Origin of the sequence: Bartonella sp. AU15XJBT, from assembly GCF_028618615.1 — a bacterium.
Lineage (GTDB): Bacteria > Pseudomonadota > Alphaproteobacteria > Rhizobiales > Rhizobiaceae > Bartonella.
Genome location: NZ_JAQITG010000004.1, coordinates 57,672 through 115,342, shown reverse-complemented (window position 1 = coordinate 115,342; position 57,671 = coordinate 57,672). Strand labels below are relative to the sequence as shown.

General features: G+C 37.7%; 42 protein-coding genes and 3 tRNA genes (1 of these 45 only partly in view). 21 read left to right on the top strand and 24 right to left on the bottom strand.

Going from position 1 to position 57,671, the window contains the following annotated elements; translation table 11 throughout:
• Positions 1 to 1,076 carry the 3' portion of a homoserine dehydrogenase gene (locus tag PVV57_RS03425; protein ID WP_273717968.1) on the top strand. Its footprint begins 241 nt before the window's first position, so 1,076 of the gene's 1,317 nt are visible here — the last part of the coding sequence; its start codon lies beyond the left edge, outside the window; the stop codon is at positions 1,074 to 1,076.
• 134 nt (positions 1,077 to 1,210) lie between these two features.
• Complete coding sequence (gene glpX, locus PVV57_RS03420; protein WP_273718104.1) at positions 1,211 to 2,197, top strand: class II fructose-bisphosphatase; 987 nt, start codon at positions 1,211 to 1,213, stop codon at positions 2,195 to 2,197.
• A gap of 113 nt (positions 2,198 to 2,310) precedes the next feature.
• Here glpX and PVV57_RS03415 read toward each other — a convergent pair whose 3' ends face one another.
• Complete coding sequence (locus tag PVV57_RS03415) at positions 2,311 to 3,417, bottom strand: branched-chain amino acid aminotransferase (protein WP_273783473.1); 1,107 nt, start codon at positions 3,415 to 3,417, stop codon at positions 2,311 to 2,313.
• A 308-nt stretch (positions 3,418 to 3,725) separates the two neighbouring features.
• Here PVV57_RS03415 and PVV57_RS03410 point away from each other — a divergent pair, with 308 nt between their 5' ends.
• Entirely contained in the window at positions 3,726 to 4,001 is a 276-nt protein-coding gene (locus PVV57_RS03410) for a hypothetical protein (protein ID WP_273717972.1), read from the top strand.
• A gap of 193 nt (positions 4,002 to 4,194) precedes the next feature.
• Here the strand turns inward: PVV57_RS03410 and PVV57_RS03405 are convergent, their stop codons facing one another.
• The 3 genes from PVV57_RS03405 to PVV57_RS03395 form a co-directional block, all read right to left on the bottom strand.
• Complete coding sequence (locus tag PVV57_RS03405; protein ID WP_273717973.1) at positions 4,195 to 6,705, bottom strand: SPOR domain-containing protein; 2,511 nt, start codon at positions 6,703 to 6,705, stop codon at positions 4,195 to 4,197.
• Between the two features lie 158 nt (positions 6,706 to 6,863).
• Positions 6,864 to 8,621, bottom strand: a complete 1,758-nt coding sequence (gene argS / locus PVV57_RS03400) for an arginine--tRNA ligase (RefSeq protein WP_273717974.1) — start codon at positions 8,619 to 8,621, stop codon at positions 6,864 to 6,866.
• 30 nt (positions 8,622 to 8,651) lie between these two features.
• A complete protein-coding gene (locus tag PVV57_RS03395; protein WP_273717976.1) occupies positions 8,652 to 9,854 on the bottom strand; it encodes a deoxyguanosinetriphosphate triphosphohydrolase in 1,203 nt (400 codons plus the stop codon).
• A gap of 110 nt (positions 9,855 to 9,964) precedes the next feature.
• Here PVV57_RS03395 and PVV57_RS03390 point away from each other — a divergent pair, with 110 nt between their 5' ends.
• The 5 genes from PVV57_RS03390 to glmS all read left to right on the top strand — a co-directional run bounded on the left by PVV57_RS03390 (position 9,965) and on the right by glmS (position 15,518).
• Entirely contained in the window at positions 9,965 to 10,288 is a 324-nt protein-coding gene (locus tag PVV57_RS03390) for an iron-sulfur cluster assembly accessory protein (RefSeq protein ID WP_273717977.1), read from the top strand.
• 40 nt (positions 10,289 to 10,328) lie between these two features.
• On the top strand, positions 10,329 to 11,312 hold the full coding sequence (locus tag PVV57_RS03385) for a carboxypeptidase regulatory-like domain-containing protein (RefSeq protein ID WP_273718105.1): 984 nt from the start codon (positions 10,329 to 10,331) through the stop codon (positions 11,310 to 11,312).
• 25 nt (positions 11,313 to 11,337) lie between these two features.
• Positions 11,338 to 12,144: a cytochrome c biogenesis CcdA family protein gene (locus PVV57_RS03380; RefSeq protein ID WP_273718107.1), complete on the top strand. Its 807-nt coding sequence runs from the start codon at positions 11,338 to 11,340 to the stop codon at positions 12,142 to 12,144.
• A 14-nt stretch (positions 12,145 to 12,158) separates the two neighbouring features.
• Positions 12,159 to 13,523, top strand: coding sequence for a bifunctional UDP-N-acetylglucosamine diphosphorylase/glucosamine-1-phosphate N-acetyltransferase GlmU (glmU, locus tag PVV57_RS03375; RefSeq protein ID WP_273717978.1), 1,365 nt, complete (start codon positions 12,159 to 12,161; stop codon positions 13,521 to 13,523).
• Positions 13,524 to 13,694: 171 nt separating this feature from the next.
• Positions 13,695 to 15,518, top strand: a complete 1,824-nt coding sequence (gene glmS / locus PVV57_RS03370) for a glutamine--fructose-6-phosphate transaminase (isomerizing) (RefSeq protein ID WP_273717979.1) — start codon at positions 13,695 to 13,697, stop codon at positions 15,516 to 15,518.
• Positions 15,519 to 15,922: 404 nt separating this feature from the next.
• Here glmS and recG read toward each other — a convergent pair whose 3' ends face one another.
• The gene (gene recG / locus PVV57_RS03365; protein ID WP_273783472.1) at positions 15,923 to 18,031 is read right to left on the bottom strand and encodes an ATP-dependent DNA helicase RecG; all 2,109 of its coding nucleotides are present in this window, start codon (positions 18,029 to 18,031) and stop codon (positions 15,923 to 15,925) included.
• A gap of 382 nt (positions 18,032 to 18,413) precedes the next feature.
• Between recG and dnaE the strand changes: the two genes are divergently transcribed.
• Positions 18,414 to 21,902 (top strand): DNA polymerase III subunit alpha, encoded by a 3,489-nt coding sequence (gene dnaE / locus PVV57_RS03360; protein WP_273717982.1) that lies wholly within the window; start codon positions 18,414 to 18,416, stop codon positions 21,900 to 21,902.
• Between the two features lie 188 nt (positions 21,903 to 22,090).
• On the opposite strand, the gene PVV57_RS03355 is transcribed toward dnaE, so the two are convergent.
• A complete protein-coding gene (locus tag PVV57_RS03355; RefSeq protein WP_273717985.1) occupies positions 22,091 to 23,338 on the bottom strand; it encodes an FAD-binding protein in 1,248 nt (415 codons plus the stop codon).
• Between the two features lie 46 nt (positions 23,339 to 23,384).
• Positions 23,385 to 23,633 carry a zinc-finger domain-containing protein gene (locus tag PVV57_RS03350; RefSeq protein WP_273717986.1) on the bottom strand — a complete coding sequence of 83 codons (249 nt, stop codon included), beginning with the start codon at positions 23,631 to 23,633 and terminating at the stop codon, positions 23,385 to 23,387.
• A gap of 326 nt (positions 23,634 to 23,959) precedes the next feature.
• Between PVV57_RS03350 and PVV57_RS03345 the strand changes: the two genes are divergently transcribed.
• Positions 23,960 to 26,140: an RNA degradosome polyphosphate kinase gene (locus PVV57_RS03345; protein WP_273717989.1), complete on the top strand. Its 2,181-nt coding sequence runs from the start codon at positions 23,960 to 23,962 to the stop codon at positions 26,138 to 26,140.
• 6 nt (positions 26,141 to 26,146) lie between these two features.
• Positions 26,147 to 27,664 carry an exopolyphosphatase gene (gene ppx / locus PVV57_RS03340; RefSeq protein ID WP_273783470.1) on the top strand — a complete coding sequence of 506 codons (1,518 nt, stop codon included), beginning with the start codon at positions 26,147 to 26,149 and terminating at the stop codon, positions 27,662 to 27,664.
• 596 nt (positions 27,665 to 28,260) lie between these two features.
• On the opposite strand, the gene rnd is transcribed toward ppx, so the two are convergent.
• Positions 28,261 to 29,415 (bottom strand): ribonuclease D, encoded by a 1,155-nt coding sequence (rnd, locus tag PVV57_RS03335; protein ID WP_273717993.1) that lies wholly within the window; start codon positions 29,413 to 29,415, stop codon positions 28,261 to 28,263.
• A gap of 132 nt (positions 29,416 to 29,547) precedes the next feature.
• Between rnd and aspS the strand changes: the two genes are divergently transcribed.
• Positions 29,548 to 31,341, top strand: coding sequence for an aspartate--tRNA ligase (gene aspS / locus PVV57_RS03330; protein ID WP_273783468.1), 1,794 nt, complete (start codon positions 29,548 to 29,550; stop codon positions 31,339 to 31,341).
• 1,060 nt (positions 31,342 to 32,401) lie between these two features.
• Positions 32,402 to 34,651, top strand: coding sequence for a DNA topoisomerase IV subunit A (gene parC / locus PVV57_RS03325; protein WP_273717997.1), 2,250 nt, complete (start codon positions 32,402 to 32,404; stop codon positions 34,649 to 34,651).
• Positions 34,652 to 35,193: 542 nt separating this feature from the next.
• Here the strand turns inward: parC and PVV57_RS03320 are convergent.
• From PVV57_RS03320 to rpe, 10 genes are all read right to left on the bottom strand, one after another.
• The gene (locus PVV57_RS03320) at positions 35,194 to 36,453 is read right to left on the bottom strand and encodes a multidrug effflux MFS transporter (RefSeq protein ID WP_273718000.1); all 1,260 of its coding nucleotides are present in this window, start codon (positions 36,451 to 36,453) and stop codon (positions 35,194 to 35,196) included.
• Positions 36,454 to 36,523: 70 nt separating this feature from the next.
• The gene (gene grxD, locus PVV57_RS03315) at positions 36,524 to 36,856 is read right to left on the bottom strand and encodes a Grx4 family monothiol glutaredoxin (protein ID WP_273718002.1); all 333 of its coding nucleotides are present in this window, start codon (positions 36,854 to 36,856) and stop codon (positions 36,524 to 36,526) included.
• Between the two features lie 98 nt (positions 36,857 to 36,954).
• Positions 36,955 to 37,188, bottom strand: coding sequence for a BolA family transcriptional regulator (locus PVV57_RS03310; RefSeq protein WP_273718004.1), 234 nt, complete (start codon positions 37,186 to 37,188; stop codon positions 36,955 to 36,957).
• Between the two features lie 60 nt (positions 37,189 to 37,248).
• Positions 37,249 to 39,459 (bottom strand): phosphoribosylformylglycinamidine synthase subunit PurL, encoded by a 2,211-nt coding sequence (gene purL / locus PVV57_RS03305; RefSeq protein ID WP_273718006.1) that lies wholly within the window; start codon positions 39,457 to 39,459, stop codon positions 37,249 to 37,251.
• Positions 39,460 to 39,753: 294 nt separating this feature from the next.
• The gene (purQ, locus tag PVV57_RS03300; RefSeq protein ID WP_273718009.1) at positions 39,754 to 40,425 is read right to left on the bottom strand and encodes a phosphoribosylformylglycinamidine synthase subunit PurQ; all 672 of its coding nucleotides are present in this window, start codon (positions 40,423 to 40,425) and stop codon (positions 39,754 to 39,756) included.
• Between the two features lie 11 nt (positions 40,426 to 40,436).
• Complete coding sequence (gene purS / locus PVV57_RS03295; protein ID WP_012231894.1) at positions 40,437 to 40,676, bottom strand: phosphoribosylformylglycinamidine synthase subunit PurS; 240 nt, start codon at positions 40,674 to 40,676, stop codon at positions 40,437 to 40,439.
• Positions 40,677 to 40,772: 96 nt separating this feature from the next.
• Positions 40,773 to 41,537, bottom strand: coding sequence for a phosphoribosylaminoimidazolesuccinocarboxamide synthase (gene purC, locus PVV57_RS03290; RefSeq protein ID WP_273783466.1), 765 nt, complete (start codon positions 41,535 to 41,537; stop codon positions 40,773 to 40,775).
• Positions 41,538 to 41,710: 173 nt separating this feature from the next.
• Positions 41,711 to 42,259, bottom strand: coding sequence for an alpha/beta hydrolase (locus PVV57_RS03285; protein WP_273718015.1), 549 nt, complete (start codon positions 42,257 to 42,259; stop codon positions 41,711 to 41,713).
• A 58-nt stretch (positions 42,260 to 42,317) separates the two neighbouring features.
• Positions 42,318 to 43,631 carry an adenylosuccinate lyase gene (gene purB / locus PVV57_RS03280; RefSeq protein WP_273718109.1) on the bottom strand — a complete coding sequence of 438 codons (1,314 nt, stop codon included), beginning with the start codon at positions 43,629 to 43,631 and terminating at the stop codon, positions 42,318 to 42,320.
• Complete coding sequence (rpe, locus tag PVV57_RS03275) at positions 43,631 to 44,317, bottom strand: ribulose-phosphate 3-epimerase (RefSeq protein ID WP_273783464.1); 687 nt, start codon at positions 44,315 to 44,317, stop codon at positions 43,631 to 43,633. Before rpe ends, purB begins: the two co-directional genes overlap by 1 nt.
• A gap of 144 nt (positions 44,318 to 44,461) precedes the next feature.
• On the opposite strand from rpe, the gene PVV57_RS03270 reads away from it, so the two are divergent.
• Positions 44,462 to 44,995, top strand: coding sequence for a flavin reductase (locus PVV57_RS03270; RefSeq protein WP_273783462.1), 534 nt, complete (start codon positions 44,462 to 44,464; stop codon positions 44,993 to 44,995).
• Positions 44,996 to 45,308: 313 nt separating this feature from the next.
• Complete coding sequence (dksA, locus tag PVV57_RS03265) at positions 45,309 to 45,725, top strand: RNA polymerase-binding protein DksA (RefSeq protein ID WP_273783460.1); 417 nt, start codon at positions 45,309 to 45,311, stop codon at positions 45,723 to 45,725.
• Between the two features lie 51 nt (positions 45,726 to 45,776).
• On the opposite strand, the gene PVV57_RS03260 is transcribed toward dksA, so the two are convergent.
• Positions 45,777 to 46,253, bottom strand: a complete 477-nt coding sequence (locus tag PVV57_RS03260) for a flagellar biosynthetic protein FliO (RefSeq protein WP_273783458.1) — start codon at positions 46,251 to 46,253, stop codon at positions 45,777 to 45,779.
• Between the two features lie 214 nt (positions 46,254 to 46,467).
• Here PVV57_RS03260 and PVV57_RS03255 point away from each other — a divergent pair, with 214 nt between their 5' ends.
• Positions 46,468 to 49,011, top strand: coding sequence for a response regulator (locus PVV57_RS03255; RefSeq protein ID WP_273783456.1), 2,544 nt, complete (start codon positions 46,468 to 46,470; stop codon positions 49,009 to 49,011).
• Positions 49,012 to 49,287: 276 nt separating this feature from the next.
• Here the strand turns inward: PVV57_RS03255 and purN are convergent, their stop codons facing one another.
• Both purN and purM read right to left on the bottom strand, forming a co-directional pair.
• The gene (gene purN / locus PVV57_RS03250; RefSeq protein ID WP_273783453.1) at positions 49,288 to 49,899 is read right to left on the bottom strand and encodes a phosphoribosylglycinamide formyltransferase; all 612 of its coding nucleotides are present in this window, start codon (positions 49,897 to 49,899) and stop codon (positions 49,288 to 49,290) included.
• On the bottom strand, positions 49,896 to 50,987 hold the full coding sequence (gene purM, locus PVV57_RS03245) for a phosphoribosylformylglycinamidine cyclo-ligase (protein ID WP_273783451.1): 1,092 nt from the start codon (positions 50,985 to 50,987) through the stop codon (positions 49,896 to 49,898). The genes purN and purM overlap by 4 nt, the downstream gene beginning before the upstream one ends.
• Positions 50,988 to 51,146: 159 nt before the next feature.
• On the opposite strand from purM, the gene PVV57_RS03240 reads away from it, so the two are divergent.
• The 5 genes from PVV57_RS03240 (at position 51,147) to PVV57_RS03220 (ending at position 54,367) form a co-directional block, all read left to right on the top strand.
• Complete coding sequence (locus tag PVV57_RS03240) at positions 51,147 to 52,358, top strand: AI-2E family transporter (RefSeq protein WP_273783449.1); 1,212 nt, start codon at positions 51,147 to 51,149, stop codon at positions 52,356 to 52,358.
• Entirely contained in the window at positions 52,355 to 53,044 is a 690-nt protein-coding gene (hdaA, locus tag PVV57_RS03235; RefSeq protein WP_273783448.1) for a DnaA regulatory inactivator HdaA, read from the top strand. Before PVV57_RS03240 ends, hdaA begins: the two co-directional genes overlap by 4 nt.
• Positions 53,045 to 53,772: 728 nt before the next feature.
• A tRNA-Pro gene (locus PVV57_RS03230) sits at positions 53,773 to 53,849 on the top strand.
• Between the two features lie 89 nt (positions 53,850 to 53,938).
• Positions 53,939 to 54,244 (top strand): ETC complex I subunit, encoded by a 306-nt coding sequence (locus PVV57_RS03225; RefSeq protein WP_273783447.1) that lies wholly within the window; start codon positions 53,939 to 53,941, stop codon positions 54,242 to 54,244.
• A 46-nt stretch (positions 54,245 to 54,290) separates the two neighbouring features.
• A tRNA-Arg gene (locus tag PVV57_RS03220) sits at positions 54,291 to 54,367 on the top strand.
• Between the two features lie 104 nt (positions 54,368 to 54,471).
• Here the strand turns inward: PVV57_RS03220 and PVV57_RS03215 are convergent.
• The 3 genes from PVV57_RS03215 to cpdR all read right to left on the bottom strand — a co-directional run bounded on the left by PVV57_RS03215 (position 54,472) and on the right by cpdR (position 57,179).
• Positions 54,472 to 54,609, bottom strand: coding sequence for a hypothetical protein (locus PVV57_RS03215; RefSeq protein WP_273718034.1), 138 nt, complete (start codon positions 54,607 to 54,609; stop codon positions 54,472 to 54,474).
• A 2,034-nt stretch (positions 54,610 to 56,643) separates the two neighbouring features.
• Positions 56,644 to 56,718, bottom strand: a tRNA-Val gene (locus tag PVV57_RS03210).
• A 98-nt stretch (positions 56,719 to 56,816) separates the two neighbouring features.
• On the bottom strand, positions 56,817 to 57,179 hold the full coding sequence (gene cpdR, locus PVV57_RS03205; protein WP_005773448.1) for a cell cycle two-component system response regulator CpdR: 363 nt from the start codon (positions 57,177 to 57,179) through the stop codon (positions 56,817 to 56,819).
• Positions 57,180 to 57,671 lie beyond the last annotated feature (492 nt).

Below are 57,671 nucleotides of genomic sequence, written 5' to 3'. Positions count from 1 at the left end.
TTGGTGGTGAATTGGATATTGTGTATACCGCGGTTAAAAGGGCGCTTGAGGCAGGACATCATGTTGTAACAGCCAATAAAGCTCTTCTTGCTCGACATGGAGTAGAGCTGGCTATAATTGCAGAGCAAAAGGGTGTTTTTCTTCATTTTGAAGCAGCTGTCGCAGGGGGAGTGCCTGTTATTAAAGCGATGAGAGAATCACTTGTTAGTAATCACATATCGCGGATTTATGGTATTCTCAATGGAACCTGTAACTATATATTAACACGCATGTTTACGGAAGGTCTTTCATTTAAAGATTGTTTAGCAGATGCACAGAGACTTGGTTATGCTGAAGCAGATCCAACTTTTGATATTGAGGGAAATGATACGGCTCATAAATTAGCTTTGTTGACAAGTTTGGCTTTTGGAACAGCTGTTTCATTAGATGATGTTTATGTTGAAGGAATTCATAATATTTCGCAAATTGATATCCGAGCGGCTGATGAATTGGGGTATCGAATTAAGCTTTTAGGGGTTGCATTAAAAACGGATTCTGGAATAGAGCAACGCGTTCATCCAACAATGGTCCCAACATCCTCAATGATTGCACAGATCAATGGTGTAACCAATGCTCTTTCTATTCAAAGTGATTTATTAGGTGAATTACTGTTTTCTGGCCCTGGCGCCGGAGGAATGGCAACAGCATCAGCCGTTATTGGTGATTTGGCTGATATAGCAAAAGCACGTTCTGGTTTTCATTATGCTCCTGTTTTAAGACGTCCAGCATTAGAACTTGCTCCTCATAAAAAAGCACGCATTTCACATCATGCAGGTGGTTATTTTATTCGTTTAAATGTTCATGATCGTGCTGGTGTTTTTGCCGCGGTTGCAAGGCACATGGCTGATAATCACATTTCATTAGAGTCGATTGTTCAAAGACCTTTTGTAGAAAATCAGATTGAAAAAACGATTATTTTAATCACGCATGAAACAACAGAAGTGAATGTACGGCAGGCACTTGCAGAAATTGAAAAAGATGGACATCTTGTTGCAAAATCTCAATTCATTCGTATTGAACGTATGGCAGGGAATTGATAACTTATCTTGATAAGACAAGCTTGAATACTTTTATCTCTTGTGGAAAGTTTTCATCTTTGCCAAAAGCTTATTCTTAGAGCTTAATAAGGACTCATATTTTGTCTGGTATTCATTCGGTAGGATTTTTTCATATGCCCACAACTCAGAAGATTTTAAATGGACTTGATCGTATTTTGACACTTGAATTGGTACGTGTCACTGAACGTGCTGCTGTTGCTGCTGCACGCTGGCGCGGACGTGGCGATGAAAAGGCTGCGGATCAAGCTGCTGTGGATGCAATGCGACGGGAACTTAATCGATTGCCGATTGAGGGTACTGTGGTGATTGGTGAAGGTGAGCGGGATGAAGCGCCTATGCTCTATATTGGAGAAAAAGTAGGCTTTCAAAATGGACTGGCGATCGATATTGCGCTTGATCCATTGGAAGGAACAACACTTTGTGCTAAAAATCTTGCTAATTCTTTGGCGGTGGTTGCAATTGCTGAAAAGGGTAACCTCCTTTATGCTCCTGATGTTTATATGAACAAAATTGCTATTGGCCCTGGTTATCCAAAGGGAGTGGTGGATATAGATGCTTGCCCTACCGATAATATTCATGCTCTTGCAAAGGCTAAAGGAGTGGCTGTTAATCAGATTACTGTTTGTATTATGGATAGACCTCGTCATGAAAAATTGATTGATCAAGTGCGAGCGACAGGGGCAGCAATTCGCTTGATTGGTGATGGAGATGTTGCTGCTGTTATTGATACAACTGATCCAGAAGAAACAGGTATTGATCTCTATATGGGGATTGGTGGAGCCCCAGAGGGCGTTTTAGCGTCTGCTGCTTTGCGCTGCATTGGAGGACAGATGCAAGGTCGTTTGTTGCTTGATGCAGAAGAGAAAATTGCTCGTGCAGCCAAAATGGGGATTAGTGATCCCAATAAGGTTTATACAATGGAAGAAATGGCAAAGGGTGATGTTTTGTTCTCAGCAACAGGGGTGACAGATGGTAATATGCTTTCTGGTGTTAAATTCACGTCTCGCTACATTCAAACGGAAACTCTTGTAATGCGTTCCCATACGGGTACAGTTCGTAATATTAAAGCACATCATAGAGATCATTCAAAATTTGATTAATGTTTTCTTTTTTGTCATCCCTAAAAAATAGAGAAATTACTGTAGTACGTGCGCTTCCATGAAGTTCTATATATATTCATGGAAGCGTTTATAGATATGAGAATATCGTCTTATTATGAGAGCTGGACAGAATGAACCCAGCCATTTTTATCTTCTATATTCCCTTTTTGAAGACCAACTAATTCTGTCCGAAGTTGCTTTGTGACTTCTCCAACTGTTTCATTTCCGATAATAAATTCTCCCCCTTTATATCTAAAACGGCCGATTGATGTGACAACGGCAGCTGTACCACAAGCAAAGACTTCTTTAAGATGTCCACTCTTTGCATCTTCTTGAAGCGTTGCAAAAGAATAAGGACGCTCTTCTATCGTTAACCCCATTTGTTTTGCCAACTGTAAAATTGAATGACGTGTTATTCCTGGAAGGATCGTTCCATTAAGGGGAGGGGTTAGGAGTGTATTATTGTCCATAATAAAGCAGACATTCATACCGCCAAGTTCTTCAATCCATTTACGTTCAACCATATCAAGGAAGAGTACTTGGCTACAATTGTTTTCAGTTGCACTTTTTTGTGCAAGTAAGCTTGCTGCATAGTTGCCACCACATTTGGCTGCACCTGTCCCTCCTGGACCAGCACGACTATACTCTGTTTCAATCCATACGCTGACAGATTTTTCTTCTCCTTTGAAATAGGATTCAACTGGAGAGGCTATGATACAAAAAAGATATTCTTGAGAGGGGCGAACACCCAAAAAGTTTTCATTGCCGAACATAAATGGACGAATATAGAGGCTAGCGTTGGGAAGATCAGAAACCCATTTCTGATCAATTTTTACTAATTGATGAACGGCATCCAGAAAAATATCTTTTGGTAATTCTGGCATGGCTAACCGTTTTGCTGACTCTATAAACCGTTGTGCATTGGCATCAGGACGGAAGAGCAATATGCGTCCATCTTTTGCACGATACGCTTTTAAGCCTTCAAAAATTTCCTGCCCATAATGCAAAACGGTACTTGCAGGGTTAATTTCTAAAGCTTTGTATTGAGAAATAACGGCGTTATGCCATCCTTTGTCTTCAGTCCATTGAATAGTACACATATGGTCTGTAAAAAATTGACCAAAACCGGGACTTTTTAGAATTTCTTCACGTTTTTCTTCTGATAGGGGTGATGGGTGTTTTTCTATTTTAAAGGAAAGTGACGATATGGGAGATTTCATAAGAAAAACCTTTTGAGAATGTTTTATTTTTTATTAATAAAAATAATGAGATATTTTAATCGCAACTCTATTATTAGCAAATCCTTTGTGTCAATGTTTTATTGCAGAACTCGAAGGATTTTATTATAGTATTCAAAGGATATGGTAGATATTTTAATTCTATTCTCGGCTCTTTTTCCCAACTTTATGAAGCTATTTGGAACCTTTATCTTTCTTTATCGTTTTCTCAAAATAAGTATCTGAATAATTTCATATATGCATATTTTCTAGAAATTTAAAGGTAAGGGAATTGAGAAAAGGAATCCACTATGATTGATAAAAATTATCACACATATGAAGAACGTATGGCTACAGAAAGAAAAGATCGTGAACAGCGTGTTTCAATCGCTAAGGGTATTTTTGCTATTCTTCTTGGGCTGTTTATTATCTGGTTTATTTTTGGTTTTTTAGGATCTTTTTTTGCAAAGTCTCCTGAACATAGTGCACGTTATAATATTCCAGAAACAAGTCAGACGATAACAACGCCACAAAAAGATTTAAATTCATCCCCTCCTGTACCTTATACCTATAAGAGTACGCAGTGATTTTTTCGTAAACATAAGCTTTTAAATAAGGCGAAAGACGCAGATTAAAGAATAAAGTCAGCGTCAATACATAAGCGAAAAAGATTGAGACGATTTTAATTTCTGAAGTTTTCGATAAATCATTAAATGCTCTTGGAATAAATGGTCTTGAAATAAAACATGCAACGGTTTTAACAACCGTTGCATGATTGGTTTAGCGTGTGATGAAGCAACTTCCACCAGAACTTTTAATGGTTTCACAAAGGACTATGGCTTCATTACGGTCCTGCGTTTGAATACGAACACGGTAATAGGTTCCTTTTCCTGGTATAAAAGCCGGTTGAATATTTAAAGGTCGGGTGCCGATAAGGAATCCAAATTTGGATTTCATCTTTTTCAAAGAATCTCTTGCTAACTCATGCGTTGGTTGAGAGGCAAGTTGCACGTAATAACCCTCTGAGTTTTGGGGTGCAACTCTGTTTGGTGATGTGGGACGAGACGCGGCGTGCGTTTCGATTTCTGCATTTCTCTCTGCATGAGAAGGAATTGGAATAAATTTCTCTTCAATACTCGCGTTAGCAGTATTTTCAGCGATTATTTTATCAATATTATTTTTGAGATCATGATCACTTTCTTGGTCGTTTCTCTCGGAATCATGCGAAGAAACAACGGATGCTCCTTGAAACTCGTCAGGAATTTGATCAATGGTTTCTGCAGATTGAGCAGCAGGTTTGCTCTCTGTTTGATGCGCGGGAGCGAGTGTCACTGTACCATCTTGATTGACAATAACGGTTTGTACTTCTCGCGTTGGAATAGTATGATTGATGGCTTGTGTGACGGCATCTTCAACATCAGATTCAGTTGAAGAAGATGATGAAAAGTTTGGAGATTCTTCTGAGTTTAATTCCTCTAAATTTTCAGGTTGTTCAGAGTTATCAATAAGAAATTGTTGTGTATTTTCTTGTTTCTCATTTTGTCCAGTTGTTTGTTTATAGACATCTAAATTATGAGCAACATCGTTTTTTGTTTCAGTTGTTTCTGGTTTGAATTTAAAAGGTGTATTATCAGCGTGGATAATGACCGCTTCTTTATCTTTCTGTGATGGCATAAAAAAATGAGAATAACCAGCAAACCCCACGGCTATTAAAATAAGAAGAAAAATACCTTTGATGAAAATTTTACCCAAAATAGGACTTTTTAAGGGAGGAGGCGCTGAGGGATGCGCGAGGATTTCATCTGAGCTTGTGTAGGGTGAATTCTCACTAAAAGAGGGAGAATTATATTCCATATTGGCAGCAGAAAAATAGTCAGCATTTTGTTCTTTAGAGTTTATATACCCCCCTTCTTTTGAACTTTGCATAGTTTGATGAAAAATTTCATTGAAAGATTCATTTTTCGGCTGTTTTTGAGAAAAATCATCTTTTGGAACATTGCCTACATTGAGTACATCCGCAAATTCTTCTTCCAGGACACCTGTTGGTACATCGTATTCTGGGGCTTCATATGGGACTTCTGGAACCATAATAGGACCAGTTTTTTCTACGATTTCTTCGGAAAACTTATAAGTATCAACATTAGGAGGGGGAGTATCTCTGTGTGTATAGTTATGGGCAAAAAAGCTCTCTGTTTGTTTTGTATTAAGAGGTTCTGATGAGGAAAGAAACGCATCTAAATTATTTTGGTTATATGAAATTTCTCTGTTTGGGTTAGAGAGATTTTCAGCCTTATTGATGTATGGGGGGTGAGCTTCATTATATGTTGGAACTTTTTCGCTATACGTTTCTTGTTGTGAGGGATTTTCTTCAAAAAAATAGGGATAATTGGTTGTATGATGTTCTTGTAAAGATTCCTTTAAATAAGATTGTCTGTCAACGTGTGGAGAATCCAAAGGAGAAGAGAAATCACTCGTTGTTTGATTTCTTGTCGTGTTTTGTCTTTCTGACACAAGGTTAGAAGATGAGAAAAACTCATTTTCTTCCAGAGAAGATGAGATATCCGTATGATCTTTTGGGATCCAATTTTCTTGATCCGCTGAAATTTTATAGGGATGGTTTATGGAAGTATCATAGAAATTTTGATTGTCATCATAAGTTTTTTGTATATTCGCAGTCTTAGGCTGTGGTGAGATTGTTTGTGAAAAATGATTAGTTCGTTCAACAGTTTCTGTTTCGTCTCTCTTATTCTCGCGTCTTTCAGATTCATCAAAAAAGAAATTCTCTGATTCTGATTGTGAGGTAAAATTACTTTTTTCAAAAAAAGGATTAGCATTGGTTGCTGTCTTTTTCTGTTGAGGTAATTGATTCTTTTGGATTGGTAATGGAGAAAGCGCGTCTAAAATTTGTTCTTCATCATGACTGGTTGGTGAAGAATATCTCTCTTCATATAAATTATTTTGTTTTGAATGGTTGAAAGAATCAGTTTGCGCAATATCTGAGGCTGTTGCGTTGCTGGTTGCATGCAAGTTCCATTGATTTTTTTGATCATCAAACGGTAAGTCGTGTGTTAAATTATTTTCAAGTTGTTCTTCTAGAAAAGACAAATCAAAACCCTCATCATGGGATGATGTTTTGGAATGAGATGTTGAACGATCTGTCTCTAAAGAGTGCTCATTTTGGTTTCCGCTTTGTTTGGTCGGATTAAAAATGCGCGTAAGTCTTTCTAAAGGATCATGGTGTTCATGATCTTGTCTTGTTTCGTGCGGATTTTTGCGATCATTATCGCTCATAGCTTTTCTCACATAATGATTTGCACTTGCGTGCAATCAATGGTTGATTTTGATTTGTTATATTAAAATTATAAATTTTCCCCCTCTCATGCAAGGATACATGAAAAAGTTTACCAATAAAGTACCTATTACCTATTGTATGTATTTATAGAACTTTTTCAACGCATTTCTATTGGGGCTTCGACTCCTATGATACTAAGTCCTGATGATAAAATATTGATAACGGCTTGTATCAATCCCAATCTTGCAAAGGATAACTCTTTATCATTAGGCTGAATAAAGCGTAAATTGAGATTTTCACTTCCTTTATTCCAATGGGTATGAAAGCAGGAGGCAAGGTCATAAAGATAAAACGCTAATCGATGGGGTTCTTTATGAAAGACGGCTTGTTCAATGATACGCGGATACTCAGAAAGTTTGCGTATTAATAATATTTCATTGTCATCTATTAGTCGATGAAGATGGCTGATCAATATGTCATTTGAAAAACTTTCAATATGAAGCACTTCTTGTGCTTGACGAAAGACTGAGTGACAACGTGCATTTGCATATTGTACGTAAAAGATGGGGTTATCTTTTGATTGTTCTGTTACTCTTGCAAAATCAAAATCAAGAGGCGCTTCACATTTGCGGTATAGCATCATAAAACGCACTGGATCACGACCAACTTCCTCGACAACATCTCTTAGAGTGACAAATGACCCTGCTCTTTTTGACATGCGTACAGGTTGACCATTGCGAAAGAGTTTTACCAATTGACATAAGAAAACACTTAATTTGGCTTTATCCCCAGAAATTGCTTTTGCCATGGCTTCTAGCCGCTTTACATATCCTGCATGGTCTGCTCCTAGAATATAAATCATCTCATCAAACTGACGATTAAATTTATCCCGAAAATAAGCAACATCAGCAGCAAAATAAGTGTAAGAACCATCAGATTTGATCAAAACACGGTCTTGGTCATCACCAACATTTGTTGAACGAAACAAAGTTTGCTCGCTTGGTTCCCAATCTTCTATATTTTGTCCTTTGGGAGGGGGGAGTTTTCCTTTGTAGATATAACCATTTAAAGTGAGGTCGTTAATGGTGTTACGAATAGCGCGTGCATTATCCGCATAAAGCATTCGCTCAGAGAAAAAGATATCATGATAAATATTAAGAGCCGCCAAATCCTCGCGAATCATGGACATCATTGCATGAATTGCGCGCTCTTTCACGATAGATAAGGCTTCATCTTTATCCATGTTGAGGAGTTGGTCACCAAACTCTTGAGTCAGCGATTGACCCAATGGTATCAAGTATTCTCCAGGATAGAGTCCCTCTGGAATTTCATTAATTTTTTGTCCAAGCGCTTCACGATAGCGCAACAATACGGAGTGAGCGAGGACTTCGATTTGTTGACCAGCATCATTGATGTAATATTCTTTCGTAATGTTATAGCCCGTAAATTGCAGTAAATTGGAAAGAACATCTCCAACAACGGCTCCGCGACAGTGTCCTACATGCATGGGGCCTGTCGGATTTGCTGAGACATATTCAACATTGACGCGTTTTCCTTGTCCCATTGGGATACGACCATAAGAAAGGCCTAATTCAAGCATGGATTTTATAGCATCTTGCCAAAATAATTTTGTAAGCTGGATGTTAATAAAACCGGGACCGGCAACATCAATATTTTCAATGGAGGAATCATTTGTAAGCAGTTCTATGATTTTATCGGCAAGTGCACGGGGGCTGAGCCCAATCGATTTTGCAAGCACCATAGCTGCATTGGTTGATAAATGACCATGAGAGGAATCACGTGGGGGATCAACGGTGATTTTTGATAAATCTAGATCTTCTCCATTTTTTCCTTTTATATCAGATAATTCAATTGATCTTTTAATTTTTTTTTCGAAGTTTTTAAAGATATTCATATTGAGCTTCCATGATGATTCCAAAAGCCATTAAACGAAATGATCTGTATGGTCAAATAAACGGTGATATTCACGTAGAGCATAGTGATCAGTCATGCCTGAAAGAAAGTCAGCAATCAGACGTGCTAACTCTTGATTTTTTAAGTGCACTGCTTTTTTGCACCAACTTTCAGGCATTGTATCTGGATTTTCATAATAACAATTGAATAATTTTTGTACAATGCATTTTGCTGCATTGCGACGACTAAGAACTTGTTCATGGTAATAAAGATTTTTAAATAAAAAGTTTTTTAGTTCTTTTTCGTAAACGGTCATTGACGGTGAAAAGGTAACAATGGTTTGTTTTGCTTGGTGAATATCGTTTATGCTGGTTGGTTTGATATGTGCTAAGTTTTCTTGTGATTGTTTGATAACATCTTCAACCATGGTTGTTATTTGTCTTCGTACAAGTGTGTAACCGCATCGTGCTTGGTCGAGGTGGGGATGCTCATCTGTTATATCTTTTAATATTGCTGCTGTTAGTGAAACGTTTTCAAATTGATCAAGTGTTAAAAATTGTGACCGTAAACCATCATCAATATCATGGGCATTGTATGCGATATCATCTGCAATTGCGGCACATTGCGCTTCTAGTCCTGCAAAACAATCGAGTGCAAGATCATGCTTTGCATTGTATTGTAAAATATCGCTAGGAACCTCTTTATTTTTAGCATAAGAACCTAAAAGGGGACCATTATGCTTGACAAGTCCTTCGAGAGTTTCCCATGTAAGGTTCAGTCCATCAAAATTTGCATAGCGCTGTTCTAGTTTTGTAACAATGCGCAAGGCTTGTGCATTATGGTCGAAGCCACCATAATGAGCCATGGCTTCATTGAGAGCCTCTTCTCCTGCATGACCAAAAGGCGTGTGTCCAAAGTCGTGAACAAGGGCAATGGCTTCGGCAAGATCTTCATCAACACATAGGGCACGGGCTAATGTTCGTGCAATTTGAGAAACCTCTATGGAATGGGTGAGGCGGGTACGATAATGGTCGCTTTCATCAGCAATAAACACTTGCGTTTTATGTTTAAGACGTCGAAATGCATTAGAGTGGATAATACGATCTCTATCTCGTTGAAAGGGTGAGCGTGTAGAGCCCATCGTTTCATGGAATAATCGACCACGGCTTGTTTGCGGATGAGCACTGTAGACGGCTCGAGATTGGTAATTGAAGTTGATCGTGCCTATATCCATTGCAAGCTGTCCATTATCATCTTAAAATTGAGGGTGGTTTATGATGAATAAACTTCTCTTTATAATAATGGGATACTCTTTCTTGATGGCTTAATGCAAGGATATATAAAATGAAAGTGAAAATTTCAGATGCTGCTGCTAAGCAAATTGTACAGATACTTTTGTGTGAACCCGATAAAATCGCATTACGTATTTCTGTCGAAGGCGGTGGATGTTCTGGTTTTTCTTATAAATATGATTTGGTTTCTGAAATGTGTAAAGATGACCTCGTTCTCAAAAAAGATGGGGCAACTGTACTTATTGATTCACTCTCACTTCCTTTCATGGAAGGAGCTGAGATTGATTTTGTTGATGATCTTATGGAGCAGTCTTTTCAAATCCATAATCCCAATGCTGTTTCATCGTGTGGTTGTGGTGTAAGTTTTTCAATTTGAGAGTGGGGGCATTGTGATATTGTTTCTTGAAAAAAATATCATGTTGGTCAACAATGTAAAAATGGATAGTCTTATAAAAATAATGCGTCGATGTGTGCGGTTATGCGTGGTGCTCACTTTATTGATCTGGAGCCACTGTGCTTTTTGTGAAGAAGGAGTAGATCAGCAGCAAGGACAATCACGGAGTTTTATTATAAAGTCAAAAGAGCAGGAAAAAGAGAACTTAGCATCTCAGGCACAACTTATTTTGAATGCTCGATTAACAAATAGCCGTCAAGATATTGATAAGGGGCTTGTCTGGCGGGTTTATGCCCCTATTTTAGGGATTGATAATAAATTACCATTAGTGGCAACCTATAAGGGGGGAAGTGCACATTTTGATTTAGAGCCAGGAAGTTATCTTGTTCATGTCTCATTTGGTCATATGAGTGTTGTGCGTCATATTCGTCTGGAAAATGGGCAAAGTCTTGTGAAAAACTTTTACCTTGAGGCTGGTGGTCTTATTTTAAATGCGACGCTGCTCAATGGTATCATCAATGAAAAGGAACTCCGTTTCACGATCTATGAGGATGAAAAAGAAAATGATGATACGGGGGTGATTTTATCAAATGTTAAACCTCAATCAGTTGTGCGTTTAAAGGCGGGCCGCTACCATGTTGCTTCCCATTATGGTTCCATTAATGCGACGGCACGTTCGGATATTCAAGTGGAGGCTGGTAAAATAACGGAAGTTACCCTTGAACATCAGGCAGCTCAGATTGTTTTAAAGCTGGTACGACAAGAAGGAGGGGAAGCGCTTGCAGATACAAGTTGGTCTCTTGCCAATGATTCTGGTGATATCGTTTATGAAACTGTTGGTGCTTATGTTTCACTCGTGTTAGCAGAGGGAGAGTATATTGCAATTGCTAAAAATAAAGATAGAATTTATCAAAAGGTTTTTTCTGTCGTTTCTGGTCATGATGAAGATATAAGTGTGGTGGCGAATGAACAAAATCTGCAACGAATTGATGAAGATATGGATTGATCGTTGTTCGTGGATCTAAACCATGATGAGAGACGGGGTGTGCGTTTTGATTGAAATTTCAACAGTTGGTGTGTTTTTTGCTGGGGCGCTCTCTTTTTTGTCGCCATGTGTTTTGCCATTAGTTCCCCCTTATTTATGCTATATGGCAGGGATTGGTATTGATGACTTTCGTTCAGAAAAACGTGATGAGAAAGTCTTTATACGGTGGGCTTTATTGTCTTCTGTTATTGCTTTTGTTCTAGGGTTTACCACTGTTTTTGTTGCTTTAGGTGCGAGTGCAAGTACAATTGGTAAGTTCATCGGTTATTATCGTGATTGGTTTGCACTTGCTGCTGGAATTATCATTATTATTTTTGGTTTAAATTTTTTAGGTTTTTTCAAGCTCTCTTTTTTATTTCGTGAGGCGCGTTTTCAGACGGATAAAACACCTGCTGGTCCTTTAGGGGCCTATGTTATTGGTTTAGCTTTTGCCTTTGGTTGGACACCATGTATTGGTCCCATTTTAGGGCCTATTATAACGCTTGCTGGAACAAAGGAAACTGTGGGCGAGGGGGCTATTCTATTAGCAGTTTATGCGTTAGGTCTTGCTATTCCTTTTGTGTTGGCAGCTTTATTTTCCAGTTGTTTTATGCGGTTTTTAGCAGCTTTTCGTATTCATTTAGGAAAAGTTGAAAAAATTATTGGTGTTTTTCTTATTCTTACAGGGATTTTATTTTTAACAGGCTCTATGCAGGATCTTTCATTTTGGCTTTTAGAACATTATCCTTCATTGAGTTATGTTGAAGATATTCGTTGGCACAATATTATGAACTTTTTTGGATTTTCTCGTTAGTCTTGTGTGTTTTTATGGTTAGAAGTTGTCTTTCTATTATTCTTGCTGCAGGTGAGGGGACGCGTATGAAATCGTCTCTGCCTAAGGTGCTTCATAAAATTGCTGGATTGCCTCTTATATGCCACGTTCTAAAACAAATAGAATTGGCAGGCTCTTCACAATTAGCCGTCGTCGTGGGATTTGGTGCTCAAGAGGTTGCGCATGTTGTTCAGTCATTTGTCAAAGATGTGATGATTTTTGAACAAAAAGAGCGTTTAGGAACGGCACACGCTGTTTTATCTGCTCGTTTAGCTTTGCAAAAGGGAGAGGATGATGTTCTCATTGTTTTTGGGGATACGCCTCTCATTCAGCAGGATTCACTGCACCAAATGCGTGCACAGCTTGCTGATGGGGCTGATGTTGTTTTTGCAGGCTTTCATACCCAAGATCCAACAGGTTATGGGCGCCTTCTTGAGAAAAATAGTCAATTGATTGCAATTGTAGAAGAAAAAGACGCGAGCAAGGAAGAAAAAAAGATTTCCTTTTGTAATGGGGGAATACTCGCTATGCGTGGAAAACATGCACTTTCTCTTTTAGAGAAGGTTGATAATAACAATATAAAAAAAGAATATTACTTAACAGATATTGCTTCTCTTGCTTCGCGTGAAGGATTAGATGTGCGTGTTGTTGAAATCCCTTTTGAAAATATTGTAGGAATTAATAACTGTTTTGAGCTATCGAGGGCTGATTCTTTGTGGCAAAAGCGTAAAGCGCGCGATTTAATGTTATCGGGTGTTACACTCTTAAAACCAGAAACAGTCTATTTTTCTTATGACACAGAAATTGAACCAGGTGTGGTGATAGAACCAAATGTTTATTTTGGATTAGGTGTGAAAGTACAATCTGGTGCTGTTATTCGTGCTTTTAGTTATCTCGAAGGTGCTGTGGTGGGTCAAGATGCACAGATTGGTCCCTATGCACGTTTGCGTCCTGGAACAGAGTTGGCTAAATCCGTAAAGGTTGGAAATTTTTGTGAAGTCAAACAAGCTAAGGTAGGAGAATCTTCTAAAATCAATCATTTAAGTTATATTGGTGATGCCGAAATTGGTGCTCATACCAATATTGGAGCCGGTACAATTACGTGCAATTATGATGGATTTAACAAATATAAAACCATGATTGGTGATCATGCTTTTGTTGGGTCTAATACGGCACTTGTTTCCCCATTGGTGATAGGGGATGGCTCTTATGTTGCTTCAGGAAGTGTTATTACTGAAAATATTCCTATGAACAGTATGGCTTTTGGGCGTGCACGACAGGTTATAAAAGAGGGCTATGCAACAAAATTTCGGGCGCGCTTGTTAGAGAATAACTCGACAGAAAATAAACAAAAAAAATGATCATTTTCAGTCTATTCATTTGTTTTGTGTCGATTTAACGATGGATAGGAGGTTTATTCTTAAAGATTGCCATATTCCATGTTTGAATTATTTATTATTTATCGTTTTAAATAAAAGCTGTTGGATTGTTTTATAAGATTTAAATCTTAAGATGTGGGTTGGAGCTTTTTAATGTGTGGAATTATTGGAATTCTTGGAAAGAGGTGTGTTACGTCTTCTTTGGTTGAGGGGTTAAAACGTCTTGAATATAGAGGGTATGATTCATCTGGGGTGGCAACAGTCTATAATGGACATCTTTATCGTGTACGTGCTGAGGGGAAGCTTGTTCATTTAGAAGAAAAATTAAAAAAAACACCTCTAGAGGGAAGTTTAGGGATTGGTCATACCCGTTGGGCGACGCATGGCGTTGCAGTTGAACGCAATGCACATCCCCATGTGACTGAAAAGCTTGCGGTTGTTCATAATGGTATTATTGAAAATTTTGTAGAATTGCAAAAGGAACTCATCGAGGATGGTTATATCTTTGAAACAGAGACAGATACGGAAGTTATTGCGCATTTAATAACGCGTGCATTAAAAAGTGGTCTTTCTCCGCAAGAAGCCATGCGGACCAGCTGGAAAAGGTTACAGGGGGCTTTTGCACTTGCTCTTATTTTCGAAGGTGAAGATAATCTTATGATTGCGGCGCGTTCTGGTCCACCGTTGGCAATTGGTTATGGAAAAGATGAATTTTTTGTGGGATCAGATGCTATTGCTTTGGCACCATTCGTTGATCATATTAGCTATTTGGAAGATGGGGATTGGGCTGTTCTTACACGGGAAGGCGTCACAATTTACGATGGAAACAATCAACCGGTAAAACGTTCTGTGACAACATTACTTGAAGAAGCATTGTTGATTTCTAAGGGGAATCATCGTCATTTTATGCACAAGGAAATGTTTGAACAACCTGAAGTGATTTCTCATAATTTGGCGCATTATCTTGATCTTGGAAATTATACCGTTCGCGCTTTTGAGAATTTGATTGATTGGAAAAATATTCATCGTCTCCTTTTTGCGAGTTGTGGAACGGCTTATTATTCAACCTTAGTTGCGCGCTATTGGTTTGAGAAATTTGCCGCTTTAAGTGTTGATAATGATGTTGCTTCGGAATTTCGTTATCGTGAACCTCCTATAACATCTGATGTGTTATCGCTGTTTGTTTCTCAATCTGGTGAAACAGCTGATACATTGGCTTCTTTGCGTTATTGTCGTGAGCGGGGTGTAAAAACAGCAACAATTGTGAATGTTGAGCAATCAACAATGGCAAGGGAGGCTGATTTTATTCTTCCAACACTTGCCGGACCGGAAATTGGTGTTGCTTCAACAAAAGCTTTTACCTGTCAATTGGCAACGCTTGCTTCACTTGCCCTTAGTGCTGCGAAACAACGTGACTACCTCTCAGTTCAAATGGAACAGCAATTGGTTCAACAGTTGGCAGAAGTTCCCCGTATTTTAAATGAGGTTTTAAAATTAGAAGGTAAAATTGAATCTATTTGTCGTGATTTGGTGAATGCAAAAAGTGTTCTTTATCTGGGACGTGGAACTTCTTATCCGATTGCTTTGGAGGGAGCCCTTAAACTGAAAGAGCTTTCTTATATTCATGCTGAAGGTTATGCAGCGGGGGAGTTGAAGCATGGACCAATTGCGCTGGTCGATGAGACAATCCCCGTTATTGTTGTGGCTCCTTATGATCGGTGGTTTGAAAAAACTTTTTCTAATATGCAAGAAGTGGTAGCGCGCAATGGTCGTATTATTTTGATAACCGATAAAAAAGGAGAAGAAGTAGCTTCTCTTAAGACTTTATCAACGATTACTTTGCCCGTTGTTCCAGAATTTATTGCTCCTATTATTTATGCTCTCCCCATTCAGTTAATTGCTTATCATACGGCTGTTTTATTAGGAACAGATGTTGATCAACCGCGTAATTTAGCAAAATCAGTCACAGTTGAATAAAAATAGATTGTGTAATTCTGAATTTGTCGAAAATAATCAAATGTAACAAATTGATTTATAGTGATGGTTTAGTTTTCTATTTTTCTCAGTTGCATGAGAATATCGAAGACAGGACTTTTCGTTTCAAATTCTTGATGACAGAATAAAAAATGTTTCCTTAGCGATCAAAAAATGGATCAGATGTATGAATATAAAAGTAAAAAGACGCAATAATATGCTTCTCCTCCTTTAATGTAAGCGTAATCCAGATTGGGAGAGAAGATGGGGCTGTTGGTTTGCTATTCTTTCATGAAGCATAATGGTGTAGGGATTATGTTAGATCATTTATGAGTGATATCAAGAAAGAAGAGCCTATTTGCATAGGGGGAGTATTTTTATTTTTTATCAGAGGTTCTTTTCTATTATTATCCTGCTCGTAAGAGGCGTGCGGCGTCATCGTGTCCGAAAAGATAAAGAAGCAACCGTAAGGCTTGTCCTTGTTCAGAGGAAAGATGAGGATCGCGTTGTAAAAATAGGCGTGCATCTTTTCTTGCTATGGATAAAAGATCACTGTGAACAGCAAGGTTTGCTATATGAAATTCAGGAACTCCAGATTGTTTTGTGCCTAAAAGTTCTCCTTCACCTCGCAAGCGCCAATCTTCTTCAGCAATTTCAAAACCGTCTTCTGTATGACGGATAATATTCAGACGTGTTGCTGCTGTTTTGGTTAGTGGCTCTTTATAGAGCAAAATGCAGGAAGATTTTTTATCGCCTCGTCCTACACGTCCACGCAATTGGTGCAATTGTGAAAGACCAAAATGTTCTGCGTGTTCGATGATAATAATCGAAGCGTCTGGAATATCCACGCCTACTTCAATGACGGTGGTTGCAACTAAAATACGTGTATTTCCGCATTTAAAAGATGCCATAGCGGCTTCTTTTTCTGCTGTAGACATTTTGCCATGGATCATTCCAACGTGAGCTCCAAAGCGCTCATAGAGAAACGCAAAGCGGTTTTCAATTGAAGTGAGATCAAGAGCTTTTGATTCCTCTACTAAAGGACAAATCCAATAGAGTTTTTCTCCTTTTTCTAATGCAATGGCGATTCGTTCTATAAGCTCATGCATACGTTTCAAAGAAAGCGTTGCTGTTGTAATGGGGTGTCGTCCCATTGGTTTTTCTGTAATTTTAGAGACATCCATATCCCCAAAAGCTGTTAAAACAAGAGTGCGAGGAATGGGTGTGGCGGTCATGACTAGCATATCAGGCTTATTGCCTTTTTCTGTAAGAGCGATACGTTGGTGCACACCAAAACGGTGTTGTTCATCGATAATGGTTAAGGCAAGATTGTTATAAGTAACGCTGTCTTGTATAAGAGCATGGGTCCCGATGACAATAGAAACTTGACCTGATAAAATATCATTCAAGATATTTGTCCGCAACTTGCCTTTTTCTCGTCCTGTTAAAAGCGTTGTTTTTAAGCCTATCTTTTCGGCAAGAGGGGTAATAGTGGCAAAATGTTGACGAGCAAGTACTTCTGTGGGGGCCATTAAAGCTGATTGACCTGAATTTTCAGCAATTTGTGCCATTGCCATCAGTGCAACGACGGTTTTTCCTGCGCCTACATCACCTTGGAGCAGTCTTAGCATCGGTTCTGGTGAAGCAAGATCATTGGCGATATCTTCTACCGCTTTTATTTGTCCCGTTGTGAGTTGAAAGGGGAGAACATTGAGCAGTTTTTTCATATAAATTCCTGTTGATGGTCGAGAAGTCCCAACAAGAGATTTGGTTTTCAAACGCACAAGGCCTAACGCTAATTGACAAGCGAGCAGTTCATCATAGGCAAGACGTTTGCGTGCTGTACTTTCTAAGGATAGATCATCAGGATTAATGGGAGCATGGATACGGCGTAAAGCAACAGAAAAAGAAGAAAAATTTTGCTGCTTTTTAACATTTTCATCTATCCATTCTGGGAGGAGAGGAATAAAATCAAGAGCGTTTTGTATGGCGCGTCTTAATGTCTTTGCTGCTAGTCCGGCAGTAGAGGGATAAACAGGTTCGATGAGAGGAATCTGATTTGATTGTTCGCTTGAGGCAATATGGTCGGGATGCGCCATTGAAAGTTGCCCATTAAACCATTCAACTTTTCCTGATACAATGACCTTTTTTCCTTCAGGGAGTTGTTTTTTGAGCCAAAGAGGTTGAGCATGAAAAAAAACTAAATGTATTTTTCCTGTTTGATCATGGGCGATAACACGATAGGGGATTTTGTTATGACCACGGGGTGGGGGGTGATGTTGATCGATGATAATTTCGAGCGTAACCGTCTCTCCTTCTTTTGCATAAGCAATGCTGGGACGCATTCTGCGGTCTATAACAGAATGGGGCATTAATTGAAGAAGATCAATAAGGGTTGCTTCATGTTGTGCAGGATTAACATTTAAAAGTTTTGTCAGTAAGCCATAGACTTTAGGGGTAATACCAGAAAGGGTTCGAATAGAATTAAAAAGAGGGGTAAGTAGACTTGGAGGCATGAGGAAATTTAACCTGCTCTTTTTGTTTTTTCTAGACCTTTAGAAGAGCTTTTTGGGGATAAAGCCATAAAGGGGGAATTGTTTTATTAACACATTGCGTTTTAGGAAGACAAATGAATACTTAAAGAGAAATACAATCTAGAGAATGCTAAAATTAAAGTGCTCATATGAAGTATATTTTTCTTCTTTTTATTTTAGGCGTTTATTTGCTGTGAATAGAAGCATTTTCTTGATAGAACTCTCTTATAAAGATCAATAAAATTGAGATATTTTTCTCATGTGGGATATGACAAATTTATAGCTTTAAAGTTATGCTAGCGTAGAATTTTTTTTCTTTAAGGGGTGCTGTTTGGCATCTAGTTTTTAATAGGAAATTGTGAGAGTGGCCAAAGATAAAAATAAACTGCAAGAGTATAAAAATTCTCTTCCTCGCTTTATTCATTTGAGAGTGCATTCAGCTTATTCTTTGCTCGAAGGGGCTTTAAAAATTCCTCAAATTATTCAACAGGCGATTGCAGATCAGGCACCCGCGGTTGCTATTACCGATACCAATAATTTATTTGGGGCTTTGGAATTTTCGCAGTATTGTCTTTCTCATGGGGTTCAACCTATTATTGGTTGTCAGCTTGCTGTTGATTTTTGTGTTGAAAATGATCATTCACGTTTGGTTAAAGGACGTCATGCTTCTGATTTCTGCTCTTTCGTTCTGTTCGCTGCTAGCGAAACCGGTTATGCTCATTTAGTTCGTCTTGTGAGCCGTGCTTATCTTGATAAATGTGATACTGATCCTCCTCATATTAAAGCTGATTGGTTATCAGAACACAGTGAAGGCATAATCGCTTTGACAGGCGGCAAGGAAGGACCTATTAATCTTGCTTTGGCAGAAGAAAAAAAAGAACGCGCCGTTGAGCGCCTAATTTATTTGAAAAAAACTTTTGCTGATCGTCTTTATGTGGAATTACAACGGCATGGCTCTTATGATCGAAGAGTAGAAGCAGATCTTATTGAATTGGCTTATGCACATGAAATTCCTCTTGTTGCAACGAATGAAGCCTTTTTTCTGAAGAGAGAAGGGTATGAAGCGCACGATGCGTTAATGGCTGTTTCAGAAGGACAAATCGTCTCTAATCCAGATCGAAAAAGGGTGACGCCAGATCATTACTTGAAGTCACAAGATGAAATGGTTGCACTGTTTTCTGATCTTCCAGAAGCTTTAGAAAATAGTGTTGAAATTGCATTGCGTTGTCATATTGCCACACCTCTTCGAAAACCGATATTGCCTCGTTTTATAGAACAATCTGCTCATTCAGAAAATACTTTAGAAGCAGAAGATAGTGAGTTGTTAAATCAAGCTAAAGCTGGTTTAAAGATGCGGATTGAAACAATTGGATTGGCTGAAGGGTATACGATTGCAGATTATGAGCAGCGGCTTGATTATGAGGTTTCAGTTATTACGCGTATGCAATTTTCTGGATATTTTCTTATCGTTTCAGATTTCATAAAATGGGCAAAGGTTCATGATATCCCTGTTGGTCCAGGGAGGGGTTCTGGTGCTGGTTCACTTGTTGCTTATGCATTGACGATCACCGATGTTGATCCATTGCGTTTTTCTCTTCTCTTTGAACGTTTTCTCAATCCAGATCGTGTTTCGATGCCAGATTTTGATATCGATTTTTGTCAAGAGCGGCGTGAAGAAGTTATTCAATATGTTCAAAAAAAATATGGACGTGATCAAGTTGCTCAAATTATTACCTTTGGTAAGTTACAGGCACGTGCAGTTTTGCGTGATGTGGGGCGTGTTTTAGAAGTTCCTTATCGACAGGTGGATTATCTTACGAAATTAGTTCCTGCTACACCAGGAAGTCAGGTGGAATTAGCGGATGCTATTAAGGATGAACCTAAATTTGAAGAGGAAAAGCAAAAAGATCCCGTCGTTGGACGCGCATTAGATATAGCACTTCAGTTGGAGGGACTTTATCGTCACGCTTCGACTCATGCCGCTGGGATTGTTATCGGAGATCGTCCGCTTTGGGAGCTTGTCCCGATGTATCGTGATCCTCGTTCTGATATGCCTGTTACACAATTTAACATGAAATATGTTGAACAGGCAGGATTGGTAAAATTTGATTTTCTTGGATTAAAAACGCTTACTGTTTTGAAAATGGCCGTTGATTTTGTTGCTAGACAAGGGGACAAAATAGATTTGTCAAATATTCCTCTGAATGATGAAGCAACCTACGCTATGATGGCACGTGGTGAAACGGTTGGCGTGTTTCAGGTGGAAAGTTCTGGTATGCGCAAGGCGCTGATTGGAATGAAGCCAGACCGTATTGAAGATATTATTGCGCTGGTTGCGCTTTACCGTCCTGGTCCAATGGAGAATATTCCAACCTATAATGCACGCAAACACGGGGAAGAGGAAATAGCTTCTATTCATCCTAAAATAGATCATCTGATTAAAGAAACACAAGGTGTTATCGTCTATCAAGAACAGGTGATGCAGATTGCTCAGGTGTTGGCTGGTTATTCACTTGGGGAAGCTGATTTATTACGTCGTGCTATGGGGAAAAAAATTCATGCAGAAATGCAAAAACAGCGCACGCGTTTTGTCGATGGAGCCGTTGCTGGTGGTGTTGATAAAGAGCAAGCTGATATTATCTTCGATCTTTTAGCAAAATTTGCCGATTACGGATTTAATAAATCACACGCTGCTGCTTATGCAATTGTTTCTTATCAAACCGCTTATATGAAGGCTAATTATCCCGTTGAGTTTTTAGCTGCTTCAATGACGTATGATATGACGAATACGGATAAACTCAATGATTTTCGGCGTGAGGCATTAAGGCTGGGTATTGAAGTTATTGCACCTTCTATACAAACATCTCATCGCGTTTTTGAGGTTGGTGATAACTGTATTTATTATTCCCTTTCTGCCATTAAAGGGGTGGGAGAAACGGTTGTCGATCATATTGTTGCTTGTCGTGGGAATAAGATTTTTAAGGATCTGGAAGATTTTTGTGCGCGTGTTGATCCTCGTATTGTCAATAAGCGTGCGATGGAAAGTTTAGTTTGTGCTGGCGCTTTTGATTGTTTTAATATTGCACGTGAAGTTTTATTAGCCAATCTTGGAACGCTTCATGCACGGGCGCTTCGTATTCTCGATGACAATTCTAGTGGGCAGGTTGATATCTTTGGAATGGCAGGCGGATTAAAAGAGCCATTGATTTTATCCCAAACGACTCCTTGGTTGTTGGCTGAAAAACTTTATCGAGAATTTCAAGCAATAGGCTTTTACTTTTCTGCTCATCCATTGGATGAGTATCAAGCTATTCTTGCTAAAAAACGTGTTCAGACTTGGAGTAATTTTGCCAATGCTGTTAAAGGGGGAGCAACGGCTGCGCGGCTTGCTGGAACCGTTGTGGCAAAAAATGTGCGCAAAACAAAATCTGGTAAAAAAATGGGAATTATTCATTTTTCTGATACAAGTGGACAGTATGAGGCTATCCTCTTTTCTGAAGCACTTTCGGATTATGAGGAGATGCTAGAACCTGGAAAATCTTTTATTATTACGGTGAGCGCAGAAAATCGCTCTGAAGGGGTTAGTTTGCGAATTGAGACAATTCAGTCTTTGGAAAAGGAAGCATTACAGCAGCATAAAATGATGCGTCTTTTTATCAAAACAGTTGATATGCTTCCACAAATTGAACAAAATTTAAATCTGGGGGGACATGGAGAGGTTGGGCTTATTTTAATTCAAGAAGATGGATTGCGAGAAGTCGAAATTGCACTTCCAAAGCGATATAAGGTCAATTCACATGTCGCAAATGCTATGAAATTAATTCAGGGTGTTGTTGATGTAGAATTGAGTTAAAACAAGATTAAAAATAGGGGCTATTTGGGGAGATTTTTACTTTGGGAAAAGTTAAAAGTTGAGCTTTGAAAACCAGATAGGTGATTTCGAAAGATCTGGCTTTTATTTGAGTAAATTATAATGGACTTTTAGTGTCATAAAGTCAAAAAATCTCTTTCCTTGGTAATATTCAAAGTATTGGAAGAGTTTTATAAGTTTTTATCACAATTTTTTATGGAACTTATCGCATCATACATATAAAGCCAATGGAGGCTTGACATAATGCTCTCTGGTGTACGAATTTTCATCATGAGATTACGGGCTATTGCTATAGGCCCGGTTGCATGATAAGCTAATCTGTTGAAACTCCCACGTTTTTTTACGGCTGCAATACGGGGAATGCGTGTTTTTTCGTAAAGCGAAAGTGCTTTCGTTAATGAAAGATCTTTCAATGAAAGTGCTTCCGCTAATGTGGCAGCGTCTTCGATTGCCATAGCGGCACCTTGTGCTGCAAAAGGTAAAGCTGCATGTGCACAATCGCCAACAAACACTTGTCTCTCTAGGCCTAAAAAACGATCTTGTTTCATGTGAAAGAGTGGCCAATATCGCCATTCATCAATATGGTCAAAGATTTGTAAAATTTTTGAATTCCACCCCTTAAAAAGAGATTTGAGTTTTTCTTTATCTCCTTTATGGGCCCATCCTTCTTTCGAACTTTCCCCATTTGTGATGGCAACAAAATTAAAATTTTTTTCTGACGATTGAATGGGATAGACAACAAGATGATTGTTGGGGCCCATCCAAGCTGTGATTGTCTTCATATTGTGCAACGAAGAACGAAAGTTTTGAGGAAGATTATCCAATGCTGTTGTTGCACGCCAAGCAATAAAGCCACTAAAATTTGCTTTTTCATGAAAAGGAGCTTGTTGTCGTAATGTTGACCAAACGCCATCACATCCGATCAGGAGGGGCGTTGAATAAAGCTGTTCTGTTGTTGCATCTGTTTTTATTGTTGTTATTTTAATGTTGGTTGCAGAGTGGGTAGAAGATACAATTGTTTCGCCTGCTTTGTATTGAATCAGAGGATTTTCGATCACTGCATTATATAAAATTTTTTGTAAAGCCGCACGATGAATTGTCATATAAGGGGCTTTCCAATATTTTTCTGTTAGATTGATAAGATGAGCACGTAGACGTGTTTTTAAAGATATTCCATCTTTTAACTCAAGAAAATGTGGGATTGTTGCAACTTCAGTGAGTTTGTTAAGAAGATCAAAGCGAGCAAGAATAGATGTTGCATTTGGAGTCAATTGAATACCCGCGCCTATCGTTTCAAGTTGCTTACACTTTTCGATAACGGTGCTTGCAATTCCTTTATGAGCGAGTGCTAAAGCGGTACTTAAACCAGCAATTCCTCCTCCAACGATGATGGGCGATTGTTCCACAAATGATTTCATATTAAATAAGCAGAACTAAAAGAGTGGTAGAGGGTCCCAGAACGCATTATAGTGGCTCATCTGGATGATATAAACAGCCTGTTGGATTTGTTTGATCGCACAATAGTGAGGGAACATAACGATAAAGGGTTGAGCAATAAGGGCAGATTTTCTCATCGGCTGCTCCCATGTCTATAAAGATATGAGGATGATCAAATGGTTGCGTAGCGCCTACGCACATAAATTCTTTCACACCAATTTCGATTGTTTTATATCCAAGATCATTTTGAAAATGGGGAATATTATGATCAGCCATGGTGTAAAAACTCCAGAATAAATTATCATCATCAGCTGTGATGAGGCTCTTCTATTTTATAAGCGTGAGTTTGTAACAATGCTTATCATAATGCAAGATGCTTTTTAAGACAAAGTGCTCTTCTTTTATGCTATATGGAATAATCGTCATGTTTTTAGTACTTTGCAGATGGAACTTGTTTCTAAGTATTTTTAAATATTCAATGGAAACATGATAATAAAAATTAGACATTGATGTATTATAAGTATGATAACATATTATAGAATATTATGTGAGGTGTTTCTTCAAGGATTTTAGAAAGTATAAAAGAATATTAATGAGAATATATGGAACAGAGGGTGGCAGATAAAATTTCTATATCGGATATAACGATGGAAAATCCGGCACGGTTTATTAATCGAGAGTTTTCATGGCTACAATTTAATAATCGTGTTTTGATGGAAGCGGCTAATTCGAAACATCCTTTATTAGAGCGGCTACAATTTCTTTCGATTTCAGCAACAAATCTTGATGAGTTTTTTATGGTTCGTGTTGCTGGTCTTGCAGCTCAAATTCGTGTTCATGTTACAACGTGCAGTGCAGATGGGTATACCCCACAGGAACAACTTGATATTGTGCTCGCTGAGATTTCCAAATTGCAGGCTCATCAACTCCAGGAATTGAATGTTTTACGTGATGAATTAAAAAAGAATGATATTGAAATTATTTGTTCTGATGATCTTTCAGAAGCCGAAAAATCATGGCTTGAAAAATATTTTCTTGATAAAATTTTTCCTGTTCTAAAACCTTTGCCGGTTGATTCTACGCATCCCTTTCCCTTTATCCCTAATTTAGGGCTTTCTTTAGCACTTCAATTGTCTGAAGGAACAGACCAACATGCACGTACAGTGTTGTTGTCCATTTCAATGCTTCTGAGGCGTTTTATTCTTCTTCCTCAAGAGGGTAATCATTTTCGTTTTATTGCATCTGAAGATGTTATTTATCTTTTTATCAAATATCTATTTCCTCACGATGAGGTTAATGGAATGGGTACATTTAGAGTGATTCGGGATAGCGATATTGAAGTAGAAGAAGAAGCTGAGGATCTTGTTCATTTTTTTGAAAAGGCTCTTAAAAGGCGGCGGCGTGGGCAGGTTATTCGCGTTGAATTTGATGCAAAAATGCCAGAGAATTTGCGCCAATTTATAGTGAATTGTCTTGCTGTTCCTGATAACTGTATTAATGTTCTTGATGGATTTTTGGCACTTAATATGGTCTCAGAGATTGTTTCTATTCCCCGTGATGATCTCAAATTTATTCCTTATATTCCTCGTGTTCCAGAATCTATTCGTAAACATAATGGGGATTGTTTTACAGCTATTCGTGAAAATGATCTCGTGATTCATCACCCCTATGAGACATTTGATGTTGTTGTCCAATTTTTACGTCAAGCTGCTGGCGATCCTGATGTTGTGAAAATCAAACAAACACTTTATCGTACATCAAATGATAGCCCAATTGTTAGCGCTTTGATTGAAGCCGCTAAAGGGGGAAAGTCTGTGACTGCTTTGGTAGAACTTAAAGCACGTTTTGATGAGGAAGCAAATATTCGTTGGGCAAAGGATCTTGAATGTGCTGGAGTTCAAGTTATCTTTGGTTTTATTACCTTAAAAACACATGCCAAGATGTCTCTGGTTGTGAGACGTGAAGGAAAACGTCTTTGTTCTTATGTTCATCTTGGAACAGGAAATTATCACCCCGTGAACGCTAAAACTTATACGGATCTTTCTTTTTTTTCCACGGATGATGATATCGCTCATGATGTTGCGTTATTGTTCAATTATATTGCGCAATATGAGCGTCCACGTGAAACAATGAAGATCGCTTTTTCGCCTTTGACATTGCGTGGTCGTATTTTAGAGCATATTGAAGGAGAAATTGCTCATGCACAACGAGGAAAGTTTGCTGCTATTTGGATAAAAGTGAATGCATTGGTTGATCCTGAAATTATTGATGCTTTATATCGTGCTAGTCAAGCAGGGGTACAGATTGATCTGGTTGTGCGAGGGATATGTTGTTTACGTCCTTGTATTCCAGGAATTTCGGATAATATTCGTGTAAAATCAATTGTCGGGCGTTTTCTTGAACATAGCCGTATTTTTTGTTTTGGGAATGGGCAAGATTTGCCTAACGAAAATGCACTTGTTTACTTAGGCTCTGCTGATATGATGCCTCGTAATCTAGACTACCGTATTGAAATATTGGTTCCAATTTTTAATAAAATGGTGCGGCGGCAGATTCTTTTACAAATTATGCTAGCTAATCTCATTGATAATCAACAAAGCTTTGATATACTTAAAGACGGAACATCAAGACGTATCACACCGCAGAAAGGTGAAAGTCCGTTTAATGCGCAGGAGTATTTTATGGCCAATACAGGTTTTGCGGGGAAAAATGAGTCTTTTGAATCTTCCATTTCACGCTTGGTTGCGTTGCATCGGCAACAAGCTGAAATGCATAAAGACTGAAATCCAATGACGTATAGAGATGCTCAAGGTAGGCTAAAAGGACGTAAGCCTGTTGCTGTTATTGACATTGGATCAAATTCTGTTCGGTTGGTGATTTATGAAGGGCTTGTTCGCTCACCAACGGTTTTGTTTAATGAAAAGATTCTTTGTGGTCTCGGTCATGGTGTGGCAAAAACGGGATTTTTAGAAGAAAAATCGATGGAAATGGCGTTGCAAATGCTCAAACGATTTCGTACGCTTTGTCGACAGATTGGGGCAGATGAGGTCTATACTTTAGCAACGGCAGCAGCACGAGATGCAAAAAATGGCGTCGCATTTATTCAAAGTGCTGAAGATATTTTACAAAATAAAATATATCTGCTTTCAGGAAGTGAAGAAGCGATGTATTCCGCCTATGGGGTTATTTCTACTTTTTATCAACCAAAGGGACTTTCTGGGGATCTTGGTGGTGGAAGTCTAGAACTCATTGATATTGATCATTCTGATGTCGGTGAAGGGATAACGCTTCCATTAGGGGGATTGCGGCTACAGTATATGTCAAATAATGATAGTGCGGTTGCTGCAAAAATTGTACATGAACAATTTTATAAATCTTCTGTTGCACGTACGCGTAAAGGTATGGCACGTTATTTTTATGCTGTAGGAGGAACATGGCGTAACTTGGCAAAACTCCATATGGCAATGAAGCACTATCGGCTCCCTGTTATGCATGGCTATGAAGTTGATGCCATGGAAATGGAGAGTTTTTTACGTCTTGTAGCAAGCGGTAATATTGATAATATGAGAGGGATTGCGGCGGTTTCACAGAATCGTCGTAAACTTTTATCGTATGGGGCTATTGTCCTTATTGAACTCATTCAGTGTATGGGGTTTGAAAAGATAATCTTTTCTGGTGCTGGCGTTCGTGAAGGTTTTCTTTATTCACGCTTGCCGCAGGCGATTCGACTTTCAGACCCTCTCATTGCTGCGTGCACAGAAATGGCTATTTTACGGGCACGTTCACCAAAACAAGCAGAAGAACTTATTGATTTTACGACGAATGCCTTTGAAGTTTTTGGAATTTCAGAAACTGAAAATGAATGCCGTTATCGTCAAGCGGCTTGTCTTCTTACCGATATTGGTTGGCGTATACATCCAGATTATCGAGGCAATGAAGCAGCCAATCAGATAGCATTAGGATCTTATCCAGGAATTTCTCATGAGGGGCGCCTTTATGCAGCGCTTGCTGTTTTTTTTCGCAATACCAGTTTACTGGTTGATAAAGAATCTCTTCCCATCTTTCAATTAGCAACACAAAATATCATTGAAAAAGCACGTATTCTTGGTGAAACAATGCGTATTGCTCATCTGTTTAGCGCTTCTGTTGCAGGAATTTTACCTCATTTATTTTGGCATAAAAAAGCAGATCATATTGTTTTGCAGATCCCCCAAAATTACGCTGGATTATTGGGAGAACGTCCTCTTGGACGATTAAAGAAGTTATCAAGATTAATAAAACAACCTCTTGCTTTTGAAATTTCTTGATTTTTCCTTCTCATTTATTCGCGTTTCATATCTTAAAAGGTTAGGTATTTTAGTTTCTATGCTCGTTCATTTTTAATGATTGGATTGTAATTTCGATAAGGATTTTTTTATATAATAAAATGACGTAAGGTAATATCTTTTCATGCTTTTCTATTATGCTAAGCGACTATTTTTGTAATGAAACGCGCTTTTATTATAAGAATTTTTTCTTTTTAAAACTTTTATAAGAAGCTGCTGTTTTTTAATTTTTCTTAAACGAGATTGTTATTTGGTTGGCCTGACAAAAAATTTAGCTATTCTTTTTAATACGCATTCACTATTTAGGTTTTTAAATTTGTCAGCAGCAGACTTTATTTATCCTATTTTCCTTGTCCTGTAGCACATGCCCATTGATATAGATAAGTAGTGTAATGGATTTTTAAAAATGAGAATGTTTTAAATTTACTCGGAGATTCTTTTACATCTTTCAATTAAAATCGATTTAATAAGATGCAGTTGCAAAATTTTTCTCTTTTAATTTTCTACTCATTTTGACATAAAATGCCCCCCTCTTTAGAAGATCTTATGGAAATCTCAGAATGTGGGGGAAATGTAAATTAAAGCTGTTTTGTGCTTATTTTCCCATCGTTAAAGTAAAACCCTATCTGTCCCTTTAGCAGTTGTTCAGCTTTTTGACCAAATATTTCATAGCGCCAGCCATTCATAGCGGGGATATTTTTCTTTATTCCTCCATTAGCGATTTTTTCTAAATCATTAGATGTTGCAATAATTTTAGGAGCAATGCTGTTTTCGTTTGCAACAAGTTTTAATAATACTTTAAGTAGATCGATAGCAGCGGTTGTCGTATCGTTGAGTGGGTTATGTTTAGGAATAGGGGGCAAAGTAGAAAGATCGACCTCTAAGCCTTCGTGGACAGCTTTGATTAATGATGAGGCAATTGAGCGTTTATCCCAATTCTTATTAAGACTGCGCAACCGTTTTAACGCAGACTCGTCTTTTGGTTGTTGGGTGGCTATTTCTATAAGACATTCATCTTTCATGAGATGGCGACGTGGCATATTGCATTTTCGTGCTTCACGTTCACGCCAAGCAGCTATCTTTTGTAATACCGCAAGTTCACGCGGTTTTTTAACTTTTCCTTTCACTTTTTTCCATGCTTCATCTTCCGGCATATCATAGGTTTTAGGATTTAAGAGGATTGTGATTTCATCATCCATCCAGTGAGTCCGTTGACTTTTTTCTAACCTTTTTTTCAAGAGGAGGTAAACATCTCTTAAGTAGGTTACATCGGCAAGGGCGTAGAGCAGTTGTTTTTCAGACAGCGGGCGACAACTCCAATCTGTAAAGCGAGAGGATTTATCAAGATGATGCCCTGTGCAGCGTTGTACAATTTGATCATAAGAGATCGAATCACCAAATCCGCAAATTGACCCTGCTATTTGTGTGTCGAAAAGAGGGGAAGGAATAACGCCTCCAAGATAATAAATCGTTTCAATATCTTGACGGGCAGAGTGAAAGACTTTGACAATTTTTTTATCGATCATAAGATCAAAAAATGGTTGTAAATCAATATCTGGTGCTATGGGATCAATCAGAACTGTAACGTCTGGTGATGCGAGTTGGATTAAACACAGTTGAGGCCAAAAAGTTGTTTCGCGGATAAACTCAGTATCGACTGTTACAAAATCAGAGTTACGTAGAGCGTTCAGTGCAATTTCAAGATCTGTTGTTTGTGTAATAAGATTCATCATTCTATTATAATTCGATATATTAAATTTGTCTTTTATTGACTTTATTTTCGCGTTTTTATTCTCATATCTTGACAAATGGTACTTAAAAAGCGTTTGTAACGCATGTGAATATTATAATCAAAGGCAAAAAACATGCACCGTTATCGCAGTCATCATTGTGCGGCTCTTCGTAAATGTGATGTAGGAACAAAAGTTCGTCTTTCGGGATGGGTTCATCGTGTTCGTGATCATGGAGGAATTCTTTTTGTGGACTTGCGTGATCATTTTGGAATCACACAAATTGTTGCGGACCCTGCGTCGCCCGCTTTTAAAATTATTGAAAAAGTGCGTGCTGAATGGGTTATTCGTGTGGATGGGGAGGTATGTGCTCGTTCTGATGAGGTTATTAATGCAACACTTCCAACAGGTGAGATTGAAATTTTTGCACAAGAGGTAGAAGTTCTTTCAAAATCTGAAGAGCTTCCTTTACCGGTTTTTGGTGAGCCTGATTATCCAGAAGATATCCGATTAAAATATCGTTTTCTTGATTTGCGTCGGGAGACTATGCACAAGAATATCATGCGTCGCACTGAAATTATTGCGGCTATGAGACGGGCTATGCAAAATAATGGTTTTACGGAATTTACAACACCGCTTTTGACAGCCTCTTCGCCGGAAGGTGCACGTGATTTTTTAGTTCCAAGTCGTGTTCATCAGGGAAAATTTTATGCCTTACCACAAGCACCACAGCAATATAAACAGTTGTTGATGATGTCTGGTTTTGATCGTTATTTTCAAATTGCACCATGTTTTAGAGATGAAGATCCGCGGGCCGACCGTCTTCCTGGTGAATTTTATCAATTAGATATTGAAATGAGTTTTGTTGAACAGGAAGATGTTTTAGCAACTATGGAACCCATTATGCGTTCTATTTTTGAAGAATTTGCAGATGGAAAAACTGTGACACAAAATTTTCCTCGCATTTCTTATGATGAGGCAATGCGGAAATATGGTTCTGATAAGCCTGATCTACGGAATCCAATCATTATGAAAGATGTGTCTCAGCATTTTTATAATTCTGGTTTCAAAGTTTTTGCTCAGATCTTAGCGAATGATGAGAATGCACAAGTATGGGCTATTCCGGCTAAAACGGGTGGAAGTCGTGCTTTTTGTGATCGTATGAATGTATGGGCACAAGGCGAGGGGCAACCGGGGCTTGGTTATATTTTCTGGCGCAAAGAAGAAGGAAAATTTGAAGGAGCAGGGCCTATCGCCAAAAATATTGGTGAGCAGCGCACTGAAGCGCTTCGTATACAACTTGGACTTGAAAGTGGTGATGCTTGTTTTTTTGTGGCTGGAGATCCAAAAAAATTCGCATCTTTTGCTGGAGCAGCCCGTACACGGGTAGGAGAAGAATTAGACCTTGTCGATAGAGAGCGTTTCTCTTTAGCGTGGATTGTTGATTTTCCATTTTTTGAATGGAATGAAGATGAGAAAAAGATTGATTTTGCACATAATCCTTTTTCCATGCCTCAAGGGGGAGAAAATGCTCTTGAGTGTCAAGATCCTCTTACGCTTAAGGCTTTTCAATATGATCTTGTTTGTAATGGTTATGAGATTGCATCCGGTGGAATTCGTAATCACTTACCAGAAATGATGCTTAAAGTTTTTGAACGCGTAGGGCTTTCTAAGGAAGTTGTGAAAGATCGTTTTGGTGGTCTTTATCGTGCATTCCATTATGGGGCTCCACCCCATGGGGGTATGGCTGCGGGAATTGACCGTATCATTATGCTGTTGCAAGGTGTTAAAAATTTACGTGAAGTTGCTTTATTTCCTATGAATCAACAGGCTCTTGATCTTTTGATGAGTGCTCCATCTGATGTTTCTTCTACACAATTACGGGATTTAGGAATCCGCATGGCTCCTTCTCACAAAAATAGTTCATAAAGTTGATTTATAGATTGTTGTCATCTTTCTCCGTAGCTTGAAGGTTTTGATGCCTTTCCAAGGGCATATGTGTTGTTTGTGGATTTAGAGAAGCAAAAAAATGCTATTGTGTTAATCCTTCAAGCGGCATTATTTCTAAAGAAATATCTCTCAATGCTCTCGAGCTTGTTTTAGGATACTCGCTCTGTGAAGGATATAATTTAAAAGCCTCATGAGTGGTATAAAGGGCATATTATACAGCACAATCTGTATTGAATAAAGGAGAAGCTGTCATTCTACTTTTTAGGGTTTAGTGTTGCTGACAATTTTTGTATGCAAATAGTCTCACTATTTTATTCCTTGCTTGGATAGTCGCTCTTCCCTTTATATAAGTAGGGAAATGGGAATGATTGATTTATCATAAACTAATAAGCTTTGAATATTTTTTAAGTTTTTCTACGAAAAACTGGATGGCGTTGTTATTACAATTTATATCTGTAATAAAAGATGATGTTTGAAAGGTGCTTTTATCATTCCCAAAAGGATGAAATAGCTCCTTGTGAGCCGTTAAATTATATCGTCGGATTTGAAGAAGTTTTCAATAAGGTTTTTGTTTAGAATAATTTGCATTCAAAATATATTTTCAAGGAAATTGTTATTGTCGGAAAGATTATAAAAATTTATTTCACATCGTTTTGAAAAGTTATGTCATGACTCCAGTTCGCAATTAATAATAGCATTGTTTTATAGATTTTTATTTATTTATAAAAATGTTTGTCGTTTTCCTTAACAATGAAAATATTTTCTATTTCTTTTGGTTTATTTTGTTTTTTACCTCTTAAAGAGGATATTGAAAGAATTTTTCGATAATATATTAAATGTTTTCATATATTGTTTAGGACAAGGGGGGAGAACATGTATAAATTTTTCAAATTGATATAATTTTCTGTTCATGTTCTAATTACAACGTTTATTTTTATGTCGTTGACTTTTAATAAAAAAGTTTACTCATAAAAATTTGCATTAAATAAATCCTACACAATAATTTTTTTATTATTGTGGGAATTTTTGTTTTAATATTATGTCTGATAAAATGAATTTACCTTTTGATAAAGAACATATTGAGCCAATAGAGTTACGTTCTGCTTTAGAGGAACGCTATTTGGCTTATGCACTTTCTACGATTACGCATCGTGCATTGCCTGATGTGCGTGATGGATTGAAACCTGTCCATCGGCGAATTGTTCATGCGATGCGTCTTCTCAAACTGAATCCTGGACAGTCTTATGCGAAATGTGCGCGGATTGTCGGTGATGTCATGGGAAAATTTCATCCTCATGGGGATGCATCTATTTATGATGCTTTGGTACGCTTGGCTCAAAGTTTTGCGGTTCGTTATCCGTTGGTTGATGGACAAGGAAATTTTGGTAATATTGATGGTGATAATGCTGCGGCTATGCGTTATACGGAAGCACGCATGACTGAAGTGGCTGCGTTGTTGCTTGAGGGAATTAATGAAAATGCTATTGATTTTCGTTTGACCTACAATGAAGAAGATGAAGAGCCTGTTGTTCTACCAGGTGCTTTCCCTAATCTTTTAGCCAATGGTTCTTCAGGTATTGCTGTTGGTATGGCAACATCTATTCCTCCTCACAATGTTGCTGAGCTCTGTGATGCGGCGCTGCATTTGATTGCACACCCTGATACGCGTGATGAGGATTTAAATCAATTTGTGTTGGGACCTGATTTTCCAACCGGTGGCATTTTGGTTGAGCCTAAAAAGAGTATTGAGGAATCTTATCGTATAGGGCGAGGTTTTTTTCGATTGCGCTCACGTTGGCATCAGGAAGCTGGTAGCCGTGGTTCTTATGTGATTGTTGTGACTGAAATTCCCTATCAAGTTCAAAAGTCACGTCTTATTGAAAAAACTGCGGAATTGTTGCTTGCGCGGCGCTTACCAATGCTTGAGGATATTCAAGATGAATCAGCAGAAGATATCCGCATTGTGCTTGTTCCTAAAAATCGGTCGGTTGATCCTGAACTTCTTATGGAATCCCTTTTTAAATTGACTGATTTTGAAGTAAGATTTCCTCTTAATCTTAATGTTCTATCTTTGGGAAAAATACCGAATGTTCTCTCGCTGCGAGAAAGTTTGCAGCAATGGCTTGAACATCGTCAAGAAGTGCTTATTCGACGCTCTCATTATCGACTTGATCAAATTGATGGCCGATTAGAAATTCTTCATGGGTATCTTATTGCCTATTTGAATCTCGATGAGGTCATACAGATTATTCGTGAAGAGGATGAACCGAAAAGGAAGTTGATTAATCGTTTTGAATTAACAGAAAATCAAGCTGAAGCTATTCTTAATATGCGCTTGCGTTCTTTACGGAAGCTTGAAGAATTTGAAATTCGTAAGGAGTTTGAAACTCTTAAAGCTGAAAAAGAAAAACTACAGAATTTGTTAGATTCTCCTATAAAACAATGGAAAATAATTTCAGAAGAAATTAAAAAAGTTCGCAACACTTTTGGTTCTGAAACGCTCTTAGGAAAAAGACGTACGACATTTGAAGAAGCGCCAAGACATGATCTTGACGACATTCAACAAGCGATGATTGAAAAAGAACCGGTTACTGTTGTTATTTCTGAAAAGGGGTGGATGCGTGCTTTGAAGGGACATTTAAACGATTACAAAGCGCTTTCTTTTAAAGAAGGAGACAGTTTAAAGTTAGCATTTCCGGCATTTACGACCGACAAGATTGTGCTAATAAGTACTGGTGGAAAGTTTTTCACACTTGGTGCAAATAGTTTGCCTGGAGGAAGGGGACATGGTGAACCCATTCGTCTTTTAGTTGATATGGATGATGAGCATGATGTTCTTACAGCTTTTGTGCATCATGTAGAAGAAAAATTGCTCTTGGTTTCATCTTACGGAAATGGCTTTATCGTTCCTGCTGCAGAAGTAATTGCCAACACACGAAAAGGAAAGCAAGTGATGAATGTGAAATCTCCTGATAAGGTAAAGCGTTGTGTTCCGGTTCATGGTGATCATGTTGCCGTGGTTGGTGAAAACCGCAAAATGCTTATTTTTTCTATTGAACAAATACCAGAAATGAATCGTGGTAAAGGGGTTCGTTTACAACGTTACAAAGAGGGGGGAATTGTTGATGCCAAGACTTTTAATTTATCAGAAGGCTTAAGTTGGCAAGATACAGCTGAACGAATCTTTAACCGTCAAGCTGATGATCTCATTGAATGGATGGGAACGCGTGCGGGTGTTGGGCGTCTGGTTCCAAAAGGATTTCCAAAATCAGGAAAATTTATCAATTAAATAATAGAGCGTTTTTATTTCAAGCCTATAAAAGCGTAAAGAAAAATGTTTATGTGTTTTTATTATACGTTAATATATTGATTTATAAGAATAATTAAACATCATTTCATCTTAAATGAGAGGCTATAATATCCATGGATTTTCTTATTTTAATCTTGTTTATGTTGAAACAATCAAAATGATCCGTTTGCACATCACGAGTGAGTTGATGTTATGGATGAAGGTTTATAAATAAAAGAATTAAAAATATTTTTTATGAGCTATTTTAAGTACCAAGAGCTGTTTTAACATTGGAAACAGAATAATATAATAGGTTTACATGCTTCATAAGTGTGAGGATGATAGAATGGTTTTTATACATTTTATTGTTTTACCATTATATATTTATGGGGACTGTCGTGAAATGATTTTATGTTTTGAGAAGTGTATTTTAAAAATGAATATTTAATTCAAGAGTGTCGTATTTGGAGGTATTTTGTTTTGTGTGAGAGGCATCTCTCTCTTCTTCAAGAGAGATGTTATTAATCTTCTCTTAAGCATGTTCATTCGTTAGGATTATGATGATATTGCCTAAAGAGATGACCACGTTCAGCCCATAAGACAAGCAGAATAGCGATGAGACTTAGAAAGAAAAATCCTGCTGAGTTTGGGATGGTTGTTTCATCAAATTGTTGGGCAATAAAAAAGCTCAGTCCTGCACCGATAGATGTTTGAAGAAAGCCCGATACAGAAGAGGCTGTACCAGCAATTTCGCCCAAAGATTCTAGAGCGAGTGTATTGAAATTGGCCATAATGCCCCCGCAGGTAAACATTAATATACAATATAGAGTCATATAAAAAGGAAAAGGGATAACGCCATCTGCTAAGATGGATCCAATAAACCAAATACATGAAGTGGCACAAAAGAGCAAAAGCATCGTATGGGCAATACGTCGCATTCCAAGACGTCCGACAAGTTGAGAATTCATAAATGATGAAAAAGCTTGAAATGCGGCACCGATGGCAAATGCTATCGGAAACCAAAAGCCTAAGTTATAAATTCCTTCATAGGTTTGTTGTGATGTATTAACAGCAATAAAAATGCAGCCTAAAATGATGGACGTTGCGAGTGTGTAGCAAAGAGTTGTACGATTTGTCACAACAATCCATAAGTTGTGTTTGACTGAAGAAAAGGAAAGAGGGCGTTGTTCATGAAGTGTTTCAGGCAAGCGGAATAGAATCCAAATCATTAGCCCGAAACCAATCATTGCCATGAAAATAAAAATAAATTGCCAATGTCCGAGCAGCAAAATGATTTGTTGTCCTGTTGCGGGACCAACCATGGGTGCAACAAGAAAAACCATCATAACAATAGACATAACCTCTGCCATTTTTCGACCACTGTAGAGATCACGTACAACAGAAACCGTAAGGATACGCATAGACGCGCCTCCAATACCTTGCAAAACACGTAAAATAAGCAGAAGAGAAAAATCCGTTACAAAGGCACAGCCAATCGCCGTAAATGAATAAAAAGCAAGCCCAATAAGTATAAGTTTGCGTCGCCCATAGCGATCGCTTATCGGACCGAAAAATATTTGAGCAATACCATAGCTAATAAGATAACTCGAAATGATATAATGTTGATCATTCTCGTTGAGAACATTTAAGCCTTCCAAAATATTAGGCATAGCTGGCAACATAATGTCTACAGCTATAGCATTAATAGCCATGAGCGAAGCAATAAGAATAACAAATTCTTTATAGCCAATTTTTTTCTTAATCGCATCACTATGCGTCTGTTCATCAACTGAATATGACATATGGCATCCTTGAAATAAAAATTTCGTCTGAAAACAGCTCTTTTTACGAGTCTGAATAAATGAAAGATACCTATGATCGATTACAAGGAATATTCTTTTCTTTTAGAAGTTCCTGTAACTCATTGTTTTGAAACATTTCTTTAACAATATCACAGCCTCCAATAAATTCACCTTTGACATAAAGCTGTGGAATTGTTGGCCAATTTGAGTATTCTTTGATCCCTTGACGCAATTCGTCAGAAGTCAGAATATTAATACCTTTATAATTCAATCCTAAATAATCAAGGATTTGAACAACTTGCCCTGAAAACCCACATTGTGGAGCCTCAGGTGTTCCTTTCATGAATAAAATGACGTCGTTTGTTTTAATCTCGTTGTCAATAAAATCATGAACAGTGGTCATTTTTATCCCTCGATATTTCAGATTTTTATAAGTATGCAATTATATTCGTATTATTTTTTAATCTTATTGAATGGATGAATGCAAGAAGAAATTTTAGATTATTTTGGGGTATTTGTTTGCAACATTAAGGCATGAAGGTCATTTCCCATATTGCCTTTAAGGGCATCATAAACCATTTTATGTTGCTGAACACGGGTTTTACCACGAAAACTTTCAGAAATAACTTCTGCAGCATAATGCTCCCCATCTCCAGCAAGATCACGAATTGTTACAGTAGCATCGGGAATACCTTCACGAATAAGCGTTTCAATTGCATGGGCACTCATTGCCATCACTATTCTCCTATATTGTTCATTTTTTTGTAAGAGCTGTTTCACGAGAAAGATAAATTTTTACTCTTCACCCATAAATTGTGGAAACCAGTTCTCATAGGCCTGTGTAAGACTTTCTACTGAAAGTGTTAATATCCCATCTATATTAAGAGAATCTCCCTCAACATGACCCATTTCTGTTAAAGAAATGGCATGGGTTTTTGCATGCTTTTTAAGATTATTGAGAGCATCAGGTTTGACGGCTAAAAGATAACGTCCTTGGTCTTCTCCAAAAAGTTCTGCATGGTGGGGAGATTTATTACTTAATTTTATTTTGATTCCTTTACCTGCTTTAATGACCATTTCTGCAAGTGCAATCGCTAGTCCGCCATCAGAAATGTCATGAGCGGCATGAACAAAACCGTTATGAATGACATCTCGAATAAATTGACCATGCTTTTTTTCAAGTTGCAAATCTACAGGGGGAGGGGCGCCTGCATCAATATTTAAAATGTCACGTGCATAAATTGATTGTCCTAAATGAGAACCGCAATCTCCCACTAAAATAATATGATCTCCATTTTGCATACCACTTATTGTTACCATTTTAGACCAATCACTCAGAAGTCCTACACCAGCAATTGTGGGGGTAGGAAGAATAGCTTCTCCATTTGTTTCGTTGTAAAGAGAAACATTGCCTGAAACGATAGGAAAGTCGAGGATTCTGCAAGCTTCTCCTATACCTTTAATCGCAAAAACCAGTTGCCCCATAATTTCAGGTTTTTCAGGGTTGCCAAAATTGAGATTATCTGTCGCAGCCAGTGGTGTTGCACCTGTCGTGCTAATATTTCGCCAGCATTCTGCGACAGCTTGCTTTCCTCCCTCATAAGGGTCTGCTTCACAATAGCGCGGTGTTACATCAGAAGAAAAAGCAAGAGCTCGTTTACTCTTATTGCTTATGCGGATAACGCCAGCATCACCTCCTGGACAAATGAGGCTATTTCCTTGGATAAGAGTATCATATTGTTCATAAACCCAGCGCCGTGAACTTTGATCCGCCGAATTCAATAAGGTCATAAGTGCAGCACCAAGATTCTCAACTTTTTTGAAGTCTTCTGCTTTCAGAAGTGCTTTTTTTGCAGGTTCACTCCAAGGACGGTCATAAACAGGTGCTTCATCACCAAGTTCTTTAATGGGAAGATTGACAACTTCTTCTCCTTGATGAAATACACGGAAACGTAGATCATCGGTTGTTTTTCCAATAATGGAAAAATGGAGCCCCCACTTATGAAAAATTGCTGCTGCTTGCTTTTCTAGCTCTGGTTTTAGGACCATGAGCATACGCTCTTGGCTTTCAGAAAGCATCATTTCATAGGCTGTCATGTTTTCTTCACGAACGGGAACTGTATCGAGATTAAGCTGTATTCCTAGATTTCCTTTTGCACCCATTTCAACGGCAGAAGAGGTGAGACCTGCTGCCCCCATATCTTGGATAGCAACTACAGCTCCAAGTTCCATGAGCTCTAAACATGCTTCAAGAAGACATTTTTCTGTAAAAGGGTCACCTACTTGAACAGTTGGGCGTTTTTCACTGATTGAATCATCAAATTCAGCAGAAGCCATTGTTGCTCCACCGACACCATCTCGCCCTGTTTTTGCACCAAGATAAACAACAGGGAGTCCGATACCTTGTGCTTTAGAATAAAAAAGGGCGTCTGTCTTTGCAATACCGGCGACAAAAGCATTAACGAGGATATTGCCATTATAACGCTTATCAAAATTGATTTCTCCACCAACCGTTGGAACACCAAAAGAATTGCTGTACCCCCCTATTCCAGAAACAACGCCAGCAACAAGATGGCGTGTTCGGGGGTGATCCGGAGCACCAAAACGCAATGCATTCATCGCCGCAACAGGACGGGCGCCCATCGTAAAGACATCACGCAAAATACCACCAACCCCTGTTGCCGCCCCTTGATAAGGTTCAATATAAGAAGGGTGGTTATGACTTTCCATTTTGAAAACAACACATTGTCCTTCACCAATATCGACAACACCAGCATTTTCACCAGGCCCTTGAATGACACATTTTCCTTCTGTCGGAAGAGTCTTGAGCCATTTTTTAGAGGATTTATAGGAACAATGTTCGTTCCACATTGCAGAAAAAATTCCCAGTTCAGTAAATGTCGGTTCTCTCCCGATTAAAGTTAGGATACGTTGATATTCATCCTCTTTTAGGCCGTGTTGGGCAATGAGCTCTGGTGTAATCGTGATGTTATTGCAAGGATTCATGGGTATTTATCCGTCAAATTAATCGAAATTTAGCATTTTAATTCTTTTAATCTAGCAGCTTAGATTATGGAAAACTACGTGATTTAATAATAAAAATATTCATAGATCGTAAGCTGAAGATTTTGTTCGTTTGGTTGGGTGGACTTCAAGACCAAAAACAATCTTAAATAATTAAGTGTTTAGAAAATAATATCCATTGTTATTTGTAAAGAACTTCATTCATAAATTTACCACATGAAAAATGATATAGACCTTTTTTTTTTACAATTATAGAGGACAAGGATTTTTGTGGCATCATCCATTGGCTAATTCTAAAGCACTTTGAAAAAGTAAACGACCGTCAATCCCTCCATGAGCCGGTTCAATAAGGTTTTCAGGATGGGGCATCATACCAAGAATATTACCAGCTTTATTAACAATACCAGCAATATCTTTTATTGAGCCGTTAGGGTTTGTATTTTCTGCGTAGCGAAAAACAATTTGTTCATAGTCTTCCATCTGCTTTAATGTTTCATTGTCAACAAAGTAATTCCCATCGTGATGAGCAACAGGACAACGAATAATTTGTCCTTTAGAATAATATCGAGAAAATTTTGTCTTGGCATTAACGACTTCAAGTTTGACTTCACGACAAACAAATTTTAAGGAAGCATTACGCATTAAAGTTCCAGGGAGCAATCCAGCTTCCAACAAAATTTGAAATCCATTACAAACGCCTATTATAGTAATACCTTTTTGTGCTTTTTCACGAATAGCTTTTAAGACGGGGGTTCGCGCTCCAATAGCACCACACCTTAAGTAGTCGCCATAAGAAAAACCACCAGGAATAATAATAACATCTACATCTGGAATTGTTGTCTCTGTTTGCCAAATTTTGAGTGGCTCAACTCCTGTTATATGATGCAATGCTACAACCATATCTCGGTCGCGATTTAATCCAGGAAGTTGAATGATGGCAGTTTTCATGAGTATTCCACTTAAAGAAGTTCGATAGTATAATTTTCAATGACAGTATTTGCGAGTAACTCTTCACACATCTGCTCAAGTTTTTTCTTGGCGGTTTCAGAAGGTTGATCATCAAGAACAATATCAAAAACTTTTCCTTGACGAATGGAGTGAATACCTTCGAAAGCTAAACTTTTTAAAGCACCGACAATAGCTTCTCCTTGTGGATCAAGGACGCTTTCTCTTAAAGTAACTGTAATGCGTGCTTTCATTTTTGGCTTCCTGTTGTTAAAAGAACCTCTCCTTTGAAGAGGTGTATTTATAGAAGATGGTAATTATTTTACCTTATTTTACCTTGACGAAGTTTTTTACTTTACCAAGACAGGACCACTTGGCCGAGCCGGTTCATTTTCATTCATAATACCAAGGCGTTTGGCAACCTCTTGATAGGCATTAATAAGCCCCCCCATATCACGACGAAAACGATCTTTATCCATTTTTTCTCGTGTTTGCATATCCCATAATCGTGCAGAATCAGGTGAAATTTCATCAGCAAGAACAATGCGCATTGTTTCATCTTCCCACAGGCGACCAAATTCCATTTTAAAATCAATTAATTGGATGTTGACACCGGCAAAAAGCCCAGAAAGAAAATCATTAATACGAATTGAAAGCTGCATGATATCTTCTATCTCTTGAGGGACAGCCCATCCAAAAGCAGTGATATGTTCTTCTGTCACCATGGGATCATCAAGAGAATCATTTTTATAATAGAACTCAATGATGGATTGCGGGAGTGGGGTTCCTTCTTCTAGTCCTAAACGCTTAGCAAGAGAGCCTGCTGCAACATTGCGAACAACAACTTCCAATGGAATGATTTCCACCACTTTAATAAGCTGTTCGCGCATATTTATGCGTTTGATAAAATGTGTTGGGATACCCAAACGCCCAAGATGGCTAAAAATGTGTTCCGAAATTCGGTTGTTTAAGACCCCTTTTCCGTCGATAATTTCATGTTTTTTTGCATTAAAGGCTGTGGCATCATCTTTAAAAAATTGAATATAGGTTCCTGGTTCAGGTCCTTCATATAAAATTTTGGCCTTGCCTTCATAAATACGGTGGCGACGATTCATTACGATTCTCTATTGATCTTGAGAGGTTTTTAATAACATTGGTAAATGATACTATCCTAATTGATAGAAATTCTCAATGATATTGCTATGATACTTTTATAATTTTTGTCATAATACATCGACCCAAAGGTGGAGATGAGAGAGGCGATGAGAAAAGAATCACCTCTTTGAGATCAAATTTTTGCAAGAAAGTGAGAGAGGACCATAAGCCCTTCAGGCCAAGGTCCGTGCCCAGATTCTGCGTTAATATGGCCAGAATACCCAGCATCAACAAGGAGTGACCCCCAGTCATTGGCAATTTTTTCTGCGACTGAAAATTGACAAAATTCATCATTACGGCTGGCTATGACAATAGAAGGGAAAGGCAACTTTTGACGATGATAGGGACCAAACGTCATTAAATGTTTGGGACGTATTTTCTCATTGGAGACATCGGGAGGCGCAACAAAGAAAGCGCCACAAACTTTTTCCGCATTTTGTACAGTTGCATGAAGTGCGGTAGGAACGCCTAATGAATGAGCAATAATCATAACAGGCCTTTGAGCTTGTGCGATGGCGGTTTTAACTTCATTAACCCACTCTTCGCAAACAGGTTTTGACCAATGGGCTTGTTCTATGCGGTGGGCTGTCGACAGTTTTTTTTCCCAACGTGTTTGCCAATGATCAGGACCAGATCCTTTGTAGCCAGGAACAATAAGAATATCAAGTTGATTTGCTTTCATGAATTGTTTTCTTTGTTACAATAGGTTTTTGATCATAGATGGAATAGATTTGGGCTTTCTATGTTGATTGTTGTTCAAAAACACGTTTAAAAATCGTATTGATATGTTTGGTGTGGTAAGAAAGATCAAATTTTTCTCGAATCTCTGCTTCGCTTAAAGCTTTGCTAACATCTTTGTCGTTGAGCAGTTCTTCTAAAAAATCTTTTCCTTGTTCCCAAACTTTCATCGCATTTCGTTGTACAATCCGATACGAATCTTCACGACTAATTCCTGCTTGTGTGAGTGCTAAAAGTACCCGTTGTGAATGAACAAGACCTCGGAATTTATTGAGATTTTTTTGCATGTTTTCCGGATAGACAATGAGATTTTCAATGACAGATGTGAGGCGAGAAAGAGCAAAATCAAGTGTAATCGTTGCATCAGGGCCGATATAACGCTCGACAGATGAGTGAGAAATATCACGTTCATGCCAAAGTGCTACATTTTCCATGGCAGGGAGTGCAAATGCACGGACCATACGGGCTAACCCTGTTAAATTTTCTGTTAAAACTGGATTGCGTTTATGAGGCATTGCCGATGAACCTTTTTGCCCTGGTGAGAAGTATTCCTCTGCTTCGAGAACTTCTGTTCGCTGTAAATGGCGTATTTCTATCGCTAACCTTTCAATAGAGGATGCAATAACACCAAGCGTTGCAAAAAACATAGCATGACGATCTCGTGGTATAACTTGGGTGGAAACGGGTTCAGCACGCATCCTCAAGGCTTTTGCGACATGTTCTTCAACGCGTGGATCGATATTGGCAAAAGTTCCTACCGCTCCTGAAATCGCGCAAGTAGAAATTTCTTCACGTGCAGCAAGAAGACGTTTGCGACAACGAGAAAATTCGGCGTATGCGAGAGCGAATTTGACTCCGAATGTTGTTGGTTCAGCATGAATGCCGTGACTCCGCCCAATCGTGATGGTTTCTTTATGTTCAAAAGCACGTTTTTTTAAGGCTTCAAGAAGTTGGTCTATATCTTTGAGCAAAATATCACTCGCACGCATCAATTGAATGCTCAGCGTTGTATCGAGAACATCAGATGATGTCATGCCTTGGTGGATAAAACGTGCTTCGGGTCCAATGAATTCAGCAAGATGGGTTAGAAATGCAATAACATCATGTTTGGTAATGGCTTCAATTTCATCAATACGATTGACATCAAATTCAGCGGCTGCCCCTTTTTCCCAAATGACTTTGGCGGCTTCTTTTGGAATAATCCCCAGTTGAGCAAGGGCATCACAGGCATGGGCTTCAATTTCAAACCAAATACGATATTTCGTTTTGGGAGACCAAATTGTTACCATTTCAGGGCGGGAATAACGTGTGATCATCATTTTTTTCCTTGTTGTGCGAGGATTGCGGCTTGACGCAATGCATTCATGCGTGTTTTGTAAAGCTCTTTGTTTCCATTTTTATAAATTGCAGAGCCTGCGACAAATACATTTGCACCAGCTTTTGCAGTTATTCCAATTGTATCAACGGTGATTCCACCATCAACTTCAAGATCAATAGGGCGGTTTGCGATCATGCTTTTAACGCGCTTAATTTTATCTTTTATTTCTGGAATAAAATTTTGTCCACCAAAACCGGGATTGACCGTCATAATGAGGATGAGATCTAATTGATCAAGCAAATATTCAAGGACATGTTCAGGGGTGCTTGGATTGAGTGCAATTCCTGCTTTTTTACCCATTGCTTTGATTGTTTGGAGTGAACGGTGAAGATGGGGACTTGCTTCAGCATGAATGGTTATAATATCTGCGCCAGCTTTTGCAAAAGCTTCCAAATAAGGATCAACAGGTTTGATCATCAGGTGGACATCAAATGTTGCTTTGGTTAATGGGCGCAGAGCTTTGACGATTTCATGGCCAAAGGTGATGTTAGGAACAAAGTGTCCATCCATGATATCAAGATGAAGCCAATCTGCACCAGCATCAACGACATCTAATATTTCTTGTCCAAGTTTAGAAAAATCAGAAGCCAAGAGTGAAGGTGAAATGAGATGAGAATGGGGCATAAAAATCTCCTTGATTGGCTGTTTTTATCATGTCGCTGTGTATATACAAATATCTTTTGTGTTATGACGATACAGAAAAATACGTATTATAGATCTTTTTATAGAGAGATCGCTTGAAATTTTAAAGTTTGATAAGTGAAAGATATGTCGAATCATAAAACATGTTTGATGCCTGAACTTCAAGGTAATATTACCGTTTCTTCGCAAGAATATCGAGATGCTATGAGCCATTTTGCAGGCGCTGTGCATATTGTGACAACAGATGGCATTAAGGGAAAGCGCGGGGTGACAGTTTCGGCGTGTTGTTCTTTATCTGATGATCCTCCAACGCTTCTTGTTTGTCTCATGCGCCATAATCTGAAGAATCATGTGTTTATGGAAAATGGAATTTTTTGTGTTAATAGCTTGGCAGGAAAACACCGTCCATTAGCGGACGTCTTTTCAAGGCGTTGCAATGTTCCCCAAAATGAGCGTTTTGATGTTGCACAATGGGGAGTTTTGCAGACGGGGGCTCCTAGTCTTTCTGATGCTTTAGCATCTTTTGATTGTCGTTTGATTTGTTGGCACGAGCATGCAACCCATTGTGTATTGATTGGAGAAGTTGTTGCAATCAACTGTAGTCAAGAAAAAGATGCTTTGATGTATTTGAATCGTGGATATCACACTTTACCTTTATAAAGATTTTTATTTTTGGGTATTGGTGAAATGATTTATTGGTACTCCATTTAAATTTTAGTACACTGAAGAAGGAGGAGGGAGATGGCTCTAAACTTTGAATTTTCTTCTTTTTGAGGTTTCTCAATAAATGAGAAAAATGCTTTTGGGATGATTTTTGATCAAGAGTCCAACTTGAGATCAAAAAAGCGATCAAGATCAAACAGCGCATTTAAACATATTTGTAGATTGTTGTGAAAAAACATTTTACTCTTGTGTTGATGGGTATTGCACAATATATAGACCCCACAGAGCAGATGTGGAGGTTTTTTATTGCATGAGCGAAGAGATTGATGATCAATATCGCCCTAGTGAAGATGAGCCTTTTATGAATGAACGGCAAAAGGCGTATTTTCGTGCTAAATTGGTTTCTTGGAAGAGTGATATCCTAAAAGAAGCGCGTGAGACTTTGGAAAATTTGCAGGAAGAGAATGTTGGTCAACCTGATTTGACCGATAGGGCGTCTTGTGAAACTGATCGTACAATCGAATTACGTGCTCGTGATCGTCAAAGGAAACTTATTTCAAAAATAGATGCTGCCTTGGAGCGAATTGATAATGGGACATATGGTTTTTGTGAAGAAACTGGTGAGCCTATTAGTATAAAGCGTCTTGAGGCGCGGCCGATTGCCGTTTTGTCGTTGGAAGCACAAGAACGTCACGAACGACGTGAAAAAGTTTATCGTGATGATTAAAGTCATTAGAACGATAAATAAACGAAGTTCGTAGTGATAAAATCACATATTTTATTTTGGAGGGGTGGGAATAAACAAAGATGGTTCTTGTCTTCCTTCAATTTCGGCCGTGATTGCTGAATCTTTTACCGCTTGATTTGTAAAAGAAGAGGAGATTTTATCTGGTGTATCGTTTCTTTCTGTAAGGCGGGGAGTGGGATGGGGGTGTATTTCGCTCTTTTGTGTTCTGGATGTGCTGGTAATATCGGATTCTACAACCATATCTGTTAATCCGCCAATAAGGAGCAAATGTTCTTTATTATCACAACGGACTAAAACAAGGCGGCGTGTTCGATCTATAGAAATTGCTTCACATAGTGCTAATCGTGATAGACTTTTTTTTCTATTAGTATTGAATCTTCCCTTATTGAAGCGGTATAAAAACAAGATAATTATAGTAATAGCTGCGATTGTTATTATAAAAAACAAAAAACTTATCGTTATGTTTGCAGCAGATACACCTATTTGGTCTGATAACCAGATATACATAGTTTTTCTCCCATTTTGGTATGGAAACTATCATCTTTTAGTGAAATAAATTTATAAACATACCCTTAAAAGATTCGCTTAAAGACAAGAAATAAACCTTTTAACATTAAGTGAGCTTTCTTAGAAAGATGATATCATAGTATATATTTTATAACAATGAATATAAAAAGAAGTTTCTTGGTATAAGAAACAGCTAAATCTAAGGCAGAGAGAGATGAATAAAGGTTTTGAGAATAATGAAAGATCAGCGTCTTCGTCTTCTGTTCGTCGGAGAGTTGTGATTTTAGGTGTTGTTTTTATCTTAGTTTTCCTTTTCATTGTGGGCGTTTTAGATTTTTTTTCTCCACAAAGTTATTTGCAAAAGGTGGTAGTGGCATCTTTTTTGATTTTAGCGATTATCGGTGTTGCAACACTCGTTTTAAGTGGAATGGGAATTTTAAGATACCACCCATGGTGGTTGCATGAGGATTTTGATTTTAGCATCTTTAATGGGAGCGATGATGCAATTGTAATCTCTGATCTTTCTGGTTTTGTTTATTATTCTAATCAAAACTATCAAAAAATTCTGACCTATAAGCCTGAATGGTCTTGTTATAGGGTTATTGCTGATCTTCCAGGAGCTGGTGCACTTTCCTATCGCTTAAAAGTTGCAGCCTGTAATAATCTTTCAGCGCAAGAAGAGTTAAGAGTAGAGCAACCAATTTTTATCGATTCTACACAAAAAAAATCTGTTTGGTATAATATCTCTGTTCAACCTATTACAAAACGGAAAAAAAAGCTTTTATTTTGGCGTATTAGCGATATATCGCATTTACAACAAACCCGAGAAGTTTTTTTCTCTAACCTTCAAGAGGCGATCAATCATTTGGATCAAGCGCCTGTTGGTTTTTTATCCGTGAATGCACAAGGGACTCTTCTTTATGCTAATGCAGTTTTTGCCGAATGGTTCTCACTTGATTTAGCAAATTTTTCGATCGGTCAATATCATTTTGATCCATTATTTGAGAGTGTTGGTGCTAAGAGCTCATGGAGTGATATTTGCTTGCAAACCAACAGATATCAAAACTCAGGTTACTCTTTCCCTTATAGGTTTTCGTTATGTTTAAATTCACAGACCACGTGTGAGAAAATATTTCACTGTTTTATCTCTGCTTCTTCTCTCTTAGAGGAGGAAGCCGTTTATCGTATTGTGATCATTCCACAACAAATACAAAAAGAAGAGAATAATCAATTAAAATTACCTCGTATATTAGAAGAATATTTTGATGCGAGTCCTTTTGCAATAGCCGTGGTGGATCAGAAAGGGCAGTTGGTTCATATGAATAACGCTTTTTCATCACTCACCGAATGTATGGATAAAACGATCAATTTTTATGATATTATTTCTCGTCGTGATTGTGTGCCGTTAGAGCGTGCCTTTCAGAAAATTGCGACCAATAAAAATTATTTTGTTTCTCTGGAAACTGTTTTAGAAAAGAATGAAGAACGCCATTTACGTCTTCATGTTATGTCTGTACCACCCTATCATGGTGGTACACTACAAGATTTGCTTATTATCTCTGTCATTGAAACAACAGAACAAAAAACACTTGAAGATAAAATGATGCAAAGTCAGAAGATGCAAGCTGTTGGGCAATTGGCAGGCGGCATTGCTCATGATTTTAATAATGTTTTAACAGCAATTTTAATGTCTTGTGATCTTCTTTTAAATACGCATCGTAGCTCTGATCCTGCTCATGCTGATCTGATCAATATTAAAAATAATGCTAATCGTGCAGCTGCTCTTGTACAGCAATTACTCGCTTTTTCTAGAAAGCAAACACTTCGACCTGAAGAGGTTGATTTTACAGAATTTTTATCCGATATTCGTAATCTTGTTTTACCACTGTTGGGGAATAATATTCAGTTAAAAATTATCCATGGAAGAGATTTGTGGAGCGTTGAAGTTGATCAGGCATCTTTTCAACGTGTGATTATGAATTTGGTTATTAATGCGCGTGATGCTATGTTCGATGGAGGTATTGTTACGATTGCGACAAACAATATTACAAAGCAACAAAGTGTTGAATTTAATCATCTGGGGTTAGCAATTGGTGAATATGTGCAATTGACTATTTCAGATACAGGGATCGGGATATCTGCTGCTATACAAGAAAAAATGTTTGAGCCATTTTTTACAACCAAAGAAGTTGGAAAAGGAACAGGCCTTGGTTTATCAATGGTTTATGGAATTATTAAGCAGAGTGGTGGGTATATTTATTGTGAAAGTAAAGAGGGAGAAGGGGCAACATTTCATATTTTCCTGCCCCGTTATATCCCCGATATAAAAGAAGAAATTTCTCAAAAGATTGAAAAAGATGAAGAGAAAGATAAAAATATAGACCTAACAGGATCTGCGACTGTTTTATTGGTTGAAGATGAGGATGCGGTCAGAATGGGGGGGGTAAGAGCTCTTCAAATGAGAGGATATACGGTTTTAGAGGCCGCAAGTGGGGTGGAAGCCCTTTCTGTTCTTGAAGAAAAAAAAGGGGCTGTTGATATTATTGTTTCCGATGTGGTGATGCCAGAAATGGATGGGCCTACTTTATTGAAGGAAGTCCGTAAAAACTATCCTGATATCAAATTTCTTTTCGTCTCTGGATATGCAAAAGATGCTTTTGCTAAGAATCTTCCACAAGATGCTGTTTTTGGTTTTTTATCTAAACCTTTTACACTCAAACAGTTAGCTCAAACAGTTAAAGAAACACTTTCGTCATAACGCAAAAATTAATGCAATAGAAAAATTGCGTATTTTAAGATTTTTTAGGGGGAAATACGAGAGCATTTTGATCAATAGAGCTCGTAGGAATGTCCAGAAACTAAATAAACAAGAACAATTTGGAAATTTAAATAAAATTCAAAAAAATTGCACATTCTATGCAAAAATTTATGAAGAAATGGATTTTACTCTGTCAACGTTAGAGGTTTTTAATGATAGGTGCTGAAGATAAACTGTATGTAAAACATTGAAAAATACTATAAACTTCTGATATCCTTAAAAGGATAAGAGCTGTTGTTGCGTATCGACACTTTTGCTCTTTCCTTTAATAAATGCTTTTAAGGCTTCGGGGTAGAGTTTATGCTCTGCTTTAAGAACTCTTTGTGCTAAGCACTCCGTGCTATCATCAGAATAGACTGGAACGGCTGCTTGGGCAAGAATTTTTCCAGCATCCATATCTTCTGTAACAAGATGAACAGTACAACCTGAGATTTTTACGCCTGCTTGTAAAGCTCTTTCATGCGTGTTTAAACCTTTAAATGAAGGTAAAAGAGAAGGGTGAATGTTTAAAATTCGTCCTTCATAAAGTTTTACAAAACGTGATGAGATAAGGCGCATATACCCCGCAAAGCAAAGAAAATCCGGTTTATATTGATCTAAAATTGTAAAAATATCTTCTTCATGCTCTTCTTTCGTTTTGTAGATTTTGCGATCAACAATATGAACAGGTAAGTTATGATTTTGTGCTTTTTCAATACCGTTTGCACATGGATTATCGCAAATAACTGCGACGATTTCAGCAGGATATCCCTTTTGTTTGCTTGCTTGAGCAAGGGCGACCATATTGGACCCATTACCAGAAATGAAAACGACGATTTGTTTTTTCATAAATGGAGTTCCCCTTTATAAAGTATCCCTTTATTTTGATCTTGGCGTTTTGTTAAAATGCCAAGGGGAGTCACAGTCTCTCCATTTTTTTCAAGAGCTTGCGTAACTGTTTTAGCTGCATACTGCCCCACGATAATGATCATACCAATACCACAATTGAATGTTCGTAACATTTCCGTTTCTTCTATTTTACCTTGTTTGGCAATCCATGAAAAGACGGAGGGAACATTGATGGTCGAAAGATTAACTTCAGCACAGAGAGAAGAGGGAATGACACGTGGAATATTTTCGGGAAAACCTCCACCCGTAATATGTGCAAGAGCTTTAATTCCTTCATATTTTCGCATGATAGGAAGAAGCGATTTCACATAAATGCGTGTTGGTGTCAGGAGCGCTGTACCAAGGCTATTTTGGGGAGCAAAAGGGGCAGGGTCATTCCATTTTAGATGATTTTGCTCAATGATTCGTCGAACAAGCGAAAAGCCGTTAGAATGAATTCCAGAGGCGCTTAGACCTAAGATAATATCGCCTTCTTTCAGGTCTTTTGAAGGAAGCAGCATGCTGCGTTCACATGCGCCTACAGCAAAACCTGCTAGATCATAATCTCCTTCTGCGTACATTCCTGGCATTTCTGCAGTTTCTCCCCCAATAAGAGCAGCACCAGCTTGTTTACAGCCTTCTGCAATACCAGAAACGATTGCGGCACCTTGTTCAGGGTCAAGTTTTCCAGTTGCAAAATAATCCAGAAAAAAGAGAGGTTCCGCCCCTTGTACAAGTAAATCGTTGACACACATCGCTACCAGATCAATACCTACCGTGTTATGGTGACCTACTTCAATGGCAATTTTTAGTTTTGTTCCCACACCATCATTAGCTGCGACTAAGATAGGATCTGTAAAGCCCGCTGCTTTTAAATCAAAAAGTCCTCCAAAACCGCCAATTTCTGCATCTGCTCCGGCTCGTTTTGTCGCGCGTATAAAGGGTTTAATTTTTTCTACCATAGCATTACCCATATCGATGTTTACACCGGATTTTGCGTAGGTAAGACCAACTTTGGATTTATTATTTGTAAGATTTTGATTGCTCATTGGAGCCTTCCTTTAATGGAAAATCAGGTTTTGACGTTATGCAATGCCATGATAGAGTTTTCTCTGCAAGATATATTGATAAGAAAATGAGTAACTTTACTTGTACCTTATTTTGAAGATGTTTATAATTTTTGTGAAGAATTTTTTTTAGGATATTTTATGAGCAAGATATCAGATAATCAGGGACAATCTTCTTGGCAACTAATGAAAAAGAAAGTGAGTGAGAATACATCCCGTGACCGTTATAAGACTTATACGCCAGCATATACACAATTACCGTTGCCGAATAATATGAAAAGACAAATCTTTTTTTGGCTGGGGACGCTGATTTTTTTTATTCTTTTTATGTTTGTTTTTGGATCAATTTTGCTTCCTTTTGTGGCAGGAATTGTGTTGGCTTATTTTCTTAATCCCATTGTTCAACTCCTTGAAAAGTTTGGTATTCGTCGTGTTTTTGGTACTGTCCTTATTACCTTATTTATTGTTATTATCTTTGTTGCTGCTTTAGTTATTCTGATTCCTATTATTAGTTCGCAAATACAGCAATTTGTGAGTGATGGCTTACCTGTTTATATTAATCGTATTCAAACTTTTTTCGTTGAGCATGATTTTGATTGGATAAGGGACTATTTTGGAAGTGATCCAAATGAATTACGGAGTAATATTAAAGGGCTTTTGGGAGAAGGTTCTGATTTTATTACATCTCTTTTGAATTCACTTTTGAAATCAGGAAAGTCTATCGTTAATATCGTTAGCCTATTTGTTGTGGCGCCTGTGGTGACATTTTATATGTTATTAGATTGGCCACGTATGGTGAGAGCAATTGATTCGTTAATACCGCGTGATCATCTTGAAACTGTTCGTAGTATTTTTCATGAAATGGATAGAGCTATAGCAGGCTTTGTTCGTGGACAAGGGACCGTTTGTCTTATATTGGGAGGCTATTATGCTATTGGTTTAACGATTGCAGGACTCAATTTTGGTCTTTTGGTTGGTATGTTTATTGGCCTTATTAGCTTTATTCCTTATATTGGAACAATGAGTGGCTTGGTCCTTTCTGTTGGTATTGCATGGGTCCAGTTTTATCCCAATAATTGGGGGGGAATCATCATTGTGATGGCTCTTTTTTTAATTGGTCAATTTATTGAGGGGTATATTCTTCAACCAAAACTTGTTGGTTCATCAGTGGGATTACATCCCGTGTGGTTAATGTTTTCGCTTTTTGCTTTTTCTTCACTCTTTGGTTTTACTGGTATGCTTGTTGCTGTTCCTGCTGCGGCGGCTGTGGGCGTTTTAGTTCGTTTTGCCCTTCATACTTATCTTAGTTCTCAGATGTATTCGCGAAGTGGAAATTCGGAGCCGCTAAAATGAATGGGCGAGAAACGCAATTATCTTTAAATTTCCCTTATGAGCCAGTTTTTCAATTTGATGATTTAGTTGTGACGGATAGCAATCGTATGGCTTTTCAGCTTATTGATCACTGGCCCAATTGGAGCTTACCTATTGCAGTTTTGGTTGGAAAAGAAGGATCTGGAAAAACGCACTTTTCGAGTATATGGCTCCAAAAAGCTAATGCATTCAGGATACAGCGCAATAAAATTGATCAAGCTGTTGCTATGGCTTCTTTAGGTAGACCATTTCTGATAGAAGATATTGATGCAGAGGAAATTAATGAGACAGAACTTTTTCATTTAATTAACAGTGTTAAGCAAGCAAATGTTGATGCACGACAAGCCACTTTGTTGATGACAGCACGAACACTCCCTTCCACTTGGAATTTAGAGTTAAATGATCTAAAAAGTCGTCTTAATTCGGTGATGTTCGTTGAAATTAATCAGCCTGATGATGCATTGTTAACAGCTGTTGCCTTTAAGCTTTTTTCCGATAGGCAGCTTATTGTGCATCCAGATACAGTTTATTATCTTATCAGCCGTTGTGAACGTTCTTTATTTTCATTGAAGCATGTTATTGATTCTGTTGATCAGTTGGCGTTACAAAGAAAAAGAAAAATAACGCGTGCTGTTATTGCCGAAGTTTTGAATAGAAAAAAAACGTAAACACTCCTTATCATGGCTTTCCATCTTCTTCCCTTTTATTGTTTTTTTAATATGAGGAAAGACAAGTCATTTAAATTTTCTGCTTTTTTGATATCTATTAAGAATGAAAAAAATTATTTTTTAATTTTTTATGCGTTTCGTTTAAATGGCTTTGAGATGTTATTGGATGAGTATTCTTTTTATCATTTGTACAAGCTATATATCTTTGTATTTGAACATATTTCTAAAAAGAGCTCTTCACTTTATTTATAATAAAATTTTCATGGTTTGAAGAAATGTTTGTCGTTTATGGACTTGGATTATAGGAGAAACGAGAGTTTTTTCGCCCTTGGGAGAATGGAAAAAGAGGAGAAAGAAGCTTAATACAGCTGGATTTTATATGAGTACAGTAGAGATATTATATTCCTTTTGGGAAAGTTCTTCTAGCATATAAGTCGTTTTTTCTAAAACTCTACCTGTAAAATGCGTTCTGATACAGTGGGAGTTTACTTAAAGCAGGATAAGATTATGAAATCCTTATAAAGAGATTCATTATTTTTTATATCGATTAGATTTTTGTACGAATATTTTTGCTATTTTCGTCAATAAATATGTTATTGAGTAGGAAAAAAATTTAAAAACATTCTTTTTTGTAAAGAAATGCAACAAAATTGAAAAAAAGTGTGTTTTTCTCTTGCACTTCTGTTGTGAAAATTTTAGGAAATGTGCATCAAATAAATGTTAAATGGCGGAGCGTAGCGCAGCCTGGTAGCGCACCTGATTTGGGATCAGGGGGTCGTAGGTTCGAATCCTATCGCTCCGACCATATTTGATAAGGTGTATAAGAATGACCCAGTTGGGTACGTGTGGTAAAAAACAATCATTCAAGCGTTGTGTAATCTGAAGGGAAAAGGCATGATCGCACGTATTTATAGTCCTGCTAAAACAGCTATGCAGTCGGGTAAGGGGAATACAGGCTTTTGGATTCTACAGTATGAGCCGATGAAAGCAAAAATGCTAGAGCCTCTTATGGGGTACACGGCAACATCTGATATGAATAGTCAAGTAAGAATCCGTTTTAATAGGAGAGAAGAAGCAATTGCTTTTGCACGCAAGAATGCTATTCCTTATCGTGTAGAAAAGACACATGCGTCGATTCGGCGTGCTGTTTCTTATTCTGATAATTTTCGCAGTGATCGGCAGCAATCTTGGACACATTGAGTTAAAGATGCTATTTTGAATTGAGAAAATAATCAGTTGGGTGTTGGGTCCCGTAGCTCAGCTGGATAGAGCAACGGCCTTCTAAGCCGTGGGTCACAGGTTCGAATCCTGTCGGGATCGCCATGTTTAAGAAAATTAATAGATAAAAAAATCGCGAGTTTCCTTTTGATTCTATTAGTTTATTCTTCTGTATACTCTGAGCTTTTTTGATATTTTTTTAATTGATGCTATTGCAGTTTTTTGTTGGCTGTTTGGGTATAAAATAATGCCATACTGTTTTCTGTCCAGCCAAAAAGTTCTTTAAGTTGTGATACGGTAGCTCCCGCATTTGCTTGCTGCGTATTGTTGATAATTTTTTCATCCATTGGCTTATTCTTTTAATGCAGTTGCATTCCATGCTTTAGAAAACAGATTGCCAAAACTTTTTTTGTGAGCTTCTTTCCATTTTGCTAAAAATGAATGTGCTTATAGTTTGACAGTAAGTTTTTCAGTAGTGGGAAGAGATGAGATTAGTTAGGAATACGTGATAATTTGTTGTTTTTATGTATAAAATTTAGCATTAAATGCGCGTTTTGTCAAAATAGATTTTGACACCTAAAATTGGAAAAAAAACGCAAAAAATAGCGAAAATTGGAATTTGAGCGTAAAAATGAGAAAAGGCTTTGAAAGGTCTTTGAAAATCCTTTGAAGATTTTTAAAAAGTCTGTGAAAGCCCATAAAACCGCCTTTGAAGACCCTTTGAAAAAAATAAATTGATGCAAAAACTGCTGTCAAATTGTGCAAAACCCGATGAGAAGCTACAATGCTATTTCTTAGATGAGGTTTAAGCATTGTAGTTAATGCCGGTAAAATTGCAAAAAATGTCTACCTTAAATTTTTTATGAATAATATTATTACGTTTTTCGGTATACTCTTTGGTAAGATTGGTTTTCAAGGCATGATAGATTCCGTTTAGAAGTGTTTTGTGGAACATTGAAGAATAAAAAAGGTATCTGTTTATGATGAGAGTTTAGAAACAACATCCCCTAAAGTAATGAAGGGTATCTTCTTGTATTGAAAGCTGTTCCTTATAAAGCTTTATGACTTTAGAGTTTTTTGTATAAAAAGATGCTGTGTGTCTGCTGCTCAGATAAGATATTGTTTTTTCAATGCTATTATACATTTATTGCCAATCTAATTTAATGTGGTTGTCACGGTTTCTCAGGGTAGTGCCATAGATTTCAGCAATGTTTATGGTTTTCTGAATTTTATGGGTTTAAGAGTTTATGTTGCATATTTATAGGTTATCTTGACATATCCCGTTTGAATTATAAGTGAAGATGAATTGTATCTCATAGTTAAGTTTTTAGATTTCGCATTTATATTTTCAAATGTTTTTCTTATTTCTTTATAGTTTGTACGTCGCGCGAGAGCTATTTTAGTATTTGATTACACTAAAATGTTATGCGATAAGATCTGATGTTCTAAATGCATACAATTTAAGGTGATCATTGTTTCAGTAAGAATATAGTGCAAAGAACAGAGTACCGTTGGATTGTATATTATGCGCTTGTTTTAAAGAGACAGCTCTTAAAACCCTCAAAAGCCCATTTTACGCCGGCGCTCGTGAATGGTATAATGACTAACATTGAGTACTACCATCTTTCCGCTTTTGAAGGAAGAAGCCGGCACATTATGGACTTTACCTATTTGCTAGTCACCAATGTTGCGATAGATCACAGCTTTCAGATCGTTATAGGCATTTTAGTGCTTTTTTGTACAATTTTTATCTCCATGCCAATCCTTCTTATGACATGCAAGAGAGATGGTTTTGATCGATTCAACATGGGAGAGGTTTGAAATGAGAGGACTTTACAATATTCGGATTTCTCATTCAACATCTCAAATAATAAAATATATTTATAAATCAATGTATTGAAAGAATAAAACTTGCTTTTGTCGTGTTTTTTACTCTTTTGAATATTTTAGACAACTTCTTATTGGTAAACTTAAAATACCGCTCTAAAAACCAAGTGTTTTACGTACCAAAGAGATTGTTGTTATATCTCTACTTATTTTGACAACAGCGGTGCCTCAATAGAGAAGAAAGAATCAAAAAAATAGGCGATAAATCAGAAGATAAACAAATTTTTTTAGAAAGGAATCCTATCTTTGTCGAAAGAATTTTACAATAAAACCTTCTAATCTGTCGTAACTGAAACTGTTGTTGCATTTATGATGCTTTCTAGATGGCTTATTCCGAGAGGTCTTATCAGAATCCAAAAAATATTAGAAATACCCTGTAGAACATGCCCTTTGGAGAATTTGCAAAATCCTATTCCCTAACCTTTATTTACGCCTCTCGTACTCTGAAAAGAATACGACAAATTACTACAATTATTTATGGTATAAAGTGCAAATGGTGGGCGTGACAGGGATTGAACCTGTGACCCCTACGATGTCAACGTAGTGCTCTCCCGCTGAGCTACACGCCCGTTCACCGATGTTGCATACACCACATAGAATGACAAACGTCAATGCTTAATTTCATTTTCTCTTACAACAGATGCAAATAACTTAGAAAAACATCTCTTTAAGCAGCAATAAGGATCTTTTCAACTTCATTGACGAGTTCACGTAAGTGAAATGGTTTAGAGAGAACCTTTGCATCAGGAGGAGCATCACTATTTGAATTGAGTGCAACCGCTGCAAAACCTGTAATGAACATTACGCGTAAATCGGGGTCAATCTCAGTAGCGCGTCGTGCAAGTTCGATTCCATCCATCTCCGGCATCACAATGTCAGTTAAGAGAAGAGAAAATGGTTCTTCTTGTAAACGTTCATATGCGCTAATACCATTATCGAAATCGGCGACTTCGTAGCCTGCACGTTCTAAGGCTTTTACAAGAAAGCGACGCATATCGTTATCATCTTCTGCGAGCAGGATTCGTTTCATGATTGTGTTCCAATGGCTCCGTTTGTCAGAATTTTTGCCGCATCAATTATACAATACAGAGTATTTATAAAAAAGATGGTAAAATACTCATAATTGAAATGAATGGCAAAATGGTTAATTCTTATATTCTTATTCAAAATACAACATATTCGTTGTGAGTTGGTTAAATTCGAAACATATGTGATTTTGAAAAAGAGAGGGTGATCTAAAACTTTTAAAGTGATTCATTGCTATTTTTTCTTTTAAATTTTCTGATTCTTATCAGAATTCCATTAAAAAAATTATAAAAACCATTATTGTGGGGATTGCTTATATCGAGAAATTAGCAGAATATTATGTTAATTTGTTGTTTTTAAAAGGTTATCCTAGAAAATAGAATTTCTATAGTTATTTGTTTTTATAGCGATTTGCAAATGAATATTATAAATGGTGTTTATTTTCAGATTTTTTCTATAAACGGATGAAAGCTACTATTTTTTAGATATACTATAA

What these genes read in the sequence shown, in the direction of transcription:
- glpX (WP_273718104.1), top strand. Translation starts at nt 1,211, where the DNA reads ATGCCCACAACTCAGAAGATTTTAAATGGACTTGATCGTATTTTGACA.
- PVV57_RS03415 (WP_273783473.1), bottom strand. Translation starts at nt 3,417, where the DNA reads ATGAAATCTCCCATATCGTCACTTTCCTTTAAAATAGAAAAACACCCA.
- PVV57_RS03410 (WP_273717972.1), top strand. Translation starts at nt 3,726, where the DNA reads ATGATTGATAAAAATTATCACACATATGAAGAACGTATGGCTACAGAA.
- PVV57_RS03405 (WP_273717973.1), bottom strand. Translation starts at nt 6,705, where the DNA reads ATGAGCGATAATGATCGCAAAAATCCGCACGAAACAAGACAAGATCAT.
- argS (WP_273717974.1), bottom strand. Translation starts at nt 8,621, where the DNA reads ATGAATATCTTTAAAAACTTCGAAAAAAAAATTAAAAGATCAATTGAA.
- PVV57_RS03395 (WP_273717976.1), bottom strand. Translation starts at nt 9,854, where the DNA reads ATGGATATAGGCACGATCAACTTCAATTACCAATCTCGAGCCGTCTAC.
- PVV57_RS03390 (WP_273717977.1), top strand. Translation starts at nt 9,965, where the DNA reads ATGAAAGTGAAAATTTCAGATGCTGCTGCTAAGCAAATTGTACAGATA.
- PVV57_RS03385 (WP_273718105.1), top strand. Translation starts at nt 10,329, where the DNA reads ATGTTGGTCAACAATGTAAAAATGGATAGTCTTATAAAAATAATGCGT.
- PVV57_RS03380 (WP_273718107.1), top strand. Translation starts at nt 11,338, where the DNA reads ATGAGAGACGGGGTGTGCGTTTTGATTGAAATTTCAACAGTTGGTGTG.
- glmU (WP_273717978.1), top strand. Translation starts at nt 12,159, where the DNA reads ATGGTTAGAAGTTGTCTTTCTATTATTCTTGCTGCAGGTGAGGGGACG.
- glmS (WP_273717979.1), top strand. Translation starts at nt 13,695, where the DNA reads ATGTGTGGAATTATTGGAATTCTTGGAAAGAGGTGTGTTACGTCTTCT.
- recG (WP_273783472.1), bottom strand. Translation starts at nt 18,031, where the DNA reads ATGCCTCCAAGTCTACTTACCCCTCTTTTTAATTCTATTCGAACCCTT.
- PVV57_RS03355 (WP_273717985.1), bottom strand. Translation starts at nt 23,338, where the DNA reads ATGAAATCATTTGTGGAACAATCGCCCATCATCGTTGGAGGAGGAATT.
- PVV57_RS03350 (WP_273717986.1), bottom strand. Translation starts at nt 23,633, where the DNA reads ATGGCTGATCATAATATTCCCCATTTTCAAAATGATCTTGGATATAAA.
- PVV57_RS03345 (WP_273717989.1), top strand. Translation starts at nt 23,960, where the DNA reads ATGGAACAGAGGGTGGCAGATAAAATTTCTATATCGGATATAACGATG.
- ppx (WP_273783470.1), top strand. Translation starts at nt 26,147, where the DNA reads ATGACGTATAGAGATGCTCAAGGTAGGCTAAAAGGACGTAAGCCTGTT.
- rnd (WP_273717993.1), bottom strand. Translation starts at nt 29,415, where the DNA reads ATGATGAATCTTATTACACAAACAACAGATCTTGAAATTGCACTGAAC.
- aspS (WP_273783468.1), top strand. Translation starts at nt 29,548, where the DNA reads ATGCACCGTTATCGCAGTCATCATTGTGCGGCTCTTCGTAAATGTGAT.
- parC (WP_273717997.1), top strand. Translation starts at nt 32,402, where the DNA reads ATGTCTGATAAAATGAATTTACCTTTTGATAAAGAACATATTGAGCCA.
- PVV57_RS03320 (WP_273718000.1), bottom strand. Translation starts at nt 36,453, where the DNA reads ATGTCATATTCAGTTGATGAACAGACGCATAGTGATGCGATTAAGAAA.
- grxD (WP_273718002.1), bottom strand. Translation starts at nt 36,856, where the DNA reads ATGACCACTGTTCATGATTTTATTGACAACGAGATTAAAACAAACGAC.
- PVV57_RS03310 (WP_273718004.1), bottom strand. Translation starts at nt 37,188, where the DNA reads ATGGCAATGAGTGCCCATGCAATTGAAACGCTTATTCGTGAAGGTATT.
- purL (WP_273718006.1), bottom strand. Translation starts at nt 39,459, where the DNA reads ATGAATCCTTGCAATAACATCACGATTACACCAGAGCTCATTGCCCAA.
- purQ (WP_273718009.1), bottom strand. Translation starts at nt 40,425, where the DNA reads ATGAAAACTGCCATCATTCAACTTCCTGGATTAAATCGCGACCGAGAT.
- purS (WP_012231894.1), bottom strand. Translation starts at nt 40,676, where the DNA reads ATGAAAGCACGCATTACAGTTACTTTAAGAGAAAGCGTCCTTGATCCA.
- purC (WP_273783466.1), bottom strand. Translation starts at nt 41,537, where the DNA reads ATGAATCGTCGCCACCGTATTTATGAAGGCAAGGCCAAAATTTTATAT.
- PVV57_RS03285 (WP_273718015.1), bottom strand. Translation starts at nt 42,259, where the DNA reads ATGAAAGCAAATCAACTTGATATTCTTATTGTTCCTGGCTACAAAGGA.
- purB (WP_273718109.1), bottom strand. Translation starts at nt 43,631, where the DNA reads ATGATCACACGTTATTCCCGCCCTGAAATGGTAACAATTTGGTCTCCC.
- rpe (WP_273783464.1), bottom strand. Translation starts at nt 44,317, where the DNA reads ATGCCCCATTCTCATCTCATTTCACCTTCACTCTTGGCTTCTGATTTT.
- PVV57_RS03270 (WP_273783462.1), top strand. Translation starts at nt 44,462, where the DNA reads ATGTCGAATCATAAAACATGTTTGATGCCTGAACTTCAAGGTAATATT.
- dksA (WP_273783460.1), top strand. Translation starts at nt 45,309, where the DNA reads ATGAGCGAAGAGATTGATGATCAATATCGCCCTAGTGAAGATGAGCCT.
- PVV57_RS03260 (WP_273783458.1), bottom strand. Translation starts at nt 46,253, where the DNA reads ATGTATATCTGGTTATCAGACCAAATAGGTGTATCTGCTGCAAACATA.
- PVV57_RS03255 (WP_273783456.1), top strand. Translation starts at nt 46,468, where the DNA reads ATGAATAAAGGTTTTGAGAATAATGAAAGATCAGCGTCTTCGTCTTCT.
- purN (WP_273783453.1), bottom strand. Translation starts at nt 49,899, where the DNA reads ATGAAAAAACAAATCGTCGTTTTCATTTCTGGTAATGGGTCCAATATG.
- purM (WP_273783451.1), bottom strand. Translation starts at nt 50,987, where the DNA reads ATGAGCAATCAAAATCTTACAAATAATAAATCCAAAGTTGGTCTTACC.
- PVV57_RS03240 (WP_273783449.1), top strand. Translation starts at nt 51,147, where the DNA reads ATGAGCAAGATATCAGATAATCAGGGACAATCTTCTTGGCAACTAATG.
- hdaA (WP_273783448.1), top strand. Translation starts at nt 52,355, where the DNA reads ATGAATGGGCGAGAAACGCAATTATCTTTAAATTTCCCTTATGAGCCA.
- PVV57_RS03225 (WP_273783447.1), top strand. Translation starts at nt 53,939, where the DNA reads ATGATCGCACGTATTTATAGTCCTGCTAAAACAGCTATGCAGTCGGGT.
- PVV57_RS03215 (WP_273718034.1), bottom strand. Translation starts at nt 54,609, where the DNA reads ATGGATGAAAAAATTATCAACAATACGCAGCAAGCAAATGCGGGAGCT.
- cpdR (WP_005773448.1), bottom strand. Translation starts at nt 57,179, where the DNA reads ATGAAACGAATCCTGCTCGCAGAAGATGATAACGATATGCGTCGCTTT.